At 69.0% G+C, this 49028-nt stretch carries 45 protein-coding genes and 3 pseudogenes; 25 read left to right on the top strand and 23 right to left on the bottom strand.

The features are described 5' to 3' along the window. The 7 genes from AB0F44_RS26330 to AB0F44_RS26300 all read left to right on the top strand — a co-directional run. A partial coding sequence (locus AB0F44_RS26330) for an ABC transporter permease (protein ID WP_357359762.1) occupies positions 1-1160 on the top strand: 1160 nt, incomplete at its 5' end. Further along, positions 1157-1282 carry a hypothetical protein gene (locus AB0F44_RS26325; RefSeq protein ID WP_357359761.1) on the top strand — a complete coding sequence of 42 codons (126 nt, stop codon included), beginning with the start codon at positions 1157-1159 and terminating at the stop codon, positions 1280-1282. The genes AB0F44_RS26330 and AB0F44_RS26325, both read left to right, overlap by 4 nt. Continuing rightward, positions 1279-2628, top strand: a complete 1350-nt coding sequence (locus AB0F44_RS26320; protein ID WP_357359759.1) for a hypothetical protein — start codon at positions 1279-1281, stop codon at positions 2626-2628. Before AB0F44_RS26325 ends, AB0F44_RS26320 begins: the two co-directional genes overlap by 4 nt. A gap of 176 nt (positions 2629-2804) precedes the next feature. Then, positions 2805-3248: a 50S ribosomal protein L13 gene (rplM, locus tag AB0F44_RS26315; protein ID WP_357359758.1), complete on the top strand. Its 444-nt coding sequence runs from the start codon at positions 2805-2807 to the stop codon at positions 3246-3248. Continuing rightward, entirely contained in the window at positions 3245-3769 is a 525-nt protein-coding gene (gene rpsI / locus AB0F44_RS26310; RefSeq protein WP_101464361.1) for a 30S ribosomal protein S9, read from the top strand. The genes rplM and rpsI overlap by 4 nt, the downstream gene beginning before the upstream one ends. 142 nt (positions 3770-3911) lie before the next feature. Continuing rightward, entirely contained in the window at positions 3912-5249 is a 1338-nt protein-coding gene (gene glmM / locus AB0F44_RS26305) for a phosphoglucosamine mutase (protein ID WP_357359755.1), read from the top strand. A 150-nt stretch (positions 5250-5399) separates the two neighbouring features. Continuing rightward, positions 5400-5759: a hypothetical protein gene (locus tag AB0F44_RS26300; RefSeq protein WP_357359754.1), complete on the top strand. Its 360-nt coding sequence runs from the start codon at positions 5400-5402 to the stop codon at positions 5757-5759. On the opposite strand, the gene AB0F44_RS26295 is transcribed toward AB0F44_RS26300, so the two are convergent. Both AB0F44_RS26295 and AB0F44_RS26290 read right to left on the bottom strand, forming a co-directional pair. Continuing rightward, on the bottom strand, positions 5756-6181 hold the full coding sequence (locus tag AB0F44_RS26295; protein ID WP_357359752.1) for a hypothetical protein: 426 nt from the start codon (positions 6179-6181) through the stop codon (positions 5756-5758). The genes AB0F44_RS26300 and AB0F44_RS26295 overlap by 4 nt on opposite strands. A 4-nt stretch (positions 6182-6185) precedes the next feature. Further along, positions 6186-7826 (bottom strand): ABC-F family ATP-binding cassette domain-containing protein, encoded by a 1641-nt coding sequence (locus AB0F44_RS26290; protein WP_357359750.1) that lies wholly within the window; start codon positions 7824-7826, stop codon positions 6186-6188. A 144-nt stretch (positions 7827-7970) separates the two neighbouring features. Between AB0F44_RS26290 and AB0F44_RS26285 the strand changes: the two genes are divergently transcribed. The 5 genes from AB0F44_RS26285 to AB0F44_RS26265 all read left to right on the top strand — a co-directional run bounded on the left by AB0F44_RS26285 (position 7971) and on the right by AB0F44_RS26265 (position 11018). Beyond that, complete coding sequence (locus AB0F44_RS26285) at positions 7971-8162, top strand: PspC domain-containing protein (protein ID WP_101468213.1); 192 nt, start codon at positions 7971-7973, stop codon at positions 8160-8162. Positions 8163-8253: 91 nt separating this feature from the next. After that, positions 8254-8562 (top strand): DUF6802 family protein, encoded by a 309-nt coding sequence (locus AB0F44_RS26280; RefSeq protein ID WP_357359748.1) that lies wholly within the window; start codon positions 8254-8256, stop codon positions 8560-8562. Between the two features lie 130 nt (positions 8563-8692). Continuing rightward, the gene (locus AB0F44_RS26275; protein ID WP_357359746.1) at positions 8693-9007 is read left to right on the top strand and encodes a type VII secretion target; all 315 of its coding nucleotides are present in this window, start codon (positions 8693-8695) and stop codon (positions 9005-9007) included. Positions 9008-9109: 102 nt separating this feature from the next. Beyond that, positions 9110-10651, top strand: coding sequence for a hypothetical protein (locus AB0F44_RS26270; protein ID WP_357359744.1), 1542 nt, complete (start codon positions 9110-9112; stop codon positions 10649-10651). Between the two features lie 25 nt (positions 10652-10676). After that, positions 10677-11018, top strand: coding sequence for a hypothetical protein (locus AB0F44_RS26265; RefSeq protein WP_357359743.1), 342 nt, complete (start codon positions 10677-10679; stop codon positions 11016-11018). Between the two features lie 77 nt (positions 11019-11095). Here the strand turns inward: AB0F44_RS26265 and AB0F44_RS26260 are convergent. The 3 genes and pseudogenes from AB0F44_RS26260 to AB0F44_RS26250 all read right to left on the bottom strand — a co-directional run. Next, positions 11096-11872 (bottom strand): annotated as a pseudogene (locus AB0F44_RS26260) (dienelactone hydrolase family protein); the annotation flags it as partial. 13 nt (positions 11873-11885) lie between these two features. After that, complete coding sequence (gene greA / locus AB0F44_RS26255) at positions 11886-12383, bottom strand: transcription elongation factor GreA (protein WP_357359766.1); 498 nt, start codon at positions 12381-12383, stop codon at positions 11886-11888. A 301-nt stretch (positions 12384-12684) separates the two neighbouring features. Continuing rightward, a complete protein-coding gene (locus tag AB0F44_RS26250; protein ID WP_357359741.1) occupies positions 12685-13149 on the bottom strand; it encodes a DUF4307 domain-containing protein in 465 nt (154 codons plus the stop codon). 120 nt (positions 13150-13269) lie between these two features. Here AB0F44_RS26250 and mca point away from each other — a divergent pair, with 120 nt between their 5' ends. Together mca and AB0F44_RS26240 are read left to right on the top strand one after the other, a co-directional pair. Then, positions 13270-14136, top strand: a complete 867-nt coding sequence (gene mca / locus AB0F44_RS26245) for a mycothiol conjugate amidase Mca (RefSeq protein ID WP_357359739.1) — start codon at positions 13270-13272, stop codon at positions 14134-14136. After that, the gene (locus tag AB0F44_RS26240; RefSeq protein ID WP_357359737.1) at positions 14136-14381 is read left to right on the top strand and encodes a hypothetical protein; all 246 of its coding nucleotides are present in this window, start codon (positions 14136-14138) and stop codon (positions 14379-14381) included. Before mca ends, AB0F44_RS26240 begins: the two co-directional genes overlap by 1 nt. Here AB0F44_RS26240 and AB0F44_RS26235 read toward each other — a convergent pair. The 7 genes and pseudogenes from AB0F44_RS26235 to AB0F44_RS26205 all read right to left on the bottom strand — a co-directional run bounded on the left by AB0F44_RS26235 (position 14378) and on the right by AB0F44_RS26205 (position 20867). Further along, positions 14378-14602 (bottom strand): hypothetical protein, encoded by a 225-nt coding sequence (locus tag AB0F44_RS26235; protein ID WP_143876035.1) that lies wholly within the window; start codon positions 14600-14602, stop codon positions 14378-14380. The two genes, AB0F44_RS26240 and AB0F44_RS26235, sit on opposite strands and share 4 nt — an antisense overlap. Before the next feature lie 41 nt (positions 14603-14643). Next, the gene (locus tag AB0F44_RS26230) at positions 14644-15042 is read right to left on the bottom strand and encodes an NUDIX domain-containing protein (protein ID WP_056816067.1); all 399 of its coding nucleotides are present in this window, start codon (positions 15040-15042) and stop codon (positions 14644-14646) included. Positions 15043-15112: 70 nt separating this feature from the next. After that, positions 15113-15967, bottom strand: a complete 855-nt coding sequence (gene eutC, locus AB0F44_RS26225) for an ethanolamine ammonia-lyase subunit EutC (protein ID WP_357359735.1) — start codon at positions 15965-15967, stop codon at positions 15113-15115. Positions 15968-16098: 131 nt separating this feature from the next. Beyond that, positions 16099-16440 (bottom strand): annotated as a pseudogene (eutB, locus tag AB0F44_RS26220) (ethanolamine ammonia-lyase subunit EutB); the annotation flags it as partial. Positions 16441-16470: 30 nt separating this feature from the next. Further along, positions 16471-18438 (bottom strand): peptidoglycan recognition family protein, encoded by a 1968-nt coding sequence (locus AB0F44_RS26215; RefSeq protein ID WP_357359733.1) that lies wholly within the window; start codon positions 18436-18438, stop codon positions 16471-16473. A 136-nt stretch (positions 18439-18574) separates the two neighbouring features. Then, the gene (locus tag AB0F44_RS26210) at positions 18575-20149 is read right to left on the bottom strand and encodes an RNA polymerase sigma factor (protein ID WP_350661269.1); all 1575 of its coding nucleotides are present in this window, start codon (positions 20147-20149) and stop codon (positions 18575-18577) included. Between the two features lie 139 nt (positions 20150-20288). Beyond that, a complete protein-coding gene (locus tag AB0F44_RS26205) occupies positions 20289-20867 on the bottom strand; it encodes an HhH-GPD-type base excision DNA repair protein (protein WP_357359731.1) in 579 nt (192 codons plus the stop codon). Between the two features lie 108 nt (positions 20868-20975). Between AB0F44_RS26205 and AB0F44_RS26200 the strand changes: the two genes are divergently transcribed. Both AB0F44_RS26200 and AB0F44_RS26195 read left to right on the top strand, forming a co-directional pair. After that, entirely contained in the window at positions 20976-21407 is a 432-nt protein-coding gene (locus AB0F44_RS26200) for a nuclear transport factor 2 family protein (RefSeq protein WP_357359729.1), read from the top strand. Between the two features lie 60 nt (positions 21408-21467). Beyond that, complete coding sequence (locus tag AB0F44_RS26195; protein ID WP_357359727.1) at positions 21468-21923, top strand: hypothetical protein; 456 nt, start codon at positions 21468-21470, stop codon at positions 21921-21923. A gap of 158 nt (positions 21924-22081) precedes the next feature. Here the strand turns inward: AB0F44_RS26195 and AB0F44_RS26190 are convergent, their stop codons facing one another. Next, positions 22082-23002, bottom strand: coding sequence for a DUF4192 domain-containing protein (locus tag AB0F44_RS26190; RefSeq protein ID WP_357359725.1), 921 nt, complete (start codon positions 23000-23002; stop codon positions 22082-22084). Positions 23003-23139: 137 nt separating this feature from the next. On the opposite strand from AB0F44_RS26190, the gene AB0F44_RS26185 reads away from it, so the two are divergent. The 3 genes from AB0F44_RS26185 to AB0F44_RS26175 all read left to right on the top strand — a co-directional run bounded on the left by AB0F44_RS26185 (position 23140) and on the right by AB0F44_RS26175 (position 27889). Next, positions 23140-24450 (top strand): DNA polymerase IV, encoded by a 1311-nt coding sequence (locus AB0F44_RS26185; RefSeq protein WP_357359723.1) that lies wholly within the window; start codon positions 23140-23142, stop codon positions 24448-24450. Positions 24451-24600: 150 nt separating this feature from the next. After that, positions 24601-26736 carry a S9 family peptidase gene (locus tag AB0F44_RS26180; protein ID WP_357359721.1) on the top strand — a complete coding sequence of 712 codons (2136 nt, stop codon included), beginning with the start codon at positions 24601-24603 and terminating at the stop codon, positions 26734-26736. 205 nt (positions 26737-26941) lie between these two features. After that, complete coding sequence (locus tag AB0F44_RS26175; RefSeq protein WP_141803993.1) at positions 26942-27889, top strand: sigma-70 family RNA polymerase sigma factor; 948 nt, start codon at positions 26942-26944, stop codon at positions 27887-27889. A gap of 69 nt (positions 27890-27958) precedes the next feature. Here AB0F44_RS26175 and AB0F44_RS26170 read toward each other — a convergent pair whose 3' ends face one another. Genes AB0F44_RS26170 through AB0F44_RS26155 form a run of 4 tightly spaced genes read right to left on the bottom strand, consistent with a single transcriptional unit; the run spans position 27959 to position 32109 of the window. Next, positions 27959-29098 (bottom strand): DNA polymerase IV, encoded by a 1140-nt coding sequence (locus AB0F44_RS26170; protein WP_357359719.1) that lies wholly within the window; start codon positions 29096-29098, stop codon positions 27959-27961. A gap of 35 nt (positions 29099-29133) precedes the next feature. Continuing rightward, complete coding sequence (locus AB0F44_RS26165; protein WP_357359717.1) at positions 29134-30483, bottom strand: glycoside hydrolase family 3 N-terminal domain-containing protein; 1350 nt, start codon at positions 30481-30483, stop codon at positions 29134-29136. Between the two features lie 30 nt (positions 30484-30513). Continuing rightward, positions 30514-31104, bottom strand: coding sequence for a dephospho-CoA kinase (coaE, locus tag AB0F44_RS26160; RefSeq protein WP_357359715.1), 591 nt, complete (start codon positions 31102-31104; stop codon positions 30514-30516). A gap of 42 nt (positions 31105-31146) precedes the next feature. Then, a complete protein-coding gene (locus AB0F44_RS26155; protein ID WP_357359713.1) occupies positions 31147-32109 on the bottom strand; it encodes a helix-turn-helix domain-containing protein in 963 nt (320 codons plus the stop codon). Between the two features lie 99 nt (positions 32110-32208). Between AB0F44_RS26155 and AB0F44_RS26150 the strand changes: the two genes are divergently transcribed. Then, a complete protein-coding gene (locus tag AB0F44_RS26150) occupies positions 32209-32355 on the top strand; it encodes a hypothetical protein (RefSeq protein WP_350661290.1) in 147 nt (48 codons plus the stop codon). 97 nt (positions 32356-32452) lie between these two features. On the opposite strand, the gene rpsA is transcribed toward AB0F44_RS26150, so the two are convergent. Next, positions 32453-33934, bottom strand: a complete 1482-nt coding sequence (gene rpsA, locus AB0F44_RS26145; protein WP_350661292.1) for a 30S ribosomal protein S1 — start codon at positions 33932-33934, stop codon at positions 32453-32455. Between the two features lie 251 nt (positions 33935-34185). Between rpsA and AB0F44_RS26140 the strand changes: the two genes are divergently transcribed. After that, positions 34186-35073, top strand: a complete 888-nt coding sequence (locus AB0F44_RS26140; RefSeq protein WP_357359711.1) for a class I SAM-dependent methyltransferase — start codon at positions 34186-34188, stop codon at positions 35071-35073. A 72-nt stretch (positions 35074-35145) separates the two neighbouring features. Here the strand turns inward: AB0F44_RS26140 and AB0F44_RS26135 are convergent, their stop codons facing one another. Further along, positions 35146-36108 (bottom strand): DUF3068 domain-containing protein, encoded by a 963-nt coding sequence (locus AB0F44_RS26135; RefSeq protein WP_357359709.1) that lies wholly within the window; start codon positions 36106-36108, stop codon positions 35146-35148. Between the two features lie 110 nt (positions 36109-36218). Here AB0F44_RS26135 and AB0F44_RS26130 point away from each other — a divergent pair, with 110 nt between their 5' ends. Continuing rightward, positions 36219-38144: a hypothetical protein gene (locus tag AB0F44_RS26130; protein WP_357359707.1), complete on the top strand. Its 1926-nt coding sequence runs from the start codon at positions 36219-36221 to the stop codon at positions 38142-38144. Next, positions 38144-39211: pseudogene (locus AB0F44_RS26125) on the top strand (acyltransferase); the annotation flags it as partial. The gene AB0F44_RS26130 and the pseudogene AB0F44_RS26125, both read left to right, overlap by 1 nt. 14 nt (positions 39212-39225) lie before the next feature. Here AB0F44_RS26125 and AB0F44_RS26120 read toward each other — a convergent pair. Next, positions 39226-43473: an alpha-(1->3)-arabinofuranosyltransferase family protein gene (locus AB0F44_RS26120; RefSeq protein WP_357359705.1), complete on the bottom strand. Its 4248-nt coding sequence runs from the start codon at positions 43471-43473 to the stop codon at positions 39226-39228. After that, positions 43440-44237, bottom strand: a complete 798-nt coding sequence (locus tag AB0F44_RS26115; protein WP_357359703.1) for a class I SAM-dependent methyltransferase — start codon at positions 44235-44237, stop codon at positions 43440-43442. Before AB0F44_RS26115 ends, AB0F44_RS26120 begins: the two co-directional genes overlap by 34 nt. Positions 44238-44408: 171 nt before the next feature. On the opposite strand from AB0F44_RS26115, the gene AB0F44_RS26110 reads away from it, so the two are divergent. Then, complete coding sequence (locus AB0F44_RS26110; RefSeq protein ID WP_357359701.1) at positions 44409-45527, top strand: glycosyltransferase family 4 protein; 1119 nt, start codon at positions 44409-44411, stop codon at positions 45525-45527. 73 nt (positions 45528-45600) lie between these two features. On the opposite strand, the gene AB0F44_RS26105 is transcribed toward AB0F44_RS26110, so the two are convergent. Beyond that, positions 45601-45756, bottom strand: a complete 156-nt coding sequence (locus tag AB0F44_RS26105) for a hypothetical protein (RefSeq protein ID WP_350661307.1) — start codon at positions 45754-45756, stop codon at positions 45601-45603. Between the two features lie 20 nt (positions 45757-45776). Beyond that, entirely contained in the window at positions 45777-47480 is a 1704-nt protein-coding gene (locus AB0F44_RS26100; RefSeq protein ID WP_357359699.1) for a hypothetical protein, read from the bottom strand. Between the two features lie 155 nt (positions 47481-47635). Between AB0F44_RS26100 and AB0F44_RS26095 the strand changes: the two genes are divergently transcribed. Beyond that, the gene (locus AB0F44_RS26095) at positions 47636-48877 is read left to right on the top strand and encodes an oligosaccharide flippase family protein (protein WP_357359764.1); all 1242 of its coding nucleotides are present in this window, start codon (positions 47636-47638) and stop codon (positions 48875-48877) included. Positions 48878-49028: the final 151 nt, after the last annotated feature.

The raw sequence follows: 49028 nt of genomic DNA, 5'->3' as shown, positions 1-49028 counted from the left end.
GTCAGCTCCAGCGAGCCGATCCGGCGGCGCTCGAGGTATCCCAGGTGGACCGCGAAGGCCAGCACGACGACCAGGCCAGCGATCGTCGCCTCGCTCACCGGCATGTGCTGCTGGCTCCGGGCGGCAAGACGGCGTTCGCCGGTCATCCGGGTGGGGTCGGCGCGGCGATGGGGACGAGCGACTGGGCGGAGATCTTCGCCGAGGTCGCGGCCAACCCGGATCAGGCCTTCGCGAAGTATCGGTCCCGGCAGGCCTATGTGCCGCCACCGCCGCCCGCGCAGCCCAATCGCGGCAACGTGGGCGCGCCGCCACAGTCGAGCGGCATGCGGCAGTTCAGCACGTTGGCTCGCAGGCAGTTGCGGTTGATCTTCTCCGACCGGGGATATCTGATCTTCCTGGTGGTGCTGCCGTTCATCCTCGGCGCGTTGTCGCTGGTGGTGCCGGGTAGTGACGGGTTCACCGAGGGCGCGCTGGTGCAGCTGCCCGACGGCTCGTTCGGCCGGGAAAGCGGCGGTGAGGCTCAGCAGCTGCTGGTGGTGCTCATCCTCGGCGCGTGCTTCATGGGCGCCACGCTCAGCGTGCGCGACCTGGTCGGTGAGCGGTCGATCTTCCTGCGTGAGCGCGCGGTCGGCCTGCTGCCCTCGGCCTATCTGATGGCCAAGATCGTCGTGTTCAGCGTGACCGCGTTCCTGCAGTCGGCCGTGCTGATCGGCATCACGTTCATCGGTAAGAAAGCGCCGGGCGCCGGTTCGCTGATCCCGAGCGGCAGCGTCGAGCTGTATTTCGACATCGCGATGACCGCGGTGTGCTGCGTGGTGTTCGGCCTGCTGATGTCGAGCTTGGCCAAGTCGAACGAGCAGGTCATGCCGATGCTCGTGGTGATGATCATGGTGCAGCTGGTGATGGCGGGCGGCCTGATCCCGGTGACCGACCGCGTCGGCCTCGAGCAGATCTCCTACCTGTTCCCCTCGCGCTGGGGTTACGCGGCGGGCGCGTCGACGGTGGATCTGACAACGCTGGTCTTCGGCTCGCAGGACGATCCGCTGTGGGGGCACAGCGCGGGCATCTGGATCCTGGACATCGTGATGCTCATCGTGATCACTTCCATCCTCGCGCTGCTCACCTGGAGCCGACTACGACTGAAGAAGTCACAGGCATGAGCGGTCAGCGCTCGGAGGCGGCAGCTCGCGTAACCACGCACAGCATGATCCGCCAGGTCAGCACCGTTTCGGTGGGCAAGCTGCGCGTGTCTGTTGCCGACCGGGCACACTTGATCCTGTGACCGTTCGAGTTGGGGCCCTACATCTGGGGTGGGACGTGGTGTCCGTGGCCGCGGGTGGCGGCGCGACCCCGGTCCGCCCGGTACAGGTCGAGGGCACATACACACCGCCCGCCTACCTGCTCGCCGATGCCGCGGGCAGGTTGCACACCGCCGGCGTCGACCGGCAGCGACCGGACCTGGGGATGGCGATCGCCGATGTGCGCGACATCCTCGGCCACCCGCAGATCGTGATCGCCGGCGCCACCTGGCCCGCCGAGCTGGTCTTCCGGGCTCGGCTCTACAACCCGCTGGCCGCGATCGGCAAGTACCTACAGGGCAAGCCGCAGCTGGTCGCGCTGCCGTATCCGGACAGCTGGCCCGACGAGAAGGTCGAGGTGTACGCGGCGCTCGTCGAACAGCTCGACGTCGTCGTGGAACCGCTGCCGGAAAGCGTGGCGCTCTCGGGTTATGTGCGTGCTCTGGGCCTGGTCTCCCCGCCCAGCGAGCGCCATCGCACCGGCATCGGCGCGACCGGGATCTACTCCGACGGTCGCTCGCTACTGGTGGTCGCGGTGCACGGCGACGACGAACAGCCCACCGAATCGACGGAGGTCGCGGTTACCGCCGAGGCGCTGCGTGATGCCCGCACGGCCGACAACGTGGTGATCGAGGCGATGGCCGCGGCCCGCTCGATCGGCGCCGACACCTCGACGGTGCTGCTCGCGGGCAACGTCTGCTTCAACGATGCCCTGCGCTTCGCCTTCCAGAACCACCTGGGTCAGCGTCTGCACGTGGCCGACCATCCGATGCACGCGCTGGTCCTCGGCGCCGCGCATCTGCTGGTCACCGACCCCGGCCTCGACGACGAGGAGGACGACTATCCGGACTCGGGGCATCCGGGTCAGGCAGTCGCCGCGCAAGTCGGGTGGGGCGCCCAACCCACGGCACCGCCCGCCGCCCAGCCGCCGGGACCGGCCGGGTTCGTCGCGGGACCACCCGCAGCGCAGCCGCCGCGGCCGTCTTCGGGCGCACCGCGGCACGCGCTCGAACACGACGACACCGAGGATGACGACCGCCGCGGCAAGCTGCTCGGCAAGATGAAGAAGGGCTTCTTCGGCGCACCGGCCGTGGTCGGCGCGCTGGCGCTGGTCGCGTTCCAGCCCGATCCCGCCGTCGCCTCCGCCGCCGAACCGGTGAGCTGCGCGTTCACCCCGTACGCGAACACGGTCCCGCGGGAGGGCGTCGAGACCGCCCGTGGCCTGCTGGTCGACGAGTCCGCCTGCGTCACCCCCGGCATCGATACCCTGCGCTACCTGATCCCCGGTCCCGCGCGCGCGACAGACCCCGGACCGCCGGTCGTGATCTAGTCTCGCCCGATTGCGGGTCGGTGATGCGTGGCTGGTATCGTTGCCCGTTGGCGTGTGGAACGCCGAACCGTTCGCGGATCGGCGTCTCCTCGATGTCCTGGGTCTCCACCGGCCGCCAGGACAGCCTCGATCCACACCTCAGGGCCGGCAACACCGACGACAGACAGGGAACGACTGTGCCTACGTACAGCCCCAAGGCGGGTGTCGTCACCCGCAAGTGGTACGTCAACGACGCCACTGACGTAGTCCTCGGCCGTCTCGCCGTGCAGGCCGCTGGCCTGCTGCGCGGCAAGGGCAAGCCGACCTACGCCCCGCATGTCGATGGTGGCGATTTCGTCATCATCATCAACGCCGACAAGGTTGCCATCAGTGGCAACAAGCGGCAGGACAAGCTGATCCACCACCACTCCGGGCACCCGGGCGGCCTCAAGTCGCGCACTGTCGGTCAGGTGTTGGCGACCCGTCCCGATCGTCTCGTGGAGAAGGCCGTCAAGGGCATGATCCCGAAGAACAAGCTGGGTAACGCGATCGCGGGCAAGCTGAAGGTCTACGCAGGCCCGAACCACCCCCACGCCGCGCAGCAGCCGGTTCCGTTCGAGATCAAGCAGGTGGCCCAGTGACCGCTCCTGAAGAGTTCGCAGCCGAAGAGTTCGACGGCACCGAAGAGGTCGTAGTCGAGATCGTCGAAGACGGCGAAGGCTACGCCGAAGGCGAGTACGTCGAAGAAGAGCTGGCTTTCGAGCCGCTCGGCCTCGACCGCCCGGTGCAGACCGTCGGCCGTCGTAAGGAAGCCGTCGTTCGCGTTCGCATGGTGCCCGGTTCGGGCAACTTCGAGCTGAACGGCCGCACCATCGAGGATTACTTCCCGAACAAGGTGCACCAGCAGCTCGTGAAGTCCCCGCTGGTCCTGGTCGAGCGTGTCGAGAACTTCGACATCTACGCTCGCCTGGTCGGTGGCGGCCCGTCGGGTCAGGCAGGCGCCCTGCGTCTGGCCATCGCCCGCGCGCTGATCGTGGTCACCCCGGACGACCGTCCCGCCCTCAAGCGGGCCGGCTTCCTGACGCGTGACCCGCGTGCCACCGAGCGTAAGAAGTACGGTCTGAAGAAGGCCCGTAAGGCGCCTCAGTACTCGAAGCGCTGATTTACGCACTGTCGGCCGCCGTCTTCGCTTACTTTGGTTGAGGCGGTACGGTCGGCGGAGCACGTGTGCGAGAGCAGGCTTCCAGCACGGCTGGTCGCCTGCTCTCGTGCTGTAAACGGGGACCTACGACAGGTAGAGGTTTATGGGACGGCTGTTCGGCACAGACGGTGTTCGCGGGCTCGCCAACGAGTCGCTGAGCCCGGAACTGGCGATGCGCGTCGCCGCCGCGGCGGCGCAGGTGCTCTCGCGCGGCAAGAAGCGCCCGGTCGCGGTGCTCGGTCGCGATCCCCGCGCCAGCGGCGAGATGCTCGAGGCGGCGGTCACCGCCGGCCTGACCTCCGTCGGCGTCGATGTCCTCTCGGTCGGCGTGCTGCCGACCCCTGCCGTCGCCTACCTGACCGGCCTGTACGACGCGTGCTTCGGCGTGATGATCTCCGCGTCGCACAACCCCATGCCCGACAACGGCATCAAGATCTTCGCGGCGGGCGGGCACAAGCTCGACGACGCCATCGAGGCACGGATCGAAGCCCTGATCGCCGACGGCGTCACCGCACGCCCGACCGGCGCGGGCATCGGCCGGGTGCGTGGCGACTACTCCGTCGAGGGCACGCACGAACGCTATGTCGAGCACCTGCTCGAATCCACCAATCAGGACCTGTCCGCGTTGACCGTGGTCGTCGACTGCGCGCACGGCGCCGCCGCCGAGGTGGCCCCGCAGGTGTACCGGGAGGCGGGCGCGACGGTGATCGCGATCAACGCCGAACCCAACGGGCTCAACATCAACGACGGGTGCGGTTCCACGCACCTGGACAACGTGCGGCGCGCGGTCCTCGAGCACGGCGCCGACCTCGGCATCGCACTCGACGGTGACGCCGATCGCTGCCTCGCCGTCGATGCCGCGGGCGAGGTCGTCGACGGTGACGCGATCATGGCGGTGCTCGCGCTGGCGATGCGGGACGCGGGCGAGCTGGTGGACAACACGCTCGTGGCCACCGTGATGAGCAACCTCGGCCTGCACATCGCGATGCGCGCTGCCGAGATCACCGTGATCACCGCCGCTGTCGGCGACCGGTACGTGCTCGAGGAGCTGCGTCGCGGCGGATACAGCCTGGGCGGGGAACAGTCCGGGCACGTGGTGTTCCCGCGGTTCGGCACCACCGGTGACGGCGTGCTCACGGGCCTGCGTTTGATGGCGCGGATGGCTCAGTCCGGGCGCACGTTGGCCTCGCTGGCCTCGGTGATGACCACGGTGCCGCAAATCCTGATCAACGTCGCGGTCTCCGACAAGGGTGCTGTCGCCGTCGCTCCCGAGGTGCTGGAGGCGGTCACGGAGGCCGAGCGGATCCTGGGCGAGACCGGGCGGGTTCTGTTGCGTCCCAGCGGGACCGAACAGCTGGTGCGGGTGATGGTGGAAGCCACCGATCCCGCGCAGGCGCGTCAGCTGGCCGACGATCTGGCCAAGCGGGTCGCCGCGGTCTGACTCCGACGGGCGATCGGTTCTGTGGCGTGTTGCACCGGGCCGAACTAGTATCGGGAGACGCCGTCAGGACCTGTGTGCCCCGTGGCGCGTGTGTGCTGCTCGGCGCAGGCGGTTATCCTGGCGCGCAGCACGATTCGAAGGGGGCCGATCATGGTGCCGCCGCTGCCTGCCCGCAACTACCAGGATCAGTACCCGTACGAGTACGGCGAAGTCGACCAGCCGCACCGCTGCGGTGGGGCCTGTGGTCGACCGGGGTGCCGCGAAGTGCCGCAAGGGTATTCGCACACGGTGCCGATCCGCGACGAAGGGTACGGCCAGTCCGCCTATGAACCGGTCGCCGAGGCACACACCCGCCCGTTCGCGGTGCCACGGGTGCCGCGCTCGCGATCGTTCATCGCGGTGGTCGCCGTGCTCGGTATCACTTTCGGCGCCGGGCTGATCGGGGCCAAGCTCGGCTCGGATATCGATCTGTTCGGTGCGGCCGAACCCGGTGTGATGCGGTCGTTCTAGAACTGCCCTACGACGAACCCGCTGAACAGCACACCGAAACCACCGATCTCGCCCGCGATCAGCGCATACATCGACAGCCGTAGTTCGATGGGAATCTTCCCGTCGAACTGGTTGGTGGTGTCCCGGCGCAGCCCGTGCAGGGCGTAGCTGGCGATCGCACCGGCGAAGAACGCGAGCACCACCAGGTCGGCGGTCAGATTGACGATCGTCGGCCAAGCGCTGAGCTCGGTGAACACCGCGAGCAGGATTCCCGCGAAGGAGTACATCAGCGCGGCGCGGTGGGCGATGTCGACATAGACGTGCGCCGCGCCGTCGACCCGGATGCCGTGGTACTTCCACACCCCGAGCAGCAATGCGCTCAGGAAGAGTAATCCGGTGGCGAGCAGGGTGATTCGGGTGTCGATACCCAGTGCGTAGTCCATGCGTCTATTCCTCGCTGAGAAGCCCACCGGACATGTGCCAACGACGGGTCGCACGAACAGAATCCAGCATTCGGCGATCGTGGGTCACCAGAATCAATGTGCCGGTGAACGTTTCGACGGCCTGCTCGAGTTGTTCGATGGCGGGCAGGTCCAGGTGGTTGGTCGGCTCGTCGAGGACCAGCAGGTTCACCCCGCGCGCCTGCAGCAGAGCCAGCGCGGCACGGGTGCGTTCACCGGGGGACAGGGTGTCGCAGGCGCGGGTCACGTGCGGCCCGCGCAGGCCGAACTTGGCCAGCAACGTGCGGACTTCGGCGTCGGGCCAGTCGGGCATCGCCGCGGCGAACGTGTCGGCCAGCGGTTCGTCGCCCCGGAACAGCCCGCGGGCCTGATCGACCTCGCCGATCTCGACACCGGAACCGAGTGCGGCCGAACCGGAATCAGGCGCGATCTTGCCGAGCAGCAGGCCGAGCAGGGTCGACTTGCCCGAGCCGTTGGCGCCGGTGAGCACGATCCGGTCGGCCCAGTCGATCTGGGTGGTGATGGGGCCGAGAGTGAATTCGCCGCGTGTGAGAGTGGCGTTGTTGGCGGTCGCCACCACCGCACCGCTGCGTGGGGCGGTGGCGATCTCCATCCGCAGTTCCCACTCCTTGCGCGGCTCGTCGACCACGTCGAGGCGCTCGATCCGGCGCTGGGTCTGGCGGGCCTTGGCGGCCTGCTTCTCGGTGGATTCCGCGCGGGTCTTGCGGCCCATCTTGTCGGAGTCGTTCTTGCCCTTGCGGCGCGCGTTGCGCACGCCGTGCTCGAGCCAGTTGCGCTGCATCTGCGCGCGTGACTCCAAACCCGCCTTGGTGTCGGCGAATTCGTCGTAAGCCTCGCGGGCGTGCTTGCGGGCGATCTCCCTTTCGGCGAGGTAGGCGTCGTATCCGCCGTCGTAGAAGCCGGTCTGCTGCTGAGCCAGATCGAGTTCGAGAACGCTGTTCACGGTGCGCGCCAGGAACTCTCGATCGTGGCTGATCACCATGAGCGGTACGCGCACACCGGTGACGAACCGTTCCAGCCGATCGAGGCCGTCGAGATCGAGATCGTTGGTCGGCTCGTCGAGCAGCAGAATGTCGAAGCGCGACAACAACACCGACGCCAACCCCGCGCGTGCCGCCTGGCCGCCGGACAGACCCGTCATCGGGGTGTCGAGCCCACCGGCCAAGCCGTGGGTCAGCCCCAGATCCGCGGCGACCTCTTCGGCGCGCTGATCGAGATCTGCGCCGCCCAGTGCCAGCCAGTGCTCCAGTGCGGGTGAGTAGTCGTCGTCGCCGCCGTCACCGAGACGTTCGGCCGCCGCGTCCATCACCTGCTGGGCGTGCGCGACTCCGGTTCGGCGCGCGAGGAATTCGAGCACCGTCTCGCCCTCGATGCGCTCCGGTTCCTGCGCCAGGTAGCCGACCGTCGCGTCGGGTGGGCTCAACGCGATGGTGCCCTCGCCCGGTTCGCGCTCGGCCAGCATCCGCAGCAGCGTCGACTTGCCCGCGCCGTTCACCCCGACCAGCCCGATCACATCGCCGGGGGCGAGAGTGAAATCGAGGTCGGCGAACAAGGTCCGTTCGGCGTGCCCCGCGGACAGGCCGCTGGCGTGCAATGTCGTGCTCACCTCGACAATTGTGCCCGTCTCGGGGTCTGACCCTGAGGTCGGGGCCTGCCGAAATCAGGGTGCGGATGGGTCTGTGGACCGATGCGGGCGGTGGCGCCGCGGCGGCACAGTGGAGACATCACCGCTCCACAGGAAGGCAACACCATGACCGCCCCCGCCCGCCGCCTCACCCGTTCGACCGGCAACAAGTGGATCGCAGGCGTCTGCGGTGGCCTCGCCGAACGCTACGGCTGGAACCCCAACGTCGTCCGCCTGGTCTTCGTCGTGTCCTGCCTGCTGCCCGGCCCCCAGTTCCTGATCTACCTGGCGATGTGGATCCTCATCCCGGCCAAGTAGCCCCGAACCTCCCGGCGCCGGCTCGCGGATGACAAGATGGTGGCAACCCCGCCACGTCGTCATCCGCGAGTTTTCCGTTGGAGGAGCAGTCATGGTCACCTCGGGTGAGTTCCCCGGCCTCGGCCTACCCGACATCGACGCCCACTCGTCCCTGGGCGGCCTCGGCCCCGTCGAACTGAACAACCCATCCCTCGACCTCGACCACGACGGCGTCGTGGACTCCCTCTCCACCGTCGACACCGACTCGACCAGCATCTGGTCCGACTACGACCACGACGGCCTGGCCGACCACGTCACCGTCGTCGAGGAAGACGGCGACTACGCCGCCTGGGAGTACCACCGTCATCCCGACGGCACGTCGGAGTGGCGAAAGACCGACCAGGGGAACTTGGAGAAGTAGCGCATCACTGTGCCGCTGTGATCGAATCCGATCACAGCGGCATTCGTCGTGTGATCGTGGAACCGATCCCGGTCGTGGCGCGTCCAAGGGAGTAGTGCGCCTGCCGGCGCTTGACCAGAAGGAGGGGGAAGTGGGCGATTCAGTAACGGTCGATCCGACGGCTATGCGTAAGGCTGCGTCGAACCTGAAGGCGTCGGCGGCTGACATCGGGACGTGCTCTGCTGACGTCAAGGGCTGGTCCTTCACCGCCGCGCAAGCCGGTCGCGACTACGGTGCCGAGGGGACGAAGGTCGGGGGCGTGATCGGCAAGGTCGAGACGTGGTTGAAGAACTGGCAGACCGCGATCGACAAGACGGGCGTGCAGTTCGGTACGAGTGCGGATACTTATGCGACGGTCGACGATGCCAACGTCAAGAAGATAACGGCTGCTGGGGTGAACCTTTGATGCGCGCGTTCGTGTCCACCTGTTCGGCCACGGTGTCCGGGGGCGTTCATGGCTGACTCTCCGACCTGGGCCAGTATTCCTACCGGTGGTAGCGCAGACGAGATGCTCGACCTCGGGGCGGAAGGTTTGCAGTATTTCGTCGAATACCTACCTCGCTATGGAAAAGCATCAGCGGTTACGCACGCTCCTGTTAGGTCAGAACTGCTGGCGGGGGCAAATGGGAATTTCGATTCGATCTATGCGAAGTACGACACCGAACGTGGTATGGATATCGCGGCAATCGATCGGATGTCCGCGGCTTTGTCCAAGGTGATGGCTGAATTGCCCGGGGAGATCGACGATCAGCGGCGGCAGCTCTCGGCATTGCCGTCGATATGGCAGGGTCAGGCGGCTGACTCCGCAGCCAATATGCTGAATGCGCAGATTCTCCGTGCTGAACAAGATCGCATCGAAGCCGCGACGATATCGCTCGAGCTGAGCTATGTTTCGACGGCGCTGCGAACCGCCGTTCGGCACAAAGCGGTTACGGTCCAGAGCTTTTGGTCTCCCAATACGCCTGACATACCGCAGCAGAACAGCAGCGGGATGAGCCGCACTGCGATCGATGATTACATACAAGAGGTGTCATCCAACCCGGATTCTGATGCGGGCAAGAAGGCCAAGCAGTGGCTGGTTGATATCTTCATGCCGCACGTCGCCGCAACATACGATAAATTCGTTCAGCTCTGCAAGGAAGTCGACACCGAGGTCCGTCGGATTTATGGCGTTCTTGTCGAAGCCTTGAACGGACTGGATATCGGCGCATATCCGATGCCGCAGGATTCCAGCAAGCCGCAGACACCCGTGACGACGGAGCAGCAGCCCCAGACGAAAGATACGTCGAAGGGTGACACCTCGACCGGTGGAACACCGTCGACAACGGAGGACACGTCGACCAAGGCGGCGACCACCGAGGACCCGTCGACCACCAAGGACGACGACGATGACGATGACGATGATGACGACATCACCGACACGATCAGCGAAATCACCGATACGGTCAGCGAAGTGATGACCGGTCTCACGTCGCTCCTGTCATCGGTGAGTGAACTCGAATCGCTCGTCACGAGTACGGCGGAGACGATCAGTTCCGGCCTCACATCGCTCAGTACCTCGGTCCAGGAGGGTTTCGCGTCGATTTCGAGCCAGCTGAGCAGCTTGATGTCCGGTGGCGCGACATTCGATCTGAACGGCACCCAGGTCAGTGTCGGAACCGATGCGAACGGCCAGCTCACGGTGAGTACTACCGACTCCGCCGGGAACTTGCACGAATACGGCATGACGCTCGATGCCAACGGCATTCCGGTGATCAGCGACGAGCAGACCAGCGGCGAAATCGGTTCGGGCACACCGGAGACCGGCACGGGCCAAGGGCCGACCGGTCTCGAAGACACTGAGGAAGGGACATCCTCGGGTGCGACACCGAACCCGACCGGTTCCCTCAACGCCAAAGGCTATGCCGCGGAGAACATGCCGGGGGCGGGCTCCACGCCGAGTGCGGACAACGAGCCCGACGGTGAACATTGGGCGGAAGAATATCCGGTGAGCCAGCAACCCGATCCGGGTGACTCCGGTGCGGTCCTGGCGGAGGCGGGCCCGCTGTGAATCAACGAACTGAGGGGGTTTCGTCATGAGTCGATCACGGATCGAAGAAGGCGCCTACGATTTTCTTCGCCGGGTGCAGATTCTGGACTACGAGTACGACGAGATGCGCAGCAGCCTCGCCGTGCACAACAACGGTCACGAGATCCTCGCCGAGATTCAAGCGGCCAGGGAGCGCGAAGCTGCCGAGGCCGAAGAGCGGGCACGGCTCGAAGCGGAGGAACGCGAGCGTCAGGAGGCCGCGGCCAGGGAGCAGCGCGAAGCCATCGCGCGATCTATTGCCACTCGACGGGCCAATGACCGCGCTGCTCCGCTGGATGACGACGATCCCGAAGCCGAGTACTACCAGCGCAAGAGCTGGCTGGTCTGAATTGCCGACGTGACGCCGAAAACGGAGGGTGATCGCGCCGGGCCGACGGCGTTCGGACGGCCCGGGGGCTTCTTTCTCTAGCCGCGGATGAGCTTGGCGACCGTGCCGATGGACAACTTCGGCGCCTCGACCTCGACCTCGGCGTGGGGGTCGACGACCTTGGTGTGGGGGATCTCGGCTTCCGGGTCGGCGAAGGCCGAGTACTTCTTGTCGGCGAGGAGAGTGGCGAGGAGGTAGCCGGTGACCAGGGCTCGGGTGGTCTTGTCGGTTTTGTGTTCGTAGCGGCCTGCGCCGAGGGCGGCGAAGAGGCGGCGGCCTTCGATGATGCCGTTGTGGGAGGCGCCGCCGATGGTGCGCAGGATCGACGGGCCCGACCAGGCGGCGGCGAGGGCGCGGGCGTTGGAGCTGACCGAGTCGAGGTCGTCGCCGGCCAGGATCAGGCCGGGCGTGTCGATGTCGGGGGCGATGTTCTCCGCGGCGGGGGAGGTGGGGGCAGGGAAGAGCGCTACCACGGTGGCTACCCGGCGTTGCGCCGCGGCGATCACCGCGGCGCCTGCGCCCATGCCGTGGCCGGCGAGGGCGAGGCGATCGGGGTGGACGCTGATGGTGCCGTCACCGAGACGGACCTTGCTGACGATGTCGAGCGTGGTGAGCAAATCGCTGCCGAGGTCCAGATGTGACGGAATCGGGCCACGCTCGGTGTCGGGCGCGGCGACCACGAAACCCCACGACGCGATGTGCTCGAGCAGGCTCTTGTAGTTCTCGGCGCTGGTCAGCCAGCCGTGCGCGAACGCGACGGCGGGCAGGTTCAGCCCGGACTCGGGCGGCCGCTTGCGTTCGGGTTCTGGTCGTTCGGGTTCAGCGAGATCAGCTGTGGTACGGCTCCGCGCTGACCAGCGTCACCTTCATGGTGTTGCCGTTGGGGAGTGTGTACTCGCGGGTCTCGCCCACCTTGGCATCGATCAGCGCGCCGCCCAGCGGCGAGTTCGGCGAGTAGGCCTCGAGGCCGGTGGCGCCGAGTCCCTCCTCGCGGGTCGCGATCAGGAAGGTCTCGGTATCGGCGGAGTCGCCGTCGTAGTAGACCGTGACGACCGAACCCGGCAGCGCCACACCGGATTTGGTGGGGGCGACGCCGACCTTGGCGTTGTTCAGCAGTTCCTGCAGCTGGCGGATACGCGCCTCCTGCTGACCCTGCTCCTCACGCGCGGCGTGGTAGCCACCGTTCTCCTTGAGGTCGCCTTCTTCGCGGCGCTCGTTGATCTCGGCGGCAATGACCGGACGATTGGCAATGAGCGAGTCCAACTCACCCTTGAGCCTGTCGTGCGACTCCTGGGTAAGCCAGGTCACATTCTCGGTCATCTCGATCACTCCCTAGTAGTTGTTCCCGGCGTACCGGGATTCCCTGAAACCAGCGCGAAACCTCCCGGAGGAGGGCATGCACCAGCCCGACGGCTGGAGCGATCCTGGGGGTGAACCCGATACCCGCAAACAGCACCGCTGGCCGCCAATGCAGCAAACACGGCTCCGAACCCCGGAACCGTGTATGAGACCATTTTAGCATGTCTCATAAATATGCAGGTCAGGCCTAGTCAGGCGGGCTATTCGGGGCTGCGTGCCGACTTGTTCGGCGCTGGTGCGCCGGCTTATTCGGCGCTGGTGCGCTGGCTTATTCGGCGCTGGTGCGCAGATACCCCGGAACCTGGTCGCTGCAACCGTAGATGTCGCCCGCCGAAGGCCGTGCCGATGACTTCACCGTAGTGCTGACCTGCACGCTGGTCGAATCCGAGCCCGGCACGAGTACTTCGCGCCTGCCCACTTCGGCGCCGTCGCGATCCATCGCCCGCACGAAGCAGACCACGGCCTGCTGTGGATCGTCGCGGGTGACCTTGATCCGCACGTCCAGGGTGGCGTCGTCGACGACCACGTAACCGAGCTGCTCGGTCTCGATCGGCTTCGGGCCATATTTCTGGAAGCCGAGATAGGCCGCCGCGAAACCGGCCGCCACCACGCCGACACCGAGCAAAACCATCAGCCACAGGCGACGCGCAGGTGGTTTCGTGCCATAACGGTCGGCGTGTCGCGCTGCTGCGGCGGCCGAGGTCGCGGCGGAGTCCGGTGCGGGCTCGGTCATCGGTTTCGCGCTCCCGGGGGTGGTCGGAACAAACAGGGGGTCGGATGGAACTATAGGTAACGACATCTGACACCCGCGAGCGAGAGCGACGGTGAACGAGAAGTGAGTGGCCTTCGCCTCATGGCAGTGCACGCCCACCCCGACGACGAATCGAGCAAGGGCGCCGCGACGACCGCCAGGTACGCCGCGGAGGGCGTCGAGGTGCTCGTCGTGACGTTGACCGGCGGCGAGCGCGGCAGCATCCTGAACCCGGCCATGGACACCCCCGGTGTGCTGGACCGGATCAACGAGGTCCGGCGCGAGGAGATGGCCGCGGCCGCCCACGCGCTCGGCGTGCGTCAGCACTGGCTGGGATTCGTCGACTCGGGGCTGCCCGAGGGCGACCCACTGCCGCCGCTGCCCGAGGGCTGCTTCGCGTTGGTGCCGCTGGAGGAATCCACCGAGGCGCTGGTGCGCGTGATCCGCGAGTTCAAGCCGCAGGTGATCACCACTTACGACGAGAACGGTGGCTACCCGCATCCCGATCACATCCGCTGCCACGAGGTGTCGATGGCCGCGTACGAGGCGGCGGGCGATCCCACGAAGTTCCCCGACGCGGGCGAGCCGTGGACGCCGCTCAAGCTGTACTACGACCACGGCTTCAGCATGAAGCGCCTGGAGACCTTCGCCGAGGAGTACGAGCGCATCGGTGAACCGTTCCCGCTGCAGGAGTGGCTGGACCGGATGAAGCAGTACCAGGCGGCGCGCGGCGACATCATGGGCCGGGTCACCACTCAGATCGAATGCTCGAAATACTTCCCCCAGCGTGACGACGCCCTGCGCGCCCACGCGACCCAGATCGATCCCAACGGCGCGTTCTTCGCGATCCCGTTGGAGATGCAGCAGCGGCTCTGGCCGACCGAGGAGTTCGAATTGGCCAAGACGCGCGTGTCCACCGCTATCCCGGAGACCGACCTGTTCGCCGGCATCGAGGACAACGACCGGTGATGTTGGTCTACCTCGCACAGCAACCCACCGGCCCCGAGTTCGGCAAGGCCTCCCCGCTCGGCCTGCTGGTCATCCTGATCCTGCTGGCGGGCACGGTGCTGCTGGTTCGCTCGATGAACAAGCACCTCAAGGGCCTGCCCGAAACGTTCGAACCCGAGCACCCGGAACCGGATCAGCAGGCCGACGACGGCACCGAGCCCGGCGTGATCACCGTCGAGGATTCCGAACCGAAGCAGAACTCCTAACGCGCCGCGGAGAGGTCGGCGACGAGTTCGCCGACCAGGTCGCGCGCGGTGACGGCGTGTTCGGCCACCGACCGCGGCGCGCCGCTGGTGCTCAACTCGATCATCGTGTTCATCAGGCCGAACAACGCGATCAGTTGGCGTAGTGCGGCGCGGCGCTCGGAGACAGTCATCGGCGCGGTGGTCGTCGGCAGGTTCACGACTATGGGATCGTCGCTGTTCACGCGTTCGTTTCTGCCGATATCCAATCGAGGCCGTGCGCGAACTACCAGTCGATCAGGTCGAGTTCGTGCAGGCGCCGGAACACCATCATCGAACCGGGCGCGACGTGCTCCATCGCGGCGTATTCACTCACGGTGAAGTAGCGGAATTCGGCGATTTCGCCGGTGGCGAAGGGTTCTCCGGTGAGTTCGGCCCGGAAGCAGGTCATGTGCAGGCCGGTGTTGCGGCGGTGCCCGAAGGCTTCGGCCTCGAAGACGCCGAACTCGGCGACTCCGGCCAGGCCGACGCCCAGTTCTTCCTCGATCTCGCGGTGTAGCGCCTGTAAAGGGGTCTCGCCGGGGTCGATCTTGCCGCCCGCCATGTAGAAGACATCTTTGCCTTCGGGACGCGTCTGAATCAGCCTGCGGTCGCGGACATGGGCGAGGGCGGCGGTGCGGATCATGGGAATCACTCTAAGGAGCGATCGGCCCTGTCTCATGCCGAACGTGCTCCGCGTCACGCTGGTGTCTGGGTCAGCTCACGAAACCCGGTGCCGGTTCGACGACCGAGGTTTCGGCGGCGGCCAGCGAGTCGGCGCGCGAGGTGTCCTTGAGGTCGACTCCCGAGCGACCCAGCGCGCGAGCGCCCGCGACCAGCCCCGCCACCACGCGAGCGGCGTCGGTGTAGGTGAGTCCGTCGGGCGGGTGGATGTTGGAGACGCAGTTGCGTTCGGCGTCGGCGCGGCCCGGGCGGGGCCGATGTGTGAGGTAGATGCCGAGGCTGTCGGCGACCGAGAGGCCGGGGCGTTCGCCGATCAGCACCAGGACCGTTCGCACGCCCATCGCTGCGGCGATGTGGTCGCCGAGTGCGACTCTGGCCTGGGTGGCGATGACCGGCGGGGCCAGGGTGTAGGTGTCGCCGAGTTCGGCGGACAGGGCGGCGAGAAGACCGGGGGCGTGTTCGGCGAGGGCGAGCGGCGAGAGCCCGTCGGCGAGGACGAAGCCGATGTCGGCGCCGGTCTCGGTGACGGCGGTGAGGTCGCCGGGCGATCTGCCGAGGTCGGGACGCCGGAGGTACTCGGCGCGATCGGCCGCCCTGCTGGCGACGGTCACCGGAGCGCCGAGCCCGACGGCCGCGATCTGCTCGGTGAAGGTCGCCACGTTCAGCGGAAGGTGAACGGCATCGCGGGCAGCCGCATGGGCGGCGCGTAAGGCGAGGACGTCTGTCGTCGGCAACGCGTCGCCGGTCCGGCCCAGTCCGATCCTGGCTTGCGTGCTACCCCGCAGCGCTCCCCAGAAGTCCTCGGCTACAGCGGATTCGGATGGTTCGTCGGCGAGAGGTGCCGCGGAGTCCGCGGAGAGCGGGGCGTCCGCTGGATCGTGTGACATCGCTGAGTCGTCCATCGGCATCTGTGGCTCCCGGTTCCGGTAGGCGAGATCATGAGGGTGTCGTCCATCGGCGTTCGGTTCCAGGGCCGGTGAACAGTCCTGGGGTGCGGCCTGGCGCGGCTCGTCCGCGATCATCTCGTGGCCGTCAGCGCGCGTAGAGGCGAGGACAGCGGTTCCACCTGTCGCACACGGCCGTTCGCGTCGAGCATGCCCAGGCCCGAGAGCCAGGTCTCGAATTCCGGTGCGGGGCGCAGGTTCAGGACCTGGCGGGCGTAGAGGGCGTCGTGGAAGCTGAGGCTCTGGTAGCCGAGCATCACGTCGTCGGCGCCGGGCACCGCGATGACGAAAGCGCAACCGGCCGCGCCCAACAGGGTGAGCAGCGTGTCCATGTCGTCCTGGTCGGCCTCGGCGTGGTTGGTGTAGCAGACATCCACGCCCATCGGCAGACCGAGCAGTTTGCCGCAGAAGTGATCCTCGAGTTCTGCGGTCTCGGCTGCGGTCGGTCAGCCGTCGGTGACCGTCACGTCGTCGGCCATGACGTACGCGATCCGGTGGTTGAACCAGATCTGGTAGTAGGTCGTACCGCCGGTGATCACGATGCAGTCGGGGACGCCGTCGACGGTGGCGCAGTTGAAGTTGACCGCCTTGTAGTAGTCGGTCGGCACTGTCGGGTCAGCCAGGACGTACTTCTGACCTGCGGGGATGGTGTACTGCAGCGGCGCGATCGTCCTCGGCGTGACCCCGTCGGGGTAGTCGCTGGCCTTCGCGGGATAGGCGGTGCCGTAGATCTTCGCGGTGGTGCCGGCCTTCGGGGTGACGATCTTTCCGTCGGATGGCAGGAGTACGTCGCCGGGGTTCTGGATCCAGCCCTGCTTGCCGCCGAACCAGACACCCCACCACGTCGGGCGGGTCCGGTCGTTGACGACGACCTTTTGCCCGGCCGCCAGGCGCGGGCCCCAGTTGGAGACCTTGGCGGAGCCGCCGACGACGGTGTCCGGAAGCAGCGGAGCGTCGGTGGAGGGCTTGGAGTAGACGTTGACGAAGTTGGTCCCGCGGTCGCTCGGGCACGGGACGCCCGCCTCGGTGCAGCCGGTCATCACGTTGCCGGTGTTGGTGTCGAAGTCGGGGTTGACCGTCCAGATCTCGCTGCGCGACTTCCGGTCGGCCTTGATCGGCGACCGCAGCAGGTCGAAGTAGTGGCTCCAGTCCCAGTAGGGGCCCGGGTCCCAGTGCATCCCGGCGACGTTGGCCGGCGCGACGCCCTGGACCTGGTCGTGGCCGATGATGTGGGCCCGGTCCAGCGGGATCCCGTAGCTCTGGGCCAGGTAGCCGACCAGGGCGGCCGAGGTCTGGTACATCGCCTCGGTGTACCAGGCTCCGTTAGCGGCGTACCCCTCGTGCTCCAGCCCGATCGAGTGGCTGTTGACGTACCAGTTGCCGGCGTGCCAGCCGACGTCCTTGCCTGGGATGTGGTGGGCGACGTGGCCGTCGACCGAGCGCAGTGTGTAGTGCCAGCCGAGGTAGGTCGGGTCCTGGACCAGCCTCACGGTGCCGTCGTAGGAGGTCTCGGTGTCGTGGATGACGATGTAGTCGACCGAACCCTCCTCGGGCCGGCTGGCGAGGTCGTGGTTGCCGTAGTCGCCGATCGTGTCACCGGTCTGCTCGTACGGTGCTGGCAGCGACTCACAGCCGAGCACCGCCGGACATTCGACCGTCTCCGACGTCGACGAGGCGGCGAGGTCGAGCCGTCCGATCGCCTCCTCGCTGGCAGCGACCGGCTTCGCGGCCAGGGTGACCTGGTGGCCGTCGTTGGTCGTACGCGACTCCCCCGCGCTCAGCGTCGCGAACACCTGCCGGGCGAACTTGAGCGCGGTCGCCTCGTAGGCGGCCCCGCTGTAACGGCCGACCGCCGCACTCCAGTCCGCCAGGCTCTCGGCCCCGCCCGCGGCCTCCTGGTAGTCGGCGAGCACCGCCGCGCCACCGCAGATGTTGGCGACCGCGTCCTCGCGCAGTTCGGCGACCGGGATCCCGGTGATGTCATTGGCCGTACGCAGCGTCTCGACCTCTCCCAGCCTGACCGCCTCCTCGCGCTGGCGCGTGGTGCGGATCTGGTTGGAGCCGTCGCCCTTGCCGAGAGGGTCGGGATGCGCCTCGGTGTCCTTCGCCAGCGCCGGCAGGTCGGTCAAGTGCATCGGCCCGTAACCGCCAGACGTGCTCGGCGCCTCCCCGTGGGCATCCCAGCGCGACTCCATGTAGGAGACCGCGAGCAGCACCTCGGCCGGCACCCCGCTGGTCTCGGCTGCTCGCTCGAAGACGTCCTGTCGGTCGGTTGTGCCCTCCAGGCAGGCGTTCCAGTCGGGTTCAGAAGCGGAGGCAACCGCCGTGATCGGCACCGCGACGAGCAGGCCGCCGAGCAGCGCTCCGGCCGCGGCCAGGGCGGGCCGGTGTGGACGTGAGAGACGCAAAGGCACGAGAAGACCTCCCGGGACGCGGACAAACCGACCCGTGCAACCTAGCCGAATCCGCAGTTGTGGCGGGCGAGTCTGCGGAAATGGCGAACGCCCTCCCAGAAGTCCGGGAAGGCGTTCGAGGTGATCTTAGCCAGAATCAGTCGAGATAGTCGCGCAGAACCTGCGAACGGGACGGGTGTCGCAGCTTCGACATCGTCTTGGACTCGATCTGACGGATGCGCTCGCGGGTGACCCCGTAGACCTTGCCGATCTCGTCTAAAGTCTTCGGCTGACCGTCGGTCAGGCCGAAGCGCATGCTCACGACGCCGGCCTCACGCTCCGAGAGGGTGTCGAGCACCGCGTGCAGCTGCTCCTGGAGGAGCGTGAAGGAGACCGCGTCGGCCGGGACGATCGCCTCGGAGTCCTCGATCAGGTCGCCGAACTCGGAGTCGCCGTCCTCACCCAGCGGGGTGTGGAGCGAGATCGGCTCGCGGCCGTACTTCTGGACCTCGATGACCTTCTCCGGGGTCATGTCGAGCTCCTTGGCCAGCTCCTCCGGGGTGGGCTCGCGGCCCAGGTCCTGGAGCATCTGGCGCTGGACGCGCGCAAGCTTGTTGATGACCTCGACCATGTGCACCGGGATACGGATGGTGCGGGCCTGGTCGGCCATGGCGCGGGTGATCGCCTGACGGATCCACCAGGTGGCGTACGTCGAGAACTTGTAGCCCTTGGTGTAGTCGAACTTCTCGACCGCACGGATCAGACCCAGGTTGCCCTCCTGGATCAGGTCGAGGAAGAGCATGCCGCGGCCGGTGTAGCGCTTGGCCAGCGAGACGACCAGACGGAGGTTGGCCTCGAGCAGGTGGTTCTTGGCGCGCTTGCCGTCCTCGGCGATCCACTCGAGCTCGTCGAGGATCTTCGGGGTGATCTTGCCGCCCTTGCCGAGCTTCTCCTCCGCGAAGAGACCGGCCTCGATCCGCTTGGCGAGCTCGACCTCCATCTCGGCGTTGAGCAGCGGGACCTTGCCGATCTGCTTGAGGTAGTCCTTGACCGGGTCGGCGGTCGCGCCGGCGACCATGACGGTCTGCTCGGGCTCGTCGGTGTCATCGGAGGTCGAGACGACGAAGCTCTGCTTCGAGGCCTCCTTCTCGTCCTCCTTGATCGTGGGATCGGCGGCGACGTCCTTCTCGAACTGCTCGTCCGGGATGTCGGGCAGGACCTTCTTGCCGTCGGGGCCGAGCTTGACGACCGGGGTCTCGTCCTCGGTGTCGTTGTCCGAGTCGTCGACCTCGATGTCGTCGACATCGACCTCGACGTCCTCGAGGACGATCTCCTCGCCGTCCTCGTCGATCTCGGTCGTCTTCTTCGGCTCGGGCTCGTCGGCCTTCTTCGCCGCGACCTCGGTGGCCGGCTTCGCGGGCTCAGCCGCCGCCTTCTTGGCGGCAGCCTTCTTCGCCGGCGCCTTGGCCGTGGTCGTCTTGCGGGTCGAGGTCGTCGCCGCCGCAGCACGGCCGGTGACAGCCGTACCGAGGTCCACCGAGATGCCGAGCGTGCTCAGGTGACCGAGCAGTGCCTTCAGATGCCTGGGCTCGACCGCGGCATCCTCGCTGGCCTGACGGACCTGGTCGGGACTGACCCGTCCGGTTGGCTTGGCCTGGTCGATCAGTGCCTTCACGGCAGGGTGGGCGAGTACCTCAGCGGGTATCTTGCGCGCGTTCGAGGACACGAACACCTCTCCGTCGAACTTGGTCGAGACTTATCAAAAACTGAGTTTGGGCGCGGCAGGGCCCGGGGTCGTCAAGAGCCGCAGATTCATTCTGCCACGGTGGTGGTGAACATTCCCCATCCGGGGCATCATGTCCCCCAGCAACTCATCCGGCTGCTTTGGCTGCGGCCTTCTTCTGCTGTTTGTAGTCACGTACCTTCTGCAACGACGCAACGTCGACGACGTCAGCCACAGAACGGTAACCATCGAGCGCGTAGTCACCGACGGCCTCCTGCCAGCCATCGGGTTGCACCCCCAGCTGCTTGGCCAGCAGCGAGACGAAGATCTGCGCCTTCTGCTTCCCGAAGCCCGGGAGCGCCTGGATCCGCTTGAGCAGGTCCTTGCCGCTGGTCGCCTCGGTCCACAGCCGGGTGACGTCGCCGCCGTACTCGTTGGTGACGATCGTCGCGATCCCCTGCACCTTCCCCGACATCGAGCCGGGGAACCGGTGGATCGCCGGCGGCGTCGAGGCGATCGTCTTGAACTCCTCGGGGTCCATCTCGGCGATCTTGGCGGGATCCAGATGACCGAGGCGGGTCACCAGCTTGTGACCTCCCTTGAACGCATCCTCCATCCGATACTGCTGATCCAGGGCCATGCCCAGCAGCAGCGCGAACGGATCCTCGGAGAGCAGCTTGTCGGCGGCCTCGTCGCCGGTGATGTGGAGAGAAGGCATAAGGGACATCCTGCCTCATCTCGCGACACGACGCGCGGTCGGAGAACCCGGGCGACGGGGATGACCATGTCCGTTCTCCGCCAGTCACGTCAGGAGGATGGACGCTAGGCTCGCGCAGTGACAGAGAATCGGGACAGGGTCAAAGCAGCTTGGCGGGCGTTCGCGAGCCATGACGCCGCGGAGATCGCACCGTTCTTCACCTCGGATGCGGAATGGCTTGCCCCGGCGGGAAACGCCACGGCAGTCGCTCTCGCTGCGCCGAGCCACATGGTCGGCAGAGACGCGATCACGCATTTTCTCGCCCACGACTTCGGGCGGCTGTTCGTGCGCGACGTCGCGGTGGATTTCCGAGGCTTCTACGCCGATGGCAACCGGGTGATCGTGGAGGAGACGATGAGCGCGACCCTGGCGAACGGAAACTCCTACACCAACGACTACTGCTTCGTGTTCGAGTTGCGAGACGGGCTCATCCACCGAGTCCGGGAGTACATGGACACCGCCCGCGGGCATCGCGATGTGTTCGCCGGACGTGCGTCGCCTACGACCTGACCGGCCGAGCCCTGTGGAAAGCCGGTCGCAGGATTCCGGCATCCGTTGCACGCTAGGCCCATGGCCTCCATGCCCACTCTGCCCGAGACGACCGTCGAAGGGCTGCACGAGCCGCTCTCGCCAGTGCTCGAGAAGCGGCTGAGACGTGCTGTGCTCGACCACACCGCCACCGAGCATCGGCGCTCGTTCCTGGCGCTCGTCCATCTCGGTATCCCCGGCGGTAAGGAGGTCGCCCACGCGCATCGCGAGGACGAGCCCACCGATCACTGGCTGCGCACCGACATCATCCACAGCATGCGCCGCCGGGTCGGCGTGCCCGACCCGATCGTGTGGCTGACCCGCACCAGCGGCCTGGAGGTCGAGGACGTCGACCTCCGCTGGCTCGCCGCTGCCCGGGCTGCGTTCCGGGAGATCGGCGCGCCCCTGACGTACGTCGTGGTGACCCGCAACGCGTGGGTCGACCCGCGCTCGGGGCTGAGTCGGCGGTGGAAGCGGCTGCGCTACCGCAACGACTAGGGCGCGTCTCCTAAAGACACGGCGGCCGCGAGCGGCGTTTTCGGGCCGATCTGGCAAGGCGGCGCTGCGAAGGCATCCTGGAGGCTGTCGAGCGGCGCCAACGCAGCCAGATCGGATGCGAAACGTCGCGTAGCGGGCGTGGATTTGGGAGACACGCCCTAGGCGGGCCGATCCGACTGCGCCTCCTCCCAGGCCGTAGGAGGAACGGCGCCCTCGAGCATCTGCGCGACCAGCACCCCGAGGCCGTGGTGACGCTCGCTCGCGAAGCACCGGTCGAGGGCGCACCAGGCGAGCGCGCCGTCGCCACCCAGCCAGGCGGCGAAGGCCAGCACCGCTGCCGGGTGGGCGACGTGGTCGTCGGGGCTGCGGCGTACGACATCGGTCCACAGCCGCACGTGGGCCCTGGCCTCCTCCCGGGTCATCCCGCCCCAGGCGGCGTCGCGCCGCTGCGGGTCGCGCAGCGCGAGCAGCAGGGAGGCGATCTGGCCGGCCGACAGCACGGTCCCGGCCACCGCGTCGTCGACCAGCCGGCCGACCTCGTAGATCTTCATCGACGACGCTTGCTCCAGCGCAGCCTCGGTCTCGGCGACGGCCGCGGGCACCGCGGCGATCGAGGCGGCCAGCTCGGTGCGCGAACGGCGCACCAGATGTCCGTCGTAGACCGCCTGGGCGCGGAACGGATGCGCGCCGACGTCGAAGGGCACGCCTTCGTCGGGAACGCCGTGGAACCCGAGCGGGTCGAACCACCGGCCGTCTTGCACCCGCAGACACCCGATCAGGTCGATCTCGCACTCGGCGAGCCGCTCGGCGAGGCGGCGGGCGATCTTCACCCCGAAGCGCGGGCCACTGTCGTAGAGGACGAGCAGGACGCCATGCACCTGGTGGCGGACGGCGGGCAGGAGCAGGCTGTCCAGGCAGTCCTCGACCTCGTCCGGCGGAGGCAGGTCGATCCTGTCGTGGACCTGATGCTCACCGCCGAAGGTCAGCATGACGATCGACTTCTCGGGTTGGAAGCCGAGCAGGACGGGGACTGCCGCCAGGACGTCCTCGGGACGGGCGATGGAGAGTTTCGTGGTCATGCGGACCACGATCCCCGCGACCCAACGACAGTTTCCGCGCCAATAACCGTGCCTGTGGACAACCTCCTCCCCAACCTCACCTGTGGATGGTCAGCGGCCCGCGACAGAGTGTCCCCGCTGCCAGATAGGTTGCCACCATGAGAGCGCAGGCGTCGGTGATGCACCTCGACCTCGACGCGTTCTTCGCCTCGGTCGAGCAGCGCGACAAGCCGTCCCTGCGCGGCAAGCCTGTGGTCGTGGGCGGCATCGGCGGACGCGGCGTGGTCAGCACCGCCTCCTACGAGGCCAGGACCTTCGGCGTCCGCTCGGCGATGTCGACCCGCGAGGCCCGCGCCCTGTGCGGGCACGCCGCCTTCCTCTACCCGCGCTTCCATGCCTATAAGAAGGTCAGCGAGCAGGTCTTCGGCATCCTGCGCGACCTGTCGCCGCTGGTCGAGCCGCTCTCGCTCGACGAGGCCTTCGTCGACCTCGCCGCTGCCGACCTCCCCGACCTCGAGGTCGAGACCGTCACCGAGACCGCCTCCCGGATCCGCGCGGAGGTCGCCGAGGTCACCGGCGGACTGAGCGCGAGCGTCGGCCTGGCCAGCTCGAAGTTCATCGCGAAGATCGCCAGCGACCTCGACAAGCCCGACGGTCTGGTCGTGGTGCCGCCCGGCACCGAGCTCGACCTGCTTCGCCCGATGAACGTGAAGGTGATCCCCGGCGTCGGCCCCGCCACCGCCGAGCGCCTGCGCCGCGCGGGCATCCACACGGTGGCCGACCTGGAGCAGGTCAGCGTCGAGGAGCTCGTACGCCTCGTGGGCAAGTCCCACGGCACCAACCTCTACAAGCTGGCCAGAGCCCAGGACGACCGGCGCGTCGAGCCCGAGCGCGAGACCAAGTCGGTCAGCGTGGAGGGCACCTACGACACCGACCTGACCGACCGGCCGCTCATGGAGCAGATCCTCACCCGGCAGTCCGGCGAGGTCGCCGCCCGACTGAAGAAGAACGGGCTCTCGGGCCGCACGATCACGATCAAGGTCCGGCTCTACGACTTCACCACGATCAACCGCTCCGCAACGCTGCCGGCCCCGACCGACCAGGCCGGCACCATCGCCCGCCTCGCCAGGACCCTGCTCGGTGAGCTCTTCACCGCGGGCGAGACGGCCGGAGGCGTACGCCTTCTCGGGGTCGGCGTCTCCGGGCTCGCCGACTGGATCCAGGAGGACCTCTTCGGCGACGACAGCGACGAGGACGCCGAGCCCGACCTCCCCCTCCCCGAGCCGGTGCGCCGACCGACCTGGGCGGCCGGGATGGACGTCGTCCACGCCGAGATGGGCCGCGGCTGGGTCTGGGGATCGGGACGAGGCGTCGTGACCGTGCGCTTCGAGACCGCCGAGACTCCCGCCGGTCCAGTGCGGTCCTACGCCGTCGACGACCCCGACCTGCAGCCGTTCAGCGAGTCCTGAGCCCCCTCCCCCGGGCTCGATCTCGCTGTCGCAGCGGACGGGTGCATTATCGCGCCAGACGACCAAGATGTGCGATAGCGCGACGCGATGGACCCGGCGCGCCGGTCCCGTGGTCCGGGCTGCGAGGGTGGCGGAGATAGGGTCTCGTTCATGTCTGCCGACCTCCCCTCGACGCCCTGGCCGATCGCCCCCAAGAAGCCCTCGTCCAAGCAGTTCCACGGCCTGACCCGGGCCGATGACTACGAGTGGCTCCGGGAGAAGGAGAACCCCGAGGTCATCGCCTACATCGAGGCCGAGAACGCCTACACCAAGGCACAGACCGACCATCTCGCCGACCTGCGCACGCAGATCTTCGAGGAGATCAAGGCGCGCACTCTCGAGACCGATCTGAGCGTCCCGACGCGCTCGCGCGGCTACTGGTACTACGGCCGCAGCTTCGAGGGGAAGCAGTACGGCGCGAGCTGCCGGGTGAAGGCCGCCGACCCCGACGACTGGACCCCGCCGACCCCGGCCGACGTCACCCACGACCAGCCCGCGCTCCCCGGCGAGGAGGTGCTGCTCGACCTCGACGCGCTCGCCGAGGGCCATGACTTCTTCAGCCTCGGCGGCTCCTCCGTCAGCCCGTCGACCACCCTGCTCGCCTACGCGACCGACGTCGCTGGCGACGAGCGCTACACCGTGCGCGTCAAGGACCTCACCACCGGCGAGCTGCTCGACGACGAGCTCACCAACGTCCACGGCGGCGCCACCTGGGACCGCGACTCCTCGGCGCTCTACTACACCACCGCCGACGAGTCCTGGCGTGCCGACAAGATCTGGTGCCACCGCCTCGGCACCACCCAGGACGAGGACGAGCTCGTCTTCCACGAGACCGACGACCGGTTCTGGGTCGGTGTGGGGCGGACCAAGTCCGACCGGTTCATGTTCATCGGCACCGCCGCGAAGATCACCGCCGAATACCGCTTCCTCGACTTCGACGACCCCGACGCCGGCTGGCAGGTCTTCGCCGCCCGCGAGGAAGGCGTCGAGTACTCCGTGGAGCACGCCACCATCGCCGGTGAGGACGTCTTCCTGGTCACCCACAACGCCTCGGGCCCCGACTTCGAGATCGCCACCGCGCCGATCGCCCCGACCCCGCGGACCGAGTGGCAGCCGCTCCTCCCCCACACCCAGGGCGTACGTCTGGAGGACGTCGACGCCTTCGCCGGCCACCTGGTCATCCACCAGCGCAGCGAGGGCCTGACCCAGCTCCGCATCCTGGAGCTCGGCGAGAACGGTGTCGCCGACGACTACCTGGTGAAGTTCGACGACGAGCTCTACACCATCGGCTCCGGTTCCAACCCCACCTTCGATTCCCCGGTCGTGCGACTCGGCTACACCACGATGCGCACCCCGGCATCGGTCTACGACTACGACGTACGCAGCCGCGAGCTGACCCTGCTCAAGCAGGCCCCGGTGCTCGGTGGCTACGACCGCGACGACTACGAGGAGCACCGGCTCTGGGCGACGGCCGAGGACGGCGTACGGGTGCCGATCTCGATCGTGGCGAAGAAGGGGCTCCACGAGACGGGCCCGATCCCGGTGCTGCTCTACGCCTACGGCTCCTACGAGGCCAGCATGGACCCCTACTTCTCCATCGCCCGGCTGAGCCTGCTGGACCGTGGGATCGGGTTCGCGATCGCCCACATCCGCGGGGGCGGCGAGATGGGCCGGGCCTGGTACGACGACGGCAAGATGCTGAAGAAGCAGAACACCTTCTCCGACTACATCGCCTGCGCGCGCCACCTCGCCGAGTCGGGCTGGTCGACGCCCAGCAAGATCATCGCCGAGGGCGGCAGCGCAGGAGGGCTGCTGATGGGCGCGGTCGCCAACCAGGCGCCCGACGCTGTGGGCGCGGTCGTGGCCGCGGTGCCGTTCGTGGACGCGCTGACCACGATGCTCGACGCGACGCTGCCGCTGACCGTCACCGAGTACGACGAATGGGGCAACCCGGAGGCCGACAGGGAGACGTACGACTACATGTCCTCCTACGACCCCTACACGAACGTCGCCAAGCAGCACTACCCGCCGATCCTGGCCGAGACCAGCATCAACGACACCCGGGTGCTCTACGTCGAGCCCGCGAAATGGGTCGCGAAGCTGCGCGCGACGGCAGAGAATCCTGGTGACGTACTGCTGAAGACGGAGATGGCGGCCGGACACGGCGGAGTCTCGGGGCGCTACAAGGCGTGGGAGGACCGGGCGTTCAGCCTTGCCTGGATGATCGACCAGGTGACCTCTTCGTAGGGCATATCTGTGGGCATCTCGGGGTACTCCATGAGAAACCCCTGAGATTCACCTCGCGATGCAACTTATCGCCTGCCGCGTACGTCGAACCGGACAAGAGATCGAAAACGGATTCGATGACAAGGCGCTCTACCAGGGAACACCTGGGAGGGGCGAAGCGTTGAAACCACCGTGAGGCCACAAACCTCACCGTGAGGAGGTTCCCATGGCGACACGCACCGCAACCGCCACCCGAGAGATCGAGGGGCGAGACAGCGTCGGGCTGTATCTCGACGAGATCGCCCGCAACGAGCTCCTGGATGCCGCCAAAGAGGTTGAGCTGTCCAAGGCGATCGAGGCCGGCCTGATGGCCGAGCATCTGCTTGCCGAGGGCCGGGTCGGCCGCAAGAAGGCACCCGGTGGAGCCACCCGAGCCGAGCTGGAATGGCTGGCCGAGGAAGGCCACCGCGCCACCCGTCAGTTCATCAACGCCAACCTGCGACTGGTGGTGTCCATCGCGCGCAAGTACGGCCGCGCGCAGATGCCGATGCTCGACCTGATCCAGGAAGGAAATACCGGCCTGATCCGGGCCGTTGAGAAGTTCGACTACACCAAGGGCTACAAGTTCTCCACGTACGCGACGTGGTGGGTGCGCCAGGCGATCACCCGTGGCATCGCCCAGCAGGCGCGTGTGGTCCGGCTCCCCGTCCACGTCGTCGAGGAGCTCAACCAGGTCGGCGGCGCCCGCCGCACCCTGGAGCGGCAGCTCGGCCGTGACCCGGAACCGGAGGAGATCGCCGGCGAGCTCGGAATGGACATCGACCGCGTCCTCGACCTGCTCTCCTGGGGTCGTGACCACGTCTCGCTGGACACGCCGATCGACGAGGACGGCGACACCTCGCTGGGTGACCTGATGGCGCAGGAGTCCTCACCGTCGCCCGACATGGACGTCATCGACGTCGAGTCGCGCGAGCGGCTCAACTCGCTGGTCGGCCAGCTCGACGAGCGTTCCGCCGACATCGTCCGCTCCCGCTACGGCCTCACCGACGGCCGTCAGCACAAGCTCGCCGACATCGGTGTCAAGCACGGCATCTCCGCCGAGCGCGTACGCCAGCTCGAGCGCGAGGCCCTACAGAAGCTGCGCCGCTTCGCAGACCCCGACCTCGCGGCCTGACAACACCATTGACTCGGCGCCCCTTCGGGGGCGCCGAGTCTTTGTGTCGAGCCTCAGCCAGGTTGGCGGTCAGTAGCCGCCCGGCGGCGGGGCCATCTCCAGGCGTACGCCGATCAGGCGGACCGGGCGGTCCTTCTCGACCCGCTCCAAGAGCGCCTCAGCCTCGTCGGCGAGGCGATCGGGGTCGAGGGTGGGCTCGGGGAGCTTGTGGCCGCGGGTGACGGTGAAGAACGGCTTGAGCCGCACCTTGATCTCGACCCTGGTCACCGGGCGTCCCTCCTTCACCACGTCCGCGAGGCACTCGGCGCACAGGCGGCGGGTCGCGGCGACGATGTCGGGCCACTCGACGAGGTCCTGCTGGAAGGTCTCCTCGTGGCCGTGGCCGCGCGCGACCCACGGCGAGGGGTCGACGGGGCTGGTGTCCGCGCCACGGCCCAGACGGCGCAGCCAGGGGCCTGTGGTGGGGCCGATCTCGGCCGCGAGACGCTCCGCCGAGGCCGCTCCCAGCTCGGCGACCGTCTCGATCCCGAGGCCGGCGAGCCGCTTGGCGGTCTTCGCCCCGATCCCCCACAGCGCATCGGTCGGTCGGTGGCCCATCTCGGCATCCCAGGTGTCGTGGCTGATTCGGTATACGCCGGTCCCCCGCAGCTGCCCGCCCGGACCGGGCTCATGGCCACCCGCACCGGCCTCACGCGCGAGGGCACCATCGACCCGCTGCTTGGCGAACCCGGTGGCGAGCTTCGCCTGCAGCTTGTTGTCGCCGACACCGACGCCGCTGCGCAGCCGGGTGCGTTCGAGCACCACGTCGCGTACGTCCTGGGCGAAGGCCGCCGGATCGCCGAGGTCACCGTGGTCGGGGCCGGGCCCGAGGAACGCCTCGTCCCAGCCGAGGACCTCGACCAGGACTGGTACGCCGCCCCACTCCAGCGATCGAAGCGTGTCCATGACGCCCGCGGAGGCCTCGTCGTAAGCCACGTGGTCGACCGGCAGGAGGACCGCGTCGGGACACTTCCGCACCGCCAGCCGCAGCGGCATCCCCGAACCGACGCCGTGCGCTCGAGCCTCATACGAGGCCGTCGAGACCACCGCCCGCTCGGTCGGGTCTCCTCGTCCACCGACGATCACCGGTTGACCGGTGAGCTCTGGCCGGCGTAGCACCTCCACCGCCGCGATGAACTGGTCCAGGTCGACGTGAAGCACGAGGCTCATGCGTCGATGGTGCCATGAACAGGCGCAGCGAAGGGTCAGCCTTGCGAGGCGGCCTCGGAGAGAGCCGTGGAGGCCCGCTCGGCCTGCTCGCGTACGTCACCGGGAACCGGCACCGCGCCGGCGGTGCGCTGCTGCCACAGCTGCATGGCGACGACCTTGGCGGCGGCGCCCTCGACAACAGAGCGGTCGAGGCGGCCGGAGCGCATGGCCTTGACGACGCTGCGGTGGGCGGCCTTGGAGTTAGCCGGCATCAGCAGGAGGTCGGCGCCGGCCTCGAGGGCGGCCACCGAGGGCTTCTTGGTGGTGGTCGTGACCGCGCCCATGCCCAGCGAGTCGGTGACGGCGATGCCGTCGAAGCCGAGGTCGTCACGGAGCAGGTCGTAGATGGGGGCCGCCATGCTGGCCGGCTTCCCGGGGGCCACGGCCTTGACGTCGACGTGGCTGATCATGACGGACGGAGCCCCGGCATCCACCGCGGCGTCGAACGGCACCAGGTCGCGGCGCTGGAGCTTCTTCTTCCCGAAGTCGAGCTCCTGGAGCCCGAGGTGGGTGTCACCGGTGACCGCGCCGTGGCCCGGGAAGTGCTTGGTGGTGGAGACCAGACCGGCGGCGTTGTAGCCCTGTACGGCCGCGGAGACCGCCGTCGCGGCGATCCTCGGGTCCTCGCTCGGGGAACGCGAGCCGATCGTCGGATCGGCCGCGCCCACGGTCACGTCGGCAACCGGGGCGAACGCCCAGGTGAAGCCCAGGTCGCGCAGCTCGAGCGCCGTCGTCCGCGCCGCCTCGGTCGTCACCGTGACTCCCTTGCGCGGCTTCGCCTCGATGGCGTCACCCGTCCGGGCGAACTCCGGGAACTCGGTGGCCACACCGCGCAGGTGGGAGACGACGCCACCCTCCTGGTCGACGCCGATCACCGCGGGGAACGAGCGGCCATCGGCCGCCACCGCGCGGGAGACCGCGGCGGTTGTCTCGCGTACCTGAGCCTCGTCGACGACGTTCTCGCCGGTCACGCTGACCCCGGCGAGGTGGAGCTTGCGCACCATCTTGGCGGCCTTGGCCGGATCGGTGCCGTGGTAGCGGCCGACGATCACCTGTCCGGCGAGCTGCTCCTCGTCCCAGCCCGCCACCAGCTCGCGGGCCGTCGCCAGCTCTCCGCGCGTCGGACCCCAGGCCAGCGGCGTCGTGTCCTTCTTCGGGTCGGTCTTCGTGGTGGCATTGGCCGGCCTGTTCGGCTCGTCCTCGACCCTCGTCGGCATTCCGACGGTCACCGCCGCCGCGCCCGCCCCGGCCGCCAGGGCCAGCACGGCCCCCGCGATCACCGGTCGCAGCCAACGCCTCGGACGACGCTGCTGATCCTCTGAATCGGTGTGCTTGCCCCCAGTCACGCGGCCGAGTATGTCAGCAACACCCATCTATTACCGCGTTCCGGCGAGGGCGTCGTAGATCTCCCGGACCCGCTTGCGCAGGTCGTCGAGGGAGCCGGTGTTGTCGATGACGTACGTCGCCGCGGCGAGCCGCTCCTCGCGACTGGCCTGCGCGGCGATGCGGGCGCGGGCGTCGATCTCGGTCATCCCGCGCGCGATCGCCCGCTCGACCTGCGTCTCGACGGGCACGTCGACGACGATCACCTCGTCGAAGAAGGGCGCGTAGCCGACCTCGACCAGCAGCGGGATGTCGTTGACGACCAGCTTCCCGGCCGCCCGCCCTGCCTCCTCGAGCTCAGTCGAGAGCGCCCCGACCAACGGGTGCACGATCGCGTTGAGCCGCGCGCGGGCGCCCTCGTCGGCGAAGACGATCTCCCCCACCTTGGCCCGGTCGAGCGCACCGGACTCGGTCAGCACCGACGGCCCGAACTCCGCCACGACCTGGGCGAGCCCCGGCGTGCCCGGCTCGACGACCTCCCGGGCGATCTTGTCCGAGTCCACGATCACCGCCCCGAACCCGGCCAGCAGCTCCGACACCGTGCTCTTCCCCGAGGCGATCCCGCCGGTGAGTCCTACGCGCATGGGCCCCAACCTAATGGGGACGCTGTCGGCACCTGACGGCGCCTAGGCGGGCATGGCCGAGTCGAGGCTGTCGCTGCAGGCGAACCGGCGCCGGTAGGCCTGCGGGGAGAGCCCCCGCACCCGGGTGAAGTGGTGGCGCAGGGCGGCGGCGTTGCCGAAGCCGACCTCGCCCGCGATCCACTCCACCGACCGGTCGGTGCGCTCCAGCAGCTCCTCGGCCCGGCGCACCCGCTGGGCGGTGATCCAGGCGTAGGGCGTCGCTCCGGTCTCGGCGCGGAACCTACGGGCGAACGTACGCGGTGACATCAGCACCTGCCGGGCCAGGGAGTCCACGTCGAGCTCCTCGTGGAGATGGGCCGTGATCCAGGCCAGCAGGGGACCCAGGGTCTCCGCATCGGGCTCGGGCACGGGGCGGGAGATGAACTGCGCCTGTCCCCCGTCGCGCTGCGGCGGGACGACCATGCGCCGGGCCACCGCGGAGGCGACCGCGGCGCCGTACTCCTGGCGCCAGATGTGCAGGCAGGCGTCCAGCCCGGCCGCGGTGCCGGCGCTGGTGATGATCTGGCCGGTGTCGACGTAGAGCACCTCCGGCACCACCTTCGCCTCGGGGAACCTGGCGGCGAGCTCGTCGGTGTACTTCCAGTGGGTGGTGCATTCAAGCCCGTCAAGCAGGCCGGCCGCTCCCAGCGCGAACGCGCCGCCGCAGACCGTCAGGATCCGCGCGCCACGGTCATAGGCGCGCAGCAGCGTATCTGCCACGCGCGGCGGCACCGGGTCTCCCCTGCGCATGGCCGGCACGCACACGAGATCAGCCTGGTCGGCGCGCTCGAGACCGAACGGAGCCTCGATCCTGAAGCCGAGGCTGGAGCGCACCAGGCCGGGCTCGAGCGAGCAGACGCCGAACTCGAGCAACGGCACCCCGTCGTCGCTGCGGTCCAGCCCGAACGCCTCGCACACGACCCCGAACTCGAAGGGGGCGACACCGTCCCAGATCACCGCAGCCACGTTCCTAAGCACCTCAGAAGGGTGCCATTTGGCAGGAAATCGCGCAATTAGGTATTTCTGCCAATGTGGCAGGATCTCCTAGAGCGGAGAATTGCTGCCATGAACACAGCACTCCTCGCCCTCATCGTCCTGCTCGCCGTCGCCGCCTACGCCACCATCTCGGCCGTACGCCACGACCGCCCCAAGGCCGCCCCGCGGTCCCACGCCTCCGACCCCGACTTCCTCCCCGCAGTCCGCTGGCACTGAGAGACGGGCACCCGGATGAGTGCACCTGAAGATGCCGAAGACCCGGCCCCACGATGGGGACCGGGTCTTCGGCGTTTCAGAGCCTCAGCTCACCGTTTCACTGACCGCCGGTCAGCTTCTCGCGGAGAGCCTGCAGCGCCTCGTCGGAGGCGAGCGAGCCGCCCTCGTCCTCGGAGACGGTCTCGTCGACCGAGCCACCCGAGGAGTAGGAGGTGGCCTCGCCGGCCTCGGCAGCCTTCTCGGCGGCCTCCTGCTGCTGCTTGATGTGGGCCTCCCAGCGAGCGTGGGCCTGAGCGTACTGCTGCTCCCACTTCTCACGCTGCTCGTCGTAGCCCTCGAGCCACTCGCCCGTCTCCGGGTCGAAGCCCTCGGGGTAGAGGTAGTTGCCCTGCTCGTCGTAGCTGGCCGGCATGCCGTAGAGCGTCGGGTCGAACTCCTCGACGTCGGTCGAGGTGACCGTCTCGTTGGCCTGCTTGAGCGAGAGCGAGATGCGACGACGCTCGAGGTCGATGTCGATGATCTTGACCATGACGTCGTCGTTGACCTGGACGACCTGCTCGGGGATCTCCACGTGGCGCTCGGCCAGCTCGGAGATGTGCACCAGGCCCTCGATGCCCTCCTCGACACGGACGAACGAACCGAACGGCACCAGCTTGGTGACCTTACCCGGGACGATCTGGCCGATCTGGTGGGTGCGGGCGAAGTGCTGCCACGGGTCCTCCTGCGTCGCCTTCAGCGACAGGGAGACACGCTCGCGGTCCATGTCCACATCGAGAACCTCGACGGTGACCTCGTCACCGACGGTGACGACCTCGGACGGGTGGTCGATGTGCTTCCAGGAGAGCTCCGAGACGTGGACGAGACCGTCGACGCCGCCGAGGTCCACGAACGCACCGAAGTTGACGATCGAGGAGACGACACCCTTGCGGATCTGACCCTTCTGGAGCTGGGTCAGGAAGCCGTGGCGAACCTCGGACTGGGTCTGCTCGAGCCAGGCACGGCGCGACAGGACCACGTTGTTGCGGTTCTTGTCGAGCTCGATGATCTTGGCCTCGAGGGTCTGACCCACGTACGGCTGCAGGTCGCGAACGCGACGCATCTCGACGAGGGAGGCCGGGAGGAAGCCACGCAGGCCGATGTCCAGGATGAGACCACCCTTGACGACCTCGATGACCGCGCCCTCGACGACGCCGTCCTCCTCCTTGACCTGCTCGATCGTGCCCCAGGCGCGCTCGTACTGCGCGCGCTTCTTGGACAGGATCAGGCGGCCTTCCTTGTCCTCCTTCTGGAGCACCAGGGCCTCGACCTTGTCGCCGACCTCGACAACCTCGGACGGGTCGACGTCGTGCTTGATCGAGAGCTCGCGCGACGGGATGACACCTTCGGTCTTGTAACCGATGTCGAGCAGGACCTCGTCCCGGTCGACCTTGACGATGACACCGTCCACGATGTCGCCGTCGTTGAAGTACTTGATGGTCTCGTCGATCGCGGCGAGGAAGTCCTCTTCCGACCCGATGTCGTTGATCGCGACCTGGGGCGCGTCGTAATCGGGAAGAGGAATGTTGAGCGTGCTCGTCATAAGGGAGGTGGTTTCCTTGGGTGGACAGATATCGTCGGGTCACACACATCTGAAATCTCAGGTCAGCAGCCCCTCGCCGGCACCAGCACAACAGGCTTCGTCGCCCGGTGTGAGCCGGCAGCCGAGGTAGCAAGCCAAGGTCCGCTAGGTCTGGGACCGTGGCAGACTTCAGACGCAGTTTCTTAGCCTACGCTCCCGTCACAGGCTCCGTCCAACTGTCGGCGTCACCCCGCTGGGCCTACCCTGTAGGGGTGGACCAAGCCATCAGCCCGGTCGTCCGACCGGAGGCGCCCATCGATCCCTTCGGCGCGATCGAAACCATCGGAACAACCGGCCCAGTGGTCAGAGCCGAGCGGCGTACGGTCGGTGAAGCCGAGTCGCGCCGCGCGAACGGCCCCGACTGGGACCGCTACGCCGACGAGTACCAGGCCACGCACGGACCGTTCCTCGGTGAGGCCGGTTTCGTCTGGGGCCCGGAGGGTCTGACCGAGGCCGATCTCGGCATCCTCGGCGACATCAGCGACAAGGACGTGCTCGAGCTCGGCTCCGGCGCCTGTCAGTGCTCCCGATGGGTGAACACCCAGGGCGGGCGCGCGATCGGGCTGGACCTGTCCGGCCGCCAGCTCCAGCACTCCCGGCGCCTCGACGAGCAGACCGGTGTCGTGGTCCCCGCGGTACAGGCCACCGCGACCGACCTGCCCTTCGCCAACGGCTCCTTCGACGTGGTCTTCTGCTCCTTCGGGGCGCTGCAGTTCGTCAGCGAGATCGCCCACGCGCTCGACGAGACCGCCCGCGTCCTGCGGCCCGGCGGCCGCTTCGCGTTCTCGATCACCCACCCGACCCGGTGGATGTTCCCCGACGACCCCGGCCCCGAGGGCCTGATCGCCGCCCAGTCCTACTGGGACCGCACCCCCTACGTCGAGGTCGACGACGAGACCGGCAAGGTGTCGTACGTCGAGCACCACCGCACTCTCGGGGACTGGGTGTCGCTGCTGGCCGGCGCCGGGTTCCGGATCACCGACCTGGTCGAGCCCGAGTGGCCAGAGGACCACGAGCGGGTCTGGGGCGGCTGGTCGCGCACCCGGGGGCTGTTGACCCCCGGGACCGCGATCTTCGGCGCCGACCTGGCGAGCAGCTAGACCCGCTCAGGAAGCCGAACGCGGGCCCGGGAGCTGTCAGCTCCCGGGCCCGCGTTCGTTGATCTGGTGGCCTCAGGCGTCGACCAGCGTGCGGTCGTCCGCGGCGGCGTGGGCGCCACCGTTGGGCTTGCGACCGCGCAGGACCAGCCACAGGCCGATCAGCAGGAAGATCAGGCCGGCGACGAGGCCGCCGACGGGGATCCAGGTGCCGATCAGGTTGAGCTGGGAGATGTTGTCCTTGGCGTCCGACGCGTTGTTGGAGACGGTCTCGTCGGAGTAGCTCATCTCGGCGTCGATCAGCACCATGCCGGTGCTGGTGACCATCTTCTGGGTCGCGGCCTGGTCGATGTAGGAACCGGTGGTCGGCTCGACGTAGATCGTCTGGGTCGCCTCGTACGTGCCGCGGATGTCGTCCTCGGTGTCCTTGACCTCGTCCTCTCCGGCCGAGAGCGACGCGTCGTCCTCGGAGGCGGAGACCTCGAACTGGTAGGTCTTGACGCCCTTGACGTCGACGTCGTCGACGTAGGTGGCGATGACGGTCGTGCCGAGCGTGTCGTCCCAGTACTCGTAGTCGTGACGCTCGGTGTCGAACGGGAACTTCCCGGCCAGGCCGGCCATGCCCTCGACGGCGCGGTCCTCACCGACGTACTTGGCCTGGTCCTCGACGACCTCGGAGCTCTTGCGGTCCATGGCGTAGGCGCGCTCGGTGGTGGTCACCACGCGGTCGTCGTCCTCGGCGCGGGCACACGCGGGCGTGTCGCCCTCCTGGATCATGATGCAGCCGGCCTCGACGAAGACGACGACGTCGTCGGTCGACTCCTTCGGCGCCGCCTCGGTGGTCCGGGTGTACTTCACCGGAACTGGGGTATCCGACTTCGCCAGCGCACCGCTGGCGGTGCCGTCCAGGACGGTCGTGGTGTTGACGTTGAGCGGCACGGTCGCCGCGGCGTCCCTGCCCCAGAAGCCCGCTACCGCGGCAGCGACCAGCGCAAACGCGCCGACCAGCAAGAAGACGTAACCAATCACTCTTCGCATGTTTTTGCCCCTCCCAAGGCCTCAGTTCCCCCCTCGATCCGCGAACCGTAGCAGCAATACCTGGGCAGGTGTGCAACGGGTCACAAACTGCTGTGCGACACTTCCTCTTCGTGTCCTCCCCCCATCCCACCACCACAGCTGCCGGGCACACCGGCGGGCCAGCTGACGCGCCCGCTGCCGACGGCTTCCTGGCGACTCCCCGAGATGTCGTCGTGGCCGCGCTCGCCCTGATCGTCGCCCAGCTCGCCTTCCGCGGCTGGGCGCTGAGCGGCTCCTGGTACCGCTTCGACGACGCCAACTTCATGTCGAAGCTGATGTCCGACGGGCTCTCGGCCGACCTGCTCTTCAACGGCTTCGCAGGACACCTGATGCCGGCGGCGTTCGCGCTGACGTCCTACAACTTCGGCCTCGACCCCTACACCTGGGCGTACCCGGCCGTCGAGCTCCTCGTGCTGCAGGCGATCGCGAACCTGGGCGCGCTGGTCTTCCTCTGCTCCGCGTTCGGGAAGCGGCGCGGGATCCTGCCGCCGCTGGCGCTGTTCCTGTTCAGCTCGATCAGCCTGCCGGCGTTCCTGTCCTGGGGTCCCGGGATCACCCAGCTGCCGTTCCTGGCCGCGATCTTCTGGGGGTCGTGGGCACACCTCAACTACCTGCGTACGCGGCGGTTCCGCTGGGCCCTGCTGACGATGCTCATCACCCTGGCCGCCATCGCCTTCGGCGAGAAGGCGATGCTGCTGTTCTGGCCGTACGCCGTGCTGGCGCTGGGCTGGTTCGCGACCGGCGACATCCTGACCCGGCTGCGGACGATCATGGGCCGCTACCTGCCCGGCGTGCTCCTCTACGGGTTCGTCTCGATCGGCTCCGTGATCGCCTACCTCACGCTGGGCGCGGGATCGTCGAAGGCGTCGGGAAGCTCCGATGCCAACGGGTTCGCGCTGGTCGCCCAGCGGTTCCTGCTGGAGTCGTGGGCACCCGGCGTGGTCGGCGGGCCGCTGCGCTGGAAGTGGATCGAGGGCAACTCGGCAGGCTGGGCCGAGCCCGGCGCGGTGGTCTCTGTCCTGGCCGTCGGCGTGCTGGCGCTGCTGACCTTCGAGCTCGCCCGCACCCGCTCGATCGCGCTGCGGGCCTGGTGGCTTGTCGGCGGCATCCTCGTCATCGACATCGCCCTGATCACCGCCATCCGGGCCGGCGGGGTCGGCGCCGATATCGCGCTCGCCTACCGTTATCTCACCGACACGATCGCGGTCACCGCGATGGCGCTCGCGCTGGCCACGCTGCCGTTGCGCGGGGCGGTGGAGACGCTCACCCCGACGCGTACGTCACCCTTCCTCGACAACCCGCGACGGGTCGCGGTGGCGACAGCGGTCGCCGCGGCGCTGGGGCTCTTCTCGTCCTACTCCTACGCCGAGAGCTGGCACGACGACGACAACACCCGGCGCTACATCGACACCGTCCGTGCCGACCTGGCCGAGGTCGAGGAGCCGCTGCCGATGGCGGACGGGCCTGTGCCCCAGTGGATGGTCTGGGGCGCGTCCTACCCCTACAACCAGGTGAGCCGGGTGCTCCGGCCGCTATCGGACAAGATGGCGTTCCCCGAGGCCAGCACCGACAATCTCTATCTGGTCGACAAGGACGGCCACATCCGGCCGGCGTTGGTCGACCCCGAGCGACGCTCGGTCGGCGCCGTCGACCCGACACCGAGCCTGGACAAGTGCTCGATGCGCGTGCGGCAGACGCCGCTCGAGGTGGGCCTGGACGGCGGCGTCGAGGGCGCCGGGTGGTGGATCCGGATCGCGTACGTGGCCGCCGACAAGGACGCGGGCCGGATGCGGGTGACGGCCGGCGACCATTCCTACGACGTCGAGGTCGAGCCCGGGTTCCGCAGTCTCTATGTGCGTACGGGTGAGGGACGCTTCGACAGCATCAGCTTCCAGAGCCTGACTCCGGGGTCGAAGCCGTGTCTGGGTGGCATCGAGGTCGGCAGCCTGGTGCCGTTCGGCGACCCGATCTCGGGGCCCGTGGAGGAGGACGGCTGATGGCTGGCCGAAGCGGAGCCCGAGGCAATATGGACCGCCGATTCCTCACGCTCGACGCATTGCGCGCCGTCGGCGCGCTGATGGTGGTGCTGACCCATGTCGGGTTCCACACCGGTCGCTACCCGCAAGGGTGGACCGGGGCGATGCTCGCCCACTTCGACCTCGGCGTGGCGCTCTTCTTCGTGGTCTCCGGGTTCCTGCTGGCCAGACCGTGGTTCGCGGCCAGCGCCGCCGGAGCTCCGCCGCCGAGCACCGGGCGCTACCTGTGGAAGCGGGCGCTGCGGATCCTGCCGCTCTACTGGGTCGTCGTGGCCGTCTGCCTGCTCGCCGCGCCCGCGAACTCCGACGTCGGCGTCGGCGGCTGGATCGCCAACCTGACTCTGACCCAGATCTACACCCAGGACTCGCACGCCTACGGGCTGGCGCACATGTGGAGCCTGTGCACCGAGGTCGCCTTCTACCTCGCCCTGCCGCTGGTGGTGCGGCTGCTGACGCCGCGAGACCGCCTGGACGTACGCCGTGTGCTGGTCGTCTGCCTGCTGCTGTCGATCGGCGGCGTGGTCTTCGCCGCCGGCGCCCGGACCTGGTTCGACCAGCCGTTCGCGGCCGAGTGGCTGCCGGCGTACCTGCCCTGGTTCCTGGCCGGCACCGCGCTCGCGGCCTGCTCGGTCGACCCGGGCATGCGGGCCCGGCTGGACGCTGCCGCGCGCGACCTGACCGGCTGGTGGCTGCTGGCGCTGGGACTCTTCGTCGCGGCCTGCACGCCGATCACCGGCCCGATCGGGCTCGTGGATGCTCCGACGCCGGCCGAGTCGGCGCTCAAGTGCGTGCTCTACGGCGCGGTCGCGGTGTGCGTCATCTTCCCGCTGGTCTTCGGGCCCGAGCTCGAGGGTCCCGTACGCCGCTGGCTGGCCAGCCCGGTGCCCAGCGCGCTGGGCGAGATCTCCTACGGCGTCTTCTCGATCCACATGTTCGTGCTGCTCATGGGCATGGAGCTGCTCGGGTTCGGCACCTTCAACGACCGCTTCTGGACGGTGCTGGGGATGACCATCGCCGTCACCATCCCGATCGCGGCGCTCTCCTACATCTTCTTCGAGCGCCGGATGATGCGGCTGCGCGGCTGGCGTCCTTCCGGGCGCCGCCTGAAGCGGCGGCCTGAGCCCACGCCTGAGCCTGAGGCAGCGCCCGAGTCTGCGTCCGAGCTCGGTGCCACAGAGGCGGCCGCGGCGACCAGCACGAGCGCGACCACCGAGAGCGCCTGAGCCGTCCAGGCGGGCGGGTCCCAGGGCAGGTCCCAGGCGGTCGGCAGGATCTCCACGGCCAGGGCGCCGGCAAGCATCGCTGCCCCCGACCCGGCGGCCATGAGGCGTACGACAACCGACCGACGGCCGGTCAGGCGCGGCAGCAGCCAGGCGACCACGGCGGCCAGCGCACCCCACCAGCCGGCGAGCAGACCGGCCACGAGGACCAGCAGCCCGCCGTCGTACCACCGCCACGGCGCGGCCACGGGGAACAGCTCCAGGCTGTGCGGGGTGCCGCGACGGCGCCATGAGGTCACCAGCGCGAGCGCCAGGACCAGCACCATGCCGCCCGCACCGGCGAACAGCCCAGCACGGTAGGTCTCCTCGGGCGCGAAGCCGAAACGCACCTCTCCCCCGGCGCCGGCGGGCACGATCCAGCCCTGCTGCCAGCCGTCGACCCGCTGGGCGCGCAGGGCCTTGCCGTCCAGGGTGGCGGTGGCGCCGGTGTTGATGTTCTGAGGGAGCACGAGGACCCGGTCGTAGGTCTCGGCGGAGACCGTAGCGGAGACCGCGGCGTCGCGCTCGTCCCGCTCCACCTCGACCGCCTCCGGGGTCTCCGCGTCCGCGATCACCTCGGCGCTCAGCTCGAGGCTGTCGAAACGGAGCGGTCCCACAGGATCGGCGAGCAGAGTGTTCTCGCCTGCCGCCAGGCCGACCGGGGCCGTGCCGCAGACCCTCAGCGGCACCTCGCCGCCGCGCAGCAGATCGGAGAGCGACCCGTTGACCGCCGTACGCAGCACCCGCTCGCCCACGCGGATGCGGGGTCCGTCGGCGCAGCCTGCCCGGAGCCGCCCGTCGCCGAGCGGACGGCCGTTGACCTGCAGCTCGGAGATGCCGGCTGGCAGCTCGGTCGCATCGGCCATGCTGGAGGGCTGGTCGTAGGCGGCGTCGGTCTCGGTGATCCGGATCCGGAGCCGGTCGGTGCGCCAGCCGCTCGGCACCTCGATGTCGCCGTCGGAGTCGACCTCGCGGGTGACCGTGCGCTTGGGACGGCGCAGGTCGGTGATCTCGACCTCGGTGGGGATGCTGACCGGGGCCGCCTTGTTGACCATGAGCCGCAGCGACCTGATCCGCTGCCGCTCGGGCAGCCCGAGGGTCACCGTGGCCGGGCCCGTCGAGGGCGCCCGCCACACGGTGCCCTCGTCACCGTCGGCCATCGCGAGCGCCGACTGGGCGATGTCTCCGCTGCTCGGTGCGGTGACGTCCACCCCGGCGAGGTCGGCGGCCGCCGCGGCGTACGCGTGGTCGCGGCGCAGCGACACGGTCCCGGTGACGTCGAAGGACTGGCCGCGGGTGAGAGTGACGAGCCGGTCCAGGTCGTCGCCGTCGTCGCCGGTGGCGGCCAGGAACGGCTCGCAGTAGAGCACCCCGCCCTGGTCGATGCAGCCGCTGCGGTCGGTGTCGCGACCGAGCCGGATCTTGCGGATCGTGGCGTCCTCCGGCGGCTCGGGGAGCGCGACCAGGCGCTGGGCGTCGACACCCTCGATGTCGAGCTCGCTGATCCCCCACGGACCGTAGGCGGTAGCGCCGCGGGCGGTGACGGTGAGGTTGCGCGCGCTGAACCCGGTCAGGTCGTACGTCGCCTCCTCCCCCGGCAGCGGGGCGTAGACCTTCCGCATCTGGGCGCCGGCGACGAGCTCGAGCCGTTCGACCCCGACCACGTTGCCGGGCAGCGTGATGGTGACCTTGCCGAGGTCGGTCTCGTCCTCGAACCGCACCCGGAGCCAGGCGCCCTCGGGGGTGCGGTCCCATCCGGTCTCGGTGCGCCACGCGGTGTCGGGGTCGCCGTCCAGAGCCGCCGAGGGCGCCCGGCCGCGGTCGACCGGGACCTCCGACGGGGTCGCCGCCGAACTGGAGGCCTCCACGGCCTCGACGCCGCGCCAGACCACGGTGCTCTGCCACCGCTCCTGGTCCTCCAGGTAGCGGTGGAAGCTCTCGGGCTGGTCGGAGTCGACGCCCTCCTCGGCGGTGCGGGTGGCGGAGGAGTTGGCGCGGACACCGGAGAAGAGGGTCGTACGCCGCCGCTGGCCGTCGGTCAGGATGACGTCGGTCGACTCCTCGGAGTCGTCGGCGATGGACCGGGTGTCGTCGGCGGTCAGCACCGCCTGGGCGCCGCTGGCAGGCTCGCCGGGGTCGCCCATCACTGTCGTCCTCGCCGGGATCAGGGTCCCGTCGGAGGTGGCGCCATCGACCTCGTAGATCTCGATCGGGGGATACTCCCCGGCCAGTCCACCGTCGACGAGGACGCGGGTGCCCTTCTCGCGGTGGTAGGTGGTGTTGCCGAACTCGGTGCCGAAGCTCGCCTCGTGGGTCAGCCCCGGTGACTGGGCGAGGGTGGCATGGACCAGCGAGGGCGGCGGGGCGCCGGTGGTGCCCCAGTGCAGATCGTTGCGCACCAGCAGCCGGGTGACGCCGGCCTTGGCCAGCATCGGCGCGAGATCCGCGCTGGGGGTGCCGCGCTCGATCTCCTCGGTGACCCGGTCGAGCCAGACGACGTTGCCGGGCTCGGCGAGCGGCACCACGCCGCGTACGGCCCAGCGGGAGTCGGCGTACGGCTGCAGGACCTCGTCGTGGGTGCTGCCCCACAGGTAGTCGCCGAACCGGGCAGCCGGGACCACGAGCGTCACGCCGCCGTCGTCGTTCTCAGAGAGGTAGTCGGCGGCGTCGGTCCAGAAGGTCGGCACGTTCTCGATCGACCCGGGCGGCGGCACCTGGCCGCGCACCCAGGGCACCGCCAGGCCGGCCAGCGCGGCCACCACGGCGATGACGAACACCGTCCTGAGCCACTGCGCGGCCTTCGTGGCCGTCCCCGAGGCTCGCGCCAGCTGGGCGCGGAAGAGGATGGTCTCGACGGTGAGCACGACCCCGGCGGCGAGCCCGAGGCGGAGCACAGCGTCGTACTTGTGGCTGTTGCGCACCGCGGCCAGCGCGCCGTCGACGAGGTCCTGACGAGCCTCGGCTCCCCAGCCGGCCAGCGCGCCGGTGTAGCCGATCCCGACGAGGACGGCACCGGCCAGCACGCAGCCGATCAGGAACCGGGTCTCGGGGTGGCGGCGCGCCCGGCCGACACCGGCCAGCCCGGCCAGCCCGATGGCGACGACGGCGGCCGCGTCGAGGACCAGGTAGGGCGTGGCGTGCAGGCTCTGCCCGGCCGGGTAGTAGAGCGGGTCGGCGTACGCGACCCAGTCGGAGGTGCCGAGCAGCGTCGGCAGCAGGCCGGTGGTCGAGGAGGTCACCGCGGCGGTCTCGATGTAGTCGAGGAACGGCGGGATGTAGCGGGCCTGGAGGACCAGCGGGATCGTCCACCACAGGGTGGCGAGGATGGTCAGCACGCCCCACAGGCCCAGCGCGGCGAATCGCCGGGCGCCGGTGCGGGTCAGCAGGAAGACCACACCCGGGACGATCACCGCCGAGACCGCGGTCGCGTTGACGCCGCCCGCGCAGGCGACAGCGAGCGCCGCCACGGCGCACCAGCGCAGCAGGTCCTTGGTCGTAGTGGTGCCGCTGGCCCGGATGACGGCGAGCAGCACCCACGGCGCGACCGCGGTCGGCCACAGCTCGGCCGAGTTGGCGCCGAGGATGGTCATCACGCGTGGCGTCAGGACGTACGCCGCGGCACCCGCGACCTGCGCCCACGGCCGCCCCAGCTGCAGCTCGCGGGCCACGGCCAGGACGCCGAGGAAGGCCAGGTTGAGCAGCAGCGCCCACCACAGCCGCTGGATCACCCACTCCGGCAGCTGCGCCAGCTGGCCGAGGCCGTAGAAGGGGCCCATCGGCCACAGATAGCCGATCGCCTGGTTCTGCACCTGGCCGAAGGCGCCCTGGGCGTCCCACATGTTCAGTGCCCGGGCCAGGAAGGCCCACGGGTCGGCGCTCAGGTCGAACTTGGTGTCCGCGACGATCCGGCCCGGGGCCTGGGTGAAGGTGATCGCGGTCAGGATCGCGACGTACGCCGTGACCCTCAGTTTTGAGGTGGGGCTGGGTCGGTCCGGGGTCACGTCTTGCGCAGCACGAGCAGGAGGTTCCATGAGAGCACCTCCCTCACCACCGGGACCCGCATCAGCCACGCCGCCCACGCCGGGTGGTAGCGCGGAACCGCGGCCAGGATCTCGGCGTTGCCCGCCCTGCGCTGGGCGCGCGCCCAGCGCAACCCTGCGGAGGCGGTCGCTGCGTACATCGACTCGCCGAACTTGTTCTTGGGCTCGTGGCCGTGCTTGCGCAGGTAGCGGCGACGCGCGTACCGGCCGCCGAGCAGGTGCCACGGGCTGGTCTCGTGGCCGCCCCAGGGGCCCCACCACAGCGTGTAGGAGCAGAAGACGACACCGCCCGGCCTGGTGACCCGGAGCATCTCGTCGAGCATGGCAGTCGGGGTCGGGACGTGCTCGAGCACGTTGGAGGAGTAGCAGGCGTCGACCGAGCCGGTGCGGACCGGCAGCCGCATCCCGTCGCCCAGCATGCTGCCCTCGGCGACGATCCCCGCACCCTTCATCTCACCGGCGTCGGCGTCGAGGGCGAGGTACGTCGCGCCGGCGTTCATGAAGGCGTCGCGGAAGTAGCCCGGGCCGCCGCCTACATCGAGCAGGACGGTGCCCTGAAGGGTCTCTCCGTCGGTGTAGTGCGCGAGCTGGCCGACCGAGTCTGCCGCCAGTGCGGTGTAGAAGCGCGCGGGATCGGTCTGCTCCACGCGGAAGTCGTTGAAGAGGCGTACGGAGCGCCGCAGCGTCGCCCGCCAGTCGTTGCCGACCGGGGCGTCGATCTGGTCCCCGCTCCGGGGGTCGAGGAGGTTCGGCACGGCGGGAACACTAACCGACTTACCCCAAGGGGTGTGCATTTGGTCACGAAATGTCCTACTCTCCGGTAACTGCGTCGTCCCTGGGGAGGGAACGCTCAGCAGCGGGGAACTGCGAGTCAGGGGAGAAGAGTTTTGCGCGCCATAGAGGGAGCGCAGCTGGAGGGTCGCCATGTGGCGGTCTTCAGCTGGCGCGATACCGACAACCCTGAAGCCGGTGGGGCCGAGCACTACCTCCACCAGATCACCGCCGGCCTGGTGGGTGCTGGGGCGCGGGTCACCGTGTTCACCGCCGCCTATCCGGGCGCTCGCGCCCGCGAGGAGCGCGACGGCATCCGCTACGTACGCCGCGGCGGCAAGCTCAGCATCTACCTGTGGGGCGTGCTGCTGCTCGCGCTGGGCCGGCTGGGCCCGATCGGCCGCGTCGACGCGGTCGTCGACGTGCAGAACGGTCTCCCGTTCTTCTGCCCGCTCGGCACCAAGGCGCCGGTCACGGTGCTCGTCCACCACGTCCACCGCGAGCAGTGGCCGGTGGTCTACCCCGGGCTGTCCGGGCGGATCGGCTGGTGGGTCGAGTCGTGGCTCGCACCACGGCTCTACCGCCACAAGCAGTACGTCGCGGTCTCCCGTGCCACCCGGGCCGAGCTGGCCACGCTCGGCGTCGACCCCGCCCGGGTCGCGGTCGTGCACAACGGCGCCGCGCCGGCCCTGAGCGACCGGCCGGCGAAGACCGAGCACCCCTCCATCTGTGTCGTCGGGCGGCTGGTGCCGCACAAGCGGGTCGAGCTCGCCGTCGACGCGGCGGTGGCGCTGCGGGCTTCCTACCCGGACCTGAGGCTGAGCATCGTGGGCGGCGGATGGTGGGCCGACGAGCTGGCTGCGTACGTCTCCCGGGTGGGGGCCGGGGACTTCGTCGAGATGCTGGGGCATGTCGACGAGGAGACCAAGGAGGCGGTCTACGAGCGGTCGTGGCTGATGGCGCTGCCGTCGCTGAAGGAGGGCTGGGGCCTGGTCGTCACCGAGGCCGCCCAGCACGGCACCCCGACCGTCGCGTTCCGCGACGCGGGCGGGACGACCGAGTCCATCGACGACGGCGAGTCCGGGGTGCTGGTCGATGACCAGGCCGGCTTCGTCGCCGCGCTCGATCACCTGCTCGGCGACGAGATCCGCCGCAAGGAGCTGGCCGAGGGTGCCCGCTGGCACGCCCGCAAGCACACCTGGGAGCAGAGCCAGCTCAACTTCAACGCCGTGCTCGCCTCGGCGCTCCAGGGGCACGTGGTCGGCGCGGACTGACCGCTCTTCAAGATGCACAGAGCGAGAAGGGGCCCGGCGGATAACCGCCGGGCCCCTTTCAGCTTTGTCGCGCTCAGTCGTTCGTGCCGTACTGAATCGTCGACTCCGAGACGCTCGGAGGATTCTTCACGGTGTTGTCCGTGCTGCTCGTGACGACGCCGACGATGGTCGCTGCGGCGACTCCGCCGCCGACAAGAATGCTGGCGACGATGGCAATGATGTTGCCCATGGATATGTGACCTCCCTCTCCTAGCCGCGAACTTTAGCAGCCGGCCGGCGAACAATACTGATCAGTAGCAGAACTGTTGATGTTGTGGCTCCGAGCCAGGCCAGGCCGTACGCCACCCATGCGGCGATCACCGCCGTCAGCGCCACCGGACCGGTCGTGTGCCTGGCGGTCGGGCTCGCCTCCCCCGGCAACCGCTGCAGGAGCAGGTCGTCGCTGTCGTGGACCGTCTCGCCGGCCACCTGCGGCGCCTCGCCCGCGGTGCGGTCGGTGATGACGTACGCGATCCCGAGGCGGCTCAGCTCGGTCGCCCGTGCCTCGGGGTCCGGTGCGGCGAGGGCCTCGGCGGCCGCTGCCGCACGCGGGTCCTCGCCCTCGATCTCGGTCCCGCCGATGACGAGGTCGCCGTTGGCCACACTCGCCCTGGGCAGCATCCTCGGCAGCGGGTCGAGGACAGGACGATGTGCGTTCCACGCCGGGGCTCGGTAGGCGGACCAGGGCAGGACGAGTACGTCACCCGGCGCCGTCTCCTCGGCGAGCGCCGCACCGGCCTGCCGCCACGACGTCGGGTAGTCGGCCGTGCCGATGCCGCCGGCGAGACCCCAGGCGGCGTCGGGGAGCACGGCGACCGGGGCGAGAGCCAGGGCGACGGTGGCGGCCCATCGGGGTGCGGTGCCGCGAAGCCGCTCGCGCAGCGTGTCGACCCCGGCCGCGACGGTCATGACGAGCAGCGGCAGGCAGAGCGGAAGCAGGCGGCTGCTGTCTCGCAGCAGCGCGAGACCGGGGATGTCCTGGGCGAGGGCGTCGAGCGCCTCCGGCGCGGCCCAGCCTGCGATGGCAATCGCCATCCCGGCGCCCCAAAGCGCCAGGATCGCGGTCCGTTGGCTGTCGGAGGCCCACCACCGTCGGAACCCGGCCCCTACCAGCGCCACCAGGAGCGCCAGGGCCACCCAGGCGAGCCAGCTCTCACGGCTGGCGGGGACGACCGACGTGTTCCAGATCCCGCCCATTGTGAGCGCTGCGAGCGGGGCGGGCAGCGCGTCGCCGCGCAGCGCGAAGACCTCGAACCCGGTAGTCGACGCCGCCTCCGTAGCGTGAGTCAGGCCGGTGACCACCCAGGGCGCGTTGACCGCGGCCACCATCGCGAGCAGCCGGACCGGGCGCCGGCCCCGGCGCAGACCGGTTGCGAGCAGCACCGCGGCCGACACGATTCCCGCGCTGGCGCTCAGACTCCCGACGAGCAGGACCGAGAGCAGCCACACCGGGCTGCGCTCGTCCGCGCGGGGCTCGCTCGCCGTCCGACGGCGCCCGGCCAGCACCAGCCAGGGCACCGCGGCATAGGCCAGCAGCATCGGCCAGTGGCCCATCCACAGTCGCTCGGCGACGTACGCGCTCCACACGGTCAGGCTCACCACCGCCAGCCGCGCGGCGAGCGAGCGGTCACGCACCAGCTCCGCGGCCCCCGCACCGGCGAGCACCAGCGCGCCCACCAGCACGAGCTTCTGCAGCGCGAGACCCGGCACGACCTCGTCCACCACCGCGATCACGGCATCCGAGGGCACCGCCCGCGGCAGCCCCGAACCGAGCCCGAGAACATCCCGCGTCAGCGCAAGATCCGGCACCCACACCATGTCGTAGCTGAGCACGAACCCCGCCCCCAGCGCCGGCCCCAGCATCAGCACCGCGAGCACGCCCGCCCACAACGTAGGCACCACCCGCTCGCTCACGCCGGCCACCCTACCCAGCCGAGACGTCAGTTCTGTCGGCCGAGAAGTCACTTCTGTCGGCCGAGTCGGCAGTTGTGGCGATCGAGTTCCGATCCTGGGCGGATGCCGGTGCCGGCATGTGACCTGTCGCGCCATAGGCTTTCCAAGTGCCCACGATGACCGCCAGCCCGATCAGCGCCCGCCGGCGCCGGCTGTCCGCGCTCATCCGCAGCAGCGGCTTCCTCGCGGTCTGCATCATGGTCACCAACATCGCGACGTACGGCTTCCAGATCATCGCCGCCCGGATCCTCGGCCCCGGACAGTACGGCGGCGTCGCCTCGATGATGTCGCTGCTCCTCGTGGTCGGCGTGGTCCAGCTCGGGATGCAGGCGACCGCGTCACGGCGGGTGACCGAGACGCCCGGCCAGGAGCGCGCCATCGAGCGAACGGTGCTGCGAGCGACCTATCGGGCGGCCATCGTCGTCGGTGTCGTCATGCTCGTCGCCTCGCCGCTGGTGTGGCGGGTGCTGCGGCTCGACTCCATCTATCCCGCTCTGCTGGTCGCGGTGTGTGCCGTACCGCTGACGGTCATGGGTGGCCAGGCCGGGGTGCTGCAGGGCGAGCGCCGTTGGCTCGACCTGGCGATGGTCTACCTGGCGCTCGGCATCCCCCGGGTCATCGTCACCACCGCCGCGATGTGGATCCGCCCCACCGAGGGCGCCGCCATGGCCGGCGTCGCGCTCGCCCAGTTCGCGCCGGCGATCGTCGGATGGTGGGTGCTGCGACGGCGCGCCGCCGGCGACGCGGAGCCCGGACCGGTGAAGCCGGTCGTGGTCGAGATGCTGCAAGGCTCGTTCGCGCTCCTGGGCTTCTTCGCGCTCTCGAACGTCGACATCCTGATCGCGCGCAACGTGCTCTCCGACCACGTCTCCGGCCTGTACGCAGGTGGCCTGATCCTCACCAAGGCAGTGCTGTTCCTGCCGCAGTTCGTGGTGATCATCGCCTTCCCGTCGATGTCGGCCGAGGCCAGCCGCCGCTCCGCGCTGGTCAAGTCGCTCGCGCTCGTCGGCGGGCTCGGCGCGTGCGCGATCGCCGGATCCTGGCTGCTCTCCTGGCTCGCGATGATCTTCATCGGCGGCCCCGACTACGCCGAGATCGAGGGCCTGCTCTGGGTCTTCGCGATCCTCGGCATGGTGCTGTCCGTACTCCAGCTGCTCGTCTACTCGGTCCTGGCCCGGCGCAGCCGGCTCTCGGCGTACCTTCTCTGGATCGCCGTCGCCGCCGCCCTCGCCCTCGGCGCGATGCAGACCACCGTCGAAGGCCTCGTCTGGGCCGTACTCAGCGTCGACGCCGCCCTGGCCGCCGTCCTCCTCGCGACGACCTTCTGGCGACTCAATCAGACCCCCCACCGCCCCTGACCCGCCGAGGCGTCACCCCCGTCGGCCGAAACGGCAGTTGCGTCGGCCGAAATGGCAGTTGTGGGCGACGAAAGTGGAGTTTCGTCGCCCATTGGTCGTTCCAGGGCTCCGGCAAGAATGACCTGATGGTGGTCTGACCCAGCGAGGTACT

Origin of the sequence: Nocardioides sp. NPDC023903, assembly GCF_040639295.1 — a bacterium.
GTDB lineage: Bacteria > Actinomycetota > Actinomycetes > Propionibacteriales > Nocardioidaceae > Nocardioides.
Note: the sequence above shows the minus strand (reverse complement) of the source record. Positions and strands in the feature narration are given on the sequence as shown.

Bases quoted from the DNA above. Each gene is read 5' to 3' on its own strand.
- AB0F44_RS26325 (WP_357359761.1), top strand. From the start codon at position 1,157: ATGAGCGGTCAGCGCTCGGAGGCGGCAGCTCGCGTAACCACGCACAGC.
- glmM (WP_357359755.1), top strand. From the start codon at position 3,912: ATGGGACGGCTGTTCGGCACAGACGGTGTTCGCGGGCTCGCCAACGAG.
- AB0F44_RS26300 (WP_357359754.1), top strand. From the start codon at position 5,400: ATGGTGCCGCCGCTGCCTGCCCGCAACTACCAGGATCAGTACCCGTAC.
- AB0F44_RS26295 (WP_357359752.1), bottom strand. From the start codon at position 6,181: ATGGACTACGCACTGGGTATCGACACCCGAATCACCCTGCTCGCCACC.
- AB0F44_RS26285 (WP_101468213.1), top strand. From the start codon at position 7,971: ATGACCGCCCCCGCCCGCCGCCTCACCCGTTCGACCGGCAACAAGTGG.
- AB0F44_RS26280 (WP_357359748.1), top strand. From the start codon at position 8,254: ATGGTCACCTCGGGTGAGTTCCCCGGCCTCGGCCTACCCGACATCGAC.
- AB0F44_RS26270 (WP_357359744.1), top strand. From the start codon at position 9,110: ATGCTCGACCTCGGGGCGGAAGGTTTGCAGTATTTCGTCGAATACCTA.
- AB0F44_RS26265 (WP_357359743.1), top strand. From the start codon at position 10,677: ATGAGTCGATCACGGATCGAAGAAGGCGCCTACGATTTTCTTCGCCGG.
- AB0F44_RS26250 (WP_357359741.1), bottom strand. From the start codon at position 13,149: ATGACCGAGCCCGCACCGGACTCCGCCGCGACCTCGGCCGCCGCAGCA.
- mca (WP_357359739.1), top strand. From the start codon at position 13,270: ATGGCAGTGCACGCCCACCCCGACGACGAATCGAGCAAGGGCGCCGCG.
- AB0F44_RS26240 (WP_357359737.1), top strand. From the start codon at position 14,136: ATGTTGGTCTACCTCGCACAGCAACCCACCGGCCCCGAGTTCGGCAAG.
- AB0F44_RS26230 (WP_056816067.1), bottom strand. From the start codon at position 15,042: ATGATCCGCACCGCCGCCCTCGCCCATGTCCGCGACCGCAGGCTGATT.
- eutC (WP_357359735.1), bottom strand. From the start codon at position 15,967: ATGTCACACGATCCAGCGGACGCCCCGCTCTCCGCGGACTCCGCGGCA.
- AB0F44_RS26205 (WP_357359731.1), bottom strand. From the start codon at position 20,867: ATGTCCCTTATGCCTTCTCTCCACATCACCGGCGACGAGGCCGCCGAC.
- AB0F44_RS26195 (WP_357359727.1), top strand. From the start codon at position 21,468: ATGGCCTCCATGCCCACTCTGCCCGAGACGACCGTCGAAGGGCTGCAC.
- AB0F44_RS26190 (WP_357359725.1), bottom strand. From the start codon at position 23,002: ATGACCACGAAACTCTCCATCGCCCGTCCCGAGGACGTCCTGGCGGCA.
- AB0F44_RS26185 (WP_357359723.1), top strand. From the start codon at position 23,140: ATGAGAGCGCAGGCGTCGGTGATGCACCTCGACCTCGACGCGTTCTTC.
- AB0F44_RS26180 (WP_357359721.1), top strand. From the start codon at position 24,601: ATGTCTGCCGACCTCCCCTCGACGCCCTGGCCGATCGCCCCCAAGAAG.
- AB0F44_RS26175 (WP_141803993.1), top strand. From the start codon at position 26,942: ATGGCGACACGCACCGCAACCGCCACCCGAGAGATCGAGGGGCGAGAC.
- AB0F44_RS26170 (WP_357359719.1), bottom strand. From the start codon at position 29,098: ATGAGCCTCGTGCTTCACGTCGACCTGGACCAGTTCATCGCGGCGGTG.
- coaE (WP_357359715.1), bottom strand. From the start codon at position 31,104: ATGCGCGTAGGACTCACCGGCGGGATCGCCTCGGGGAAGAGCACGGTG.
- AB0F44_RS26150 (WP_350661290.1), top strand. From the start codon at position 32,209: ATGAACACAGCACTCCTCGCCCTCATCGTCCTGCTCGCCGTCGCCGCC.
- rpsA (WP_350661292.1), bottom strand. From the start codon at position 33,934: ATGACGAGCACGCTCAACATTCCTCTTCCCGATTACGACGCGCCCCAG.
- AB0F44_RS26135 (WP_357359709.1), bottom strand. From the start codon at position 36,108: ATGCGAAGAGTGATTGGTTACGTCTTCTTGCTGGTCGGCGCGTTTGCG.
- AB0F44_RS26120 (WP_357359705.1), bottom strand. From the start codon at position 43,473: ATGGAACCTCCTGCTCGTGCTGCGCAAGACGTGACCCCGGACCGACCC.
- AB0F44_RS26105 (WP_350661307.1), bottom strand. From the start codon at position 45,756: ATGGGCAACATCATTGCCATCGTCGCCAGCATTCTTGTCGGCGGCGGA.
- AB0F44_RS26095 (WP_357359764.1), top strand. From the start codon at position 47,636: ATGACCGCCAGCCCGATCAGCGCCCGCCGGCGCCGGCTGTCCGCGCTC.